Annotated in this window: 58 protein-coding genes, 1 tRNA gene and 2 pseudogenes; 40 read left to right on the forward strand and 21 right to left on the reverse strand. The window is 66.5% G+C overall.

The window, feature by feature from the left end; translation table 11 throughout:
• The first annotated feature begins 160 nt into the window (after window positions 1-160).
• The 18 genes from ACPXB3_RS14730 (at window position 161) to ACPXB3_RS14815 (ending at window position 18660) form a co-directional block, all read left to right on the forward strand.
• A complete protein-coding gene (locus tag ACPXB3_RS14730; protein WP_425728144.1) occupies window positions 161-2185 on the forward strand; it encodes an HAD-IIA family hydrolase in 2025 nt (674 codons plus the stop codon).
• A 13-nt stretch (window positions 2186-2198) separates the two neighbouring features.
• Window positions 2199-2492: a hypothetical protein gene (locus ACPXB3_RS14735; RefSeq protein ID WP_425702332.1), complete on the forward strand. Its 294-nt coding sequence runs from the start codon at window positions 2199-2201 to the stop codon at window positions 2490-2492.
• 69 nt (window positions 2493-2561) lie between these two features.
• Window positions 2562-3494: a TlyA family RNA methyltransferase gene (locus ACPXB3_RS14740; protein ID WP_425702334.1), complete on the forward strand. Its 933-nt coding sequence runs from the start codon at window positions 2562-2564 to the stop codon at window positions 3492-3494.
• 34 nt (window positions 3495-3528) lie between these two features.
• Window positions 3529-4614: an NAD kinase gene (locus tag ACPXB3_RS14745; RefSeq protein WP_425702336.1), complete on the forward strand. Its 1086-nt coding sequence runs from the start codon at window positions 3529-3531 to the stop codon at window positions 4612-4614.
• A 2-nt stretch (window positions 4615-4616) separates the two neighbouring features.
• On the forward strand, window positions 4617-6365 hold the full coding sequence (recN, locus tag ACPXB3_RS14750; protein ID WP_425728146.1) for a DNA repair protein RecN: 1749 nt from the start codon (window positions 4617-4619) through the stop codon (window positions 6363-6365).
• Between the two features lie 95 nt (window positions 6366-6460).
• A complete protein-coding gene (gene steA / locus ACPXB3_RS14755) occupies window positions 6461-7648 on the forward strand; it encodes a putative cytokinetic ring protein SteA (RefSeq protein ID WP_425728148.1) in 1188 nt (395 codons plus the stop codon).
• A 3-nt stretch (window positions 7649-7651) separates the two neighbouring features.
• Entirely contained in the window at window positions 7652-8596 is a 945-nt protein-coding gene (locus ACPXB3_RS14760) for a copper transporter (RefSeq protein ID WP_425728150.1), read from the forward strand.
• A 144-nt stretch (window positions 8597-8740) separates the two neighbouring features.
• On the forward strand, window positions 8741-10543 hold the full coding sequence (locus tag ACPXB3_RS14765; protein ID WP_425702342.1) for a CTP synthase: 1803 nt from the start codon (window positions 8741-8743) through the stop codon (window positions 10541-10543).
• Window positions 10540-11193, forward strand: a complete 654-nt coding sequence (locus ACPXB3_RS14770; protein ID WP_425702344.1) for an NUDIX domain-containing protein — start codon at window positions 10540-10542, stop codon at window positions 11191-11193. The genes ACPXB3_RS14765 and ACPXB3_RS14770 overlap by 4 nt, the downstream gene beginning before the upstream one ends.
• 74 nt (window positions 11194-11267) lie before the next feature.
• Window positions 11268-12227, forward strand: a complete 960-nt coding sequence (gene xerD / locus ACPXB3_RS14775; RefSeq protein WP_425702345.1) for a site-specific tyrosine recombinase XerD — start codon at window positions 11268-11270, stop codon at window positions 12225-12227.
• 121 nt (window positions 12228-12348) lie between these two features.
• Entirely contained in the window at window positions 12349-13323 is a 975-nt protein-coding gene (locus ACPXB3_RS14780; RefSeq protein ID WP_425702347.1) for a ParA family protein, read from the forward strand.
• Complete coding sequence (locus ACPXB3_RS14785; RefSeq protein ID WP_425728152.1) at window positions 13242-14225, forward strand: segregation and condensation protein A; 984 nt, start codon at window positions 13242-13244, stop codon at window positions 14223-14225. The genes ACPXB3_RS14780 and ACPXB3_RS14785 overlap by 82 nt, the downstream gene beginning before the upstream one ends.
• Window positions 14222-14965 (forward strand): SMC-Scp complex subunit ScpB, encoded by a 744-nt coding sequence (gene scpB / locus ACPXB3_RS14790; protein WP_425728154.1) that lies wholly within the window; start codon window positions 14222-14224, stop codon window positions 14963-14965. The genes ACPXB3_RS14785 and scpB overlap by 4 nt, the downstream gene beginning before the upstream one ends.
• Window positions 14966-14968: 3 nt before the next feature.
• Window positions 14969-16048, forward strand: coding sequence for a pseudouridine synthase (locus tag ACPXB3_RS14795; RefSeq protein ID WP_425702351.1), 1080 nt, complete (start codon window positions 14969-14971; stop codon window positions 16046-16048).
• Window positions 16045-16728, forward strand: a complete 684-nt coding sequence (gene cmk / locus ACPXB3_RS14800) for a (d)CMP kinase (protein WP_425728156.1) — start codon at window positions 16045-16047, stop codon at window positions 16726-16728. The genes ACPXB3_RS14795 and cmk overlap by 4 nt, the downstream gene beginning before the upstream one ends.
• A 5-nt stretch (window positions 16729-16733) precedes the next feature.
• On the forward strand, window positions 16734-18179 hold the full coding sequence (gene der / locus ACPXB3_RS14805) for a ribosome biogenesis GTPase Der (protein ID WP_425728256.1): 1446 nt from the start codon (window positions 16734-16736) through the stop codon (window positions 18177-18179).
• Between the two features lie 46 nt (window positions 18180-18225).
• Complete coding sequence (locus ACPXB3_RS14810; protein ID WP_425702354.1) at window positions 18226-18492, forward strand: GlsB/YeaQ/YmgE family stress response membrane protein; 267 nt, start codon at window positions 18226-18228, stop codon at window positions 18490-18492.
• A gap of 94 nt (window positions 18493-18586) precedes the next feature.
• Window positions 18587-18660 (forward strand) — tRNA-Pro (locus ACPXB3_RS14815).
• An 82-nt stretch (window positions 18661-18742) separates the two neighbouring features.
• Here ACPXB3_RS14815 and ACPXB3_RS14820 read toward each other — a convergent pair.
• A complete protein-coding gene (locus ACPXB3_RS14820) occupies window positions 18743-19891 on the reverse strand; it encodes a tyrosine-type recombinase/integrase (protein ID WP_425728158.1) in 1149 nt (382 codons plus the stop codon).
• A gap of 3 nt (window positions 19892-19894) precedes the next feature.
• Window positions 19895-20467: a hypothetical protein gene (locus ACPXB3_RS14825; protein ID WP_425728160.1), complete on the reverse strand. Its 573-nt coding sequence runs from the start codon at window positions 20465-20467 to the stop codon at window positions 19895-19897.
• Here ACPXB3_RS14825 and ACPXB3_RS14830 point away from each other — a divergent pair.
• From ACPXB3_RS14830 to ACPXB3_RS14875, 10 genes are all read left to right on the forward strand, one after another.
• Entirely contained in the window at window positions 20447-20782 is a 336-nt protein-coding gene (locus ACPXB3_RS14830; protein ID WP_425728162.1) for a helix-turn-helix domain-containing protein, read from the forward strand. The two genes, ACPXB3_RS14825 and ACPXB3_RS14830, sit on opposite strands and share 21 nt — an antisense overlap.
• 285 nt (window positions 20783-21067) lie before the next feature.
• Complete coding sequence (locus ACPXB3_RS14835) at window positions 21068-22135, forward strand: AAA family ATPase (RefSeq protein ID WP_425728164.1); 1068 nt, start codon at window positions 21068-21070, stop codon at window positions 22133-22135.
• A 292-nt stretch (window positions 22136-22427) separates the two neighbouring features.
• The gene (locus tag ACPXB3_RS14840; protein WP_425728166.1) at window positions 22428-22703 is read left to right on the forward strand and encodes a hypothetical protein; all 276 of its coding nucleotides are present in this window, start codon (window positions 22428-22430) and stop codon (window positions 22701-22703) included.
• Window positions 22700-23188 carry a hypothetical protein gene (locus ACPXB3_RS14845; protein WP_425728168.1) on the forward strand — a complete coding sequence of 163 codons (489 nt, stop codon included), beginning with the start codon at window positions 22700-22702 and terminating at the stop codon, window positions 23186-23188. Before ACPXB3_RS14840 ends, ACPXB3_RS14845 begins: the two co-directional genes overlap by 4 nt.
• A 248-nt stretch (window positions 23189-23436) precedes the next feature.
• On the forward strand, window positions 23437-23865 hold the full coding sequence (locus ACPXB3_RS14850) for a hypothetical protein (RefSeq protein WP_425728169.1): 429 nt from the start codon (window positions 23437-23439) through the stop codon (window positions 23863-23865).
• Window positions 23862-24224, forward strand: coding sequence for a P27 family phage terminase small subunit (locus ACPXB3_RS14855; RefSeq protein WP_425728171.1), 363 nt, complete (start codon window positions 23862-23864; stop codon window positions 24222-24224). The genes ACPXB3_RS14850 and ACPXB3_RS14855 overlap by 4 nt, the downstream gene beginning before the upstream one ends.
• Window positions 24221-24499 (forward strand): hypothetical protein, encoded by a 279-nt coding sequence (locus ACPXB3_RS14860; RefSeq protein WP_425728173.1) that lies wholly within the window; start codon window positions 24221-24223, stop codon window positions 24497-24499. Before ACPXB3_RS14855 ends, ACPXB3_RS14860 begins: the two co-directional genes overlap by 4 nt.
• 229 nt (window positions 24500-24728) lie before the next feature.
• Window positions 24729-25952, forward strand: coding sequence for a phage major capsid protein (locus tag ACPXB3_RS14865; protein WP_425728175.1), 1224 nt, complete (start codon window positions 24729-24731; stop codon window positions 25950-25952).
• A 25-nt stretch (window positions 25953-25977) separates the two neighbouring features.
• Window positions 25978-26118: a hypothetical protein gene (locus tag ACPXB3_RS14870; protein WP_425728177.1), complete on the forward strand. Its 141-nt coding sequence runs from the start codon at window positions 25978-25980 to the stop codon at window positions 26116-26118.
• Window positions 26115-26864, forward strand: a complete 750-nt coding sequence (locus ACPXB3_RS14875; protein ID WP_425728179.1) for a hypothetical protein — start codon at window positions 26115-26117, stop codon at window positions 26862-26864. The genes ACPXB3_RS14870 and ACPXB3_RS14875 overlap by 4 nt, the downstream gene beginning before the upstream one ends.
• Before the next feature lie 157 nt (window positions 26865-27021).
• Here ACPXB3_RS14875 and ACPXB3_RS14880 read toward each other — a convergent pair whose 3' ends face one another.
• The 4 genes from ACPXB3_RS14880 to ACPXB3_RS14895 form a co-directional block, all read right to left on the reverse strand.
• Window positions 27022-27294, reverse strand: coding sequence for a hypothetical protein (locus tag ACPXB3_RS14880; protein ID WP_425728181.1), 273 nt, complete (start codon window positions 27292-27294; stop codon window positions 27022-27024).
• Window positions 27295-27304: 10 nt separating this feature from the next.
• Window positions 27305-27607 (reverse strand): hypothetical protein, encoded by a 303-nt coding sequence (locus ACPXB3_RS14885; RefSeq protein WP_425728183.1) that lies wholly within the window; start codon window positions 27605-27607, stop codon window positions 27305-27307.
• 956 nt (window positions 27608-28563) lie between these two features.
• Window positions 28564-28791, reverse strand: coding sequence for a hypothetical protein (locus tag ACPXB3_RS14890; RefSeq protein WP_425728185.1), 228 nt, complete (start codon window positions 28789-28791; stop codon window positions 28564-28566).
• 83 nt (window positions 28792-28874) lie between these two features.
• Window positions 28875-29642, reverse strand: coding sequence for a DUF6319 family protein (locus ACPXB3_RS14895; protein ID WP_425702358.1), 768 nt, complete (start codon window positions 29640-29642; stop codon window positions 28875-28877).
• A gap of 285 nt (window positions 29643-29927) precedes the next feature.
• On the opposite strand from ACPXB3_RS14895, the gene ACPXB3_RS14900 reads away from it, so the two are divergent.
• The 7 genes and pseudogenes from ACPXB3_RS14900 (at window position 29928) to ACPXB3_RS14930 (ending at window position 33963) form a co-directional block, all read left to right on the forward strand.
• Window positions 29928-30239 carry an antibiotic biosynthesis monooxygenase family protein gene (locus ACPXB3_RS14900; protein WP_425728187.1) on the forward strand — a complete coding sequence of 104 codons (312 nt, stop codon included), beginning with the start codon at window positions 29928-29930 and terminating at the stop codon, window positions 30237-30239.
• Window positions 30240-30280: 41 nt separating this feature from the next.
• Window positions 30281-30748 carry an LLM class flavin-dependent oxidoreductase gene (locus ACPXB3_RS14905; protein ID WP_425728189.1) on the forward strand — a complete coding sequence of 156 codons (468 nt, stop codon included), beginning with the start codon at window positions 30281-30283 and terminating at the stop codon, window positions 30746-30748.
• Window positions 30748-30915, forward strand: a pseudogene (locus tag ACPXB3_RS14910) (LLM class flavin-dependent oxidoreductase); the annotation flags it as partial. The gene ACPXB3_RS14905 and the pseudogene ACPXB3_RS14910, both read left to right, overlap by 1 nt.
• A gap of 64 nt (window positions 30916-30979) precedes the next feature.
• On the forward strand, window positions 30980-31339 hold the full coding sequence (locus ACPXB3_RS14915) for a hypothetical protein (RefSeq protein ID WP_425728266.1): 360 nt from the start codon (window positions 30980-30982) through the stop codon (window positions 31337-31339).
• Between the two features lie 373 nt (window positions 31340-31712).
• Window positions 31713-32900 carry an MFS transporter gene (locus tag ACPXB3_RS14920; protein ID WP_425728190.1) on the forward strand — a complete coding sequence of 396 codons (1188 nt, stop codon included), beginning with the start codon at window positions 31713-31715 and terminating at the stop codon, window positions 32898-32900.
• The gene (locus ACPXB3_RS14925; protein ID WP_425702363.1) at window positions 32897-33508 is read left to right on the forward strand and encodes a TetR/AcrR family transcriptional regulator; all 612 of its coding nucleotides are present in this window, start codon (window positions 32897-32899) and stop codon (window positions 33506-33508) included. The genes ACPXB3_RS14920 and ACPXB3_RS14925 overlap by 4 nt, the downstream gene beginning before the upstream one ends.
• Before the next feature lie 5 nt (window positions 33509-33513).
• Window positions 33514-33963: a hypothetical protein gene (locus tag ACPXB3_RS14930; RefSeq protein ID WP_425702365.1), complete on the forward strand. Its 450-nt coding sequence runs from the start codon at window positions 33514-33516 to the stop codon at window positions 33961-33963.
• A gap of 217 nt (window positions 33964-34180) precedes the next feature.
• On the opposite strand, the gene ACPXB3_RS14935 is transcribed toward ACPXB3_RS14930, so the two are convergent.
• The 7 genes from ACPXB3_RS14935 to pdhA all read right to left on the reverse strand — a co-directional run bounded on the left by ACPXB3_RS14935 (window position 34181) and on the right by pdhA (window position 42106).
• Window positions 34181-34981: a DUF1684 domain-containing protein gene (locus ACPXB3_RS14935; RefSeq protein ID WP_425728192.1), complete on the reverse strand. Its 801-nt coding sequence runs from the start codon at window positions 34979-34981 to the stop codon at window positions 34181-34183.
• A 124-nt stretch (window positions 34982-35105) separates the two neighbouring features.
• The gene (locus tag ACPXB3_RS14940) at window positions 35106-35903 is read right to left on the reverse strand and encodes an MBL fold metallo-hydrolase (protein ID WP_425728194.1); all 798 of its coding nucleotides are present in this window, start codon (window positions 35901-35903) and stop codon (window positions 35106-35108) included.
• Between the two features lie 174 nt (window positions 35904-36077).
• Window positions 36078-37172, reverse strand: a complete 1095-nt coding sequence (locus ACPXB3_RS14945; protein ID WP_425728196.1) for a Glu/Leu/Phe/Val family dehydrogenase — start codon at window positions 37170-37172, stop codon at window positions 36078-36080.
• Window positions 37173-37200: 28 nt separating this feature from the next.
• On the reverse strand, window positions 37201-38583 hold the full coding sequence (gene lpdA, locus ACPXB3_RS14950) for a dihydrolipoyl dehydrogenase (RefSeq protein WP_425702370.1): 1383 nt from the start codon (window positions 38581-38583) through the stop codon (window positions 37201-37203).
• 90 nt (window positions 38584-38673) lie between these two features.
• Entirely contained in the window at window positions 38674-40044 is a 1371-nt protein-coding gene (locus ACPXB3_RS14955; protein ID WP_425728198.1) for a dihydrolipoamide acetyltransferase family protein, read from the reverse strand.
• Between the two features lie 17 nt (window positions 40045-40061).
• Window positions 40062-41045, reverse strand: coding sequence for an alpha-ketoacid dehydrogenase subunit beta (locus ACPXB3_RS14960; protein WP_425728200.1), 984 nt, complete (start codon window positions 41043-41045; stop codon window positions 40062-40064).
• Window positions 41042-42106 carry a pyruvate dehydrogenase (acetyl-transferring) E1 component subunit alpha gene (gene pdhA, locus ACPXB3_RS14965; protein ID WP_425728258.1) on the reverse strand — a complete coding sequence of 355 codons (1065 nt, stop codon included), beginning with the start codon at window positions 42104-42106 and terminating at the stop codon, window positions 41042-41044. Before pdhA ends, ACPXB3_RS14960 begins: the two co-directional genes overlap by 4 nt.
• Before the next feature lie 170 nt (window positions 42107-42276).
• On the opposite strand from pdhA, the gene ACPXB3_RS14970 reads away from it, so the two are divergent.
• Window positions 42277-42741: an Lrp/AsnC family transcriptional regulator gene (locus ACPXB3_RS14970; RefSeq protein ID WP_425702374.1), complete on the forward strand. Its 465-nt coding sequence runs from the start codon at window positions 42277-42279 to the stop codon at window positions 42739-42741.
• 21 nt (window positions 42742-42762) lie between these two features.
• Here ACPXB3_RS14970 and ACPXB3_RS14975 read toward each other — a convergent pair whose 3' ends face one another.
• The gene (locus tag ACPXB3_RS14975; RefSeq protein ID WP_425702375.1) at window positions 42763-43527 is read right to left on the reverse strand and encodes a DeoR/GlpR family DNA-binding transcription regulator; all 765 of its coding nucleotides are present in this window, start codon (window positions 43525-43527) and stop codon (window positions 42763-42765) included.
• Window positions 43528-43737: 210 nt separating this feature from the next.
• On the opposite strand from ACPXB3_RS14975, the gene gnd reads away from it, so the two are divergent.
• The 4 genes and pseudogenes from gnd to ACPXB3_RS14995 all read left to right on the forward strand — a co-directional run bounded on the left by gnd (window position 43738) and on the right by ACPXB3_RS14995 (window position 50786).
• Window positions 43738-44631, forward strand: coding sequence for a phosphogluconate dehydrogenase (NAD(+)-dependent, decarboxylating) (gene gnd, locus ACPXB3_RS14980; protein WP_425702376.1), 894 nt, complete (start codon window positions 43738-43740; stop codon window positions 44629-44631).
• The gene (gene fgd, locus ACPXB3_RS14985) at window positions 44628-45635 is read left to right on the forward strand and encodes a glucose-6-phosphate dehydrogenase (coenzyme-F420) (protein ID WP_425728202.1); all 1008 of its coding nucleotides are present in this window, start codon (window positions 44628-44630) and stop codon (window positions 45633-45635) included. Before gnd ends, fgd begins: the two co-directional genes overlap by 4 nt.
• Complete coding sequence (pgi, locus tag ACPXB3_RS14990) at window positions 45632-47329, forward strand: glucose-6-phosphate isomerase (RefSeq protein WP_425728204.1); 1698 nt, start codon at window positions 45632-45634, stop codon at window positions 47327-47329. The genes fgd and pgi overlap by 4 nt, the downstream gene beginning before the upstream one ends.
• 59 nt (window positions 47330-47388) lie before the next feature.
• Window positions 47389-50786, forward strand: a pseudogene (locus tag ACPXB3_RS14995) (pyruvate carboxylase).
• A 77-nt stretch (window positions 50787-50863) separates the two neighbouring features.
• On the opposite strand, the gene ACPXB3_RS15000 reads toward ACPXB3_RS14995, so the two are convergent.
• From ACPXB3_RS15000 to ACPXB3_RS15030, 7 genes are all read right to left on the reverse strand, one after another.
• Window positions 50864-51280, reverse strand: a complete 417-nt coding sequence (locus tag ACPXB3_RS15000) for a Rid family detoxifying hydrolase (protein ID WP_425728206.1) — start codon at window positions 51278-51280, stop codon at window positions 50864-50866.
• Between the two features lie 90 nt (window positions 51281-51370).
• Entirely contained in the window at window positions 51371-51727 is a 357-nt protein-coding gene (locus ACPXB3_RS15005) for a nuclear transport factor 2 family protein (RefSeq protein WP_425702382.1), read from the reverse strand.
• Between the two features lie 136 nt (window positions 51728-51863).
• Window positions 51864-52826, reverse strand: coding sequence for an LLM class flavin-dependent oxidoreductase (locus ACPXB3_RS15010; protein WP_425702384.1), 963 nt, complete (start codon window positions 52824-52826; stop codon window positions 51864-51866).
• On the reverse strand, window positions 52826-54073 hold the full coding sequence (locus tag ACPXB3_RS15015) for a threonine synthase (RefSeq protein ID WP_425702386.1): 1248 nt from the start codon (window positions 54071-54073) through the stop codon (window positions 52826-52828). The genes ACPXB3_RS15010 and ACPXB3_RS15015 overlap by 1 nt, the downstream gene beginning before the upstream one ends.
• Window positions 54070-55260, reverse strand: coding sequence for a M24 family metallopeptidase (locus ACPXB3_RS15020; protein WP_425702388.1), 1191 nt, complete (start codon window positions 55258-55260; stop codon window positions 54070-54072). Before ACPXB3_RS15020 ends, ACPXB3_RS15015 begins: the two co-directional genes overlap by 4 nt.
• Entirely contained in the window at window positions 55257-56291 is a 1035-nt protein-coding gene (locus tag ACPXB3_RS15025; protein WP_425702390.1) for an LLM class flavin-dependent oxidoreductase, read from the reverse strand. Before ACPXB3_RS15025 ends, ACPXB3_RS15020 begins: the two co-directional genes overlap by 4 nt.
• Window positions 56292-56322: 31 nt before the next feature.
• Window positions 56323-57660: a purine-cytosine permease family protein gene (locus ACPXB3_RS15030; protein WP_425728208.1), complete on the reverse strand. Its 1338-nt coding sequence runs from the start codon at window positions 57658-57660 to the stop codon at window positions 56323-56325.
• Window positions 57661-57671: the final 11 nt, after the last annotated feature.

Here is a 57671-nt window from a genome sequence, read left to right on the forward strand (position 1 = left end):
TGTGGGAGAGTAGGACACCGCCGAACAACACTTCACAGAAATGCCCCGCAACCAGCAGGTTGCGGGGCATTTCTGCGCTACGAGGATGGTTCCGAGCATGAGGGGTGCTTCCTTGGGGGTGAGTCGGCCGACAAGGCATCGAGGGCATAGATTGGCAACCATGAATGACCGTGACCGTGACCGTAGCCGCGGCCGCGGCCCGCAGCGTCCGGGCCGGCAGGATCGTGCGGGCCGTCCGCAGCAGGCGTCGGGCCGTCCGAATGCCGACGGACCGCCGGATCCGGCGTTGCCCGACGATGTAGCTGCATCAGACCTCGATCCCGATACCCGTCGCGATCTGCTCTCACTTGAGAAGGCCACTGCCGAACGAGTGGCACGGCATCTGGTGATGGTCGCCGAGCTGCTCTATGAGGATGCAGAACTGGCTCTCGCGCATGCTCGCGCGGCGCGTCGCCGGGCCGCACGTGTGGGCGTGGTGCGCGAGACGGCCGGTGTCGCCGCCTACAACGCGGGGGAATGGCAAGAGGCGATTTCTGAGCTCAGGGCAGCGCGCCGGATCACCGGCAGCTCGGCACTGTTGCCACTCATCGCCGATGCCGAACGCGGACTCGGGCGCCCCGAGCGCGCGATCGAGATCGCGCGCAGCGAGGAAGGGCGCGCGTTGCGCGACGATGAGGCCACCGAGATGCGCATCGTCGAAGCCGGCGCGCGACTGGACCTCGGCGAGCCCCAGAAGGCCCTGGTGACACTGCAGTTCGAGGATCTGCGGCCCGGACGTACCGGTACCGCGGCGGCGAGGCTCTTCTACGCCTATGCGTCGGCACTAGAGGCGGCCGGGCAACTCGATGATGCGATGACTTGGTTCATGAACGCGTCTGCGGCCGACACCGAAGATGCCACCGACGCCGAGTTCCGTCTGATGGAGATCTCGGTGGGCGAGTCCGAGCCCGGTGACGTCACGGCGACCGTCGAAGACTCCGGCACCGAAGCGCCCGCGCCCGCGCACCAAGTCCACGATGTGCCGGCCCAGGACTCCACAAGTGTCGAGACTTCCGCACCGTCCGTGGCGGACGCATCGGAGCGCACGGGCGAACAGAAACAGGCGCCGGCTGCCCGGGTTTCGCCACCGGCTGTCGTTGCTGATGATGCGCCCAGTGGAGGTGCGGCGTCGTCGTCCCTCGCGGCTGCCTATGACGCCTTGCTTCTCGATCTCGACGGCACGGTGTTCGCCGGGCACAGCCCGGTCCCCGGCGCGCCGGAAACGCTCGAATCTCTCCAGGTGCCCACGATCTTCGTGACCAACAACGCCAGCCGCCGTCCCGAGGCGGTGGCCGAGCACCTGACGTCGATGGGGTTTTCCGTGTCGCCGGAGCAGGTGGTGACGAGCGCGCAGTCGGCTGCCCGGCTGCTGTCCGAGCATCTGGAGCCGGGTTCGCGCGCGTTGGTCCTCGGTACCGAGGGACTTGCGCAGGAAGTGCGAGAGGTGGGCATTGCGGTGACACGTAGCGCCGACGACCGGCCGCTCGCCGTGATCCAGGGCTTCTCCCCGGATACGTCCTGGGAGAGTTTGTCCGAGGCGGCGCTGGCGATTCGCGCGGGCGCACTCTGGGTGGCCACGAACGTCGACGCAACGCTGCCCTCGGAACGGGGACTGGTCGTCGGGAACGGCTCGCTGGTCGCCGCGGTGGCGCATGCGACCGGACAAGAGCCCTTGGTCGCGGGGAAGCCGGCGGCTCCGCTGATGGCCGATGCGATCAAGCGCAGCGGTGCCGACACGCCACTGGTCGTCGGAGACCGCCTCGACACCGATATCCAAGGCGCACATTCGGTGGGTCTGGACAGTCTGCTGGTCCTCAGTGGGGTGAGCACTGCGTCGGATCTCCTCGGTGCGCCGCCCGAGCAGCGCCCGACCTATGTGTCGGGGGACCTGTCGGGTGTTCTCGAACCGGCCGGGCTGCTCCGTGCGGTCCCCAGTGATGACTGGCACTTCGAGCAGGCGGGCAACGCGTTGACGATATCGCCGGTCGCCGATCCGCCCGCCACGCTCAGCCTGCTCCCGGCGCTTGCCGCGTGCGTGTGGGCGTTGGCCGATGCCGAGGAGATCGATCTCACCGAGATGGTCGTCGATTCCGACGATCCGCAAACGCGCGTGGCGCTCGAGAGCTTCGGTCTGATCGGACAATGAAGGAGAGGCACGGATGACACCACCGATGTCGACGTCACCGCACGGTCCCGATCCCGCGCGCCCCGCGGGGCCGACACCGCAGATGATGCCTGGTGCGCGCTCCGACACCGAGCACCTCGACACCACCGATCCAGGGCTGGCCGAGTCGGTCGGTAGCCGGGTGCGCCAGCTCCTTGGCCAAGTCGATGAGATACGCGAGCAGGCCGGTGAGACAACCGATTTGGTGGCACTCGCGCGACAGTCCGAACTTCTCGAGCAAGCTCACGAGGTGCTGACCTCGGCCTTGTCCGACGTCGACCGCCGGTGAGTGCCGAGCCTGATGAGATATGAGCACGATCCGATGCAACCGTGGTGCGCGATTGTGAGGTGTGACTGAGTGGCCGCCCGTGCACGTCTCGATGCCGAGCTCGTGCGTCGCGGGCTCGCGCGATCACGCGAGCAGGCGCGCGAACTCGTCGAGCGCGGTGCAGTCAAGATCAACGGCACCGTCGCGACCAAGCCGGCGACGAACGTCGGGCGCGACACCCCGCTTGTCGTCATCGACGAAGAGCGTGACGACTGGGCCTCGCGCGGGGCGCACAAGTTGCTGGGGGCCTTGGAGGCCTTTGAGCCGCAGGGTCTGACGGTCGTCGGTAGGCGGTGTCTCGACGCCGGAGCGTCGACGGGTGGATTCACCGATGTCTTACTTCGCCGTGAAGCGCGCGAGGTGGTCGCGGTCGATGTCGGTTACGGACAGCTGATCTGGCGTCTGCAGAACGACGATCGCGTCGATATCCACGACCGGACCAACGTGCGGCACCTGACCGCAGCATCGATCGGTGGACCGGTGGACCTGATCGTCGCGGACCTGTCGTTCATCTCGCTGCCGTTGGTACTGCCCGCGTTCGTGGCCTGTTCCCGACCCGGCGCCGACATGGTGCCGATGGTCAAGCCGCAATTCGAGGTCGGCAAGGACCGGGTGGGTGCCGGCGGTGTGGTTCGTGACCCAGAGCTGCGCGTGGAGGCGGTCGCCAAGGTGGCAGCCCAGGCCGCCCGCCTGGGTTTGTCCACCCGTGCCGTCACGGCGAGCCCACTGCCGGGTCCGTCGGGAAATGTGGAGTATTTCCTCTGGCTTCAGCGGCCATTCGGCGCTATGCCGTTGCCGGACGATAGGGTCGGTAACCGAGACGGCCCGCATGCAGAGGGCGCGGTGCGTGTCGTCGATGAGGATCCCGCGCACGATGCCCCCGAGGGGGATGCTCCGGGTCGCGATGTCGACCCGGACACCATTCGGATGATCAGGCAGGCCGTCGACGACGGCCCGCGCTGAGTGTCCTCGCGTGTGGAGAACGAAAGGAGACCAGGTGGGCAATGCATCGGTCACGGGCTCGGGCAATACCGGCGATGGGCCGGAACCGGCCGGTGGGTCCGGCCCGGCTGGGCCCGGCTCGCACCGCGAGTTCCTGGTGGTGGCCCATACCGGCCGCGAGACCGTCACCAACACCATCACCGCCATCGCCCGCCATTGCGCCGAGGGTGGCGTTGCGTTGCGGGTGGTCGACCACGACACGCGCGTCGACCCCGACCGGGCCAGCGAGGCGCGCGCCTATCCGCAATCGGTGGTCGAGACCGGGCCGATTCCCCGGCCGCCCGATCGTAATCCGCTCGACCCCGACCATCTGCGGGAGCTCGGGGCGCGGGTGCAGGTCACCGCGGGAGAACCGGATTCCGCGGAGGGCTGCGAGATCGTCATCGTTCTCGGCGGTGACGGAACCTTCCTGCGTGCGGCCGAACTCGCCTATCCCGCCGGTGTCCCGGTACTCGGGATCAACCTGGGTCACATCGGGTTCCTCGCCGAGGGAGAGGCCAATCGCGTCGACCAGGTGATGCGTCAACTCATCAGGCGCGACTATCGCGTCGAGCATCGGATGACGCTCGACGTGTCGGTCCTCGATCCGGCCGATCCCGATGGGGCGCAGACCAGTTGGGCGCTCAACGAGGTCGCCATCCTCAATCGGACCAGCACCGGGGTCCTCGAGCTCATCACCGAGGTCGATGGACGGCCGGTGTCGGCATTCGGGGCCGATGGTGTTCTGGTGTCCACCCCGACCGGCTCGACCGCGTACGCGTTCTCCGCCGGCGGCCCGGTGATGTGGCCGGACCTGGAAGCGATTCTGGTGGTGCCCAGCAACGCCCATGCCCTGTTCGCGCGTCCCATGGTCACCAGTCCGCGGTCGCGGGTCGCCGTCGAGGTCGACAAACTGGGGCGATCCGGATTCGCGCTATGTGACGGGCGCCGACGTCTGGAGGTCCCCGCCGGGGCCCGGGTGGAGGTGGTGCGCAGCGACCGGTCGGTGCAGTGGGTCCGGATCGATTCGGACCCGTTCGCCGACCGGCTGGTGCGTAAATTCGATCTGCCGGTCACAGGCTGGCGGGGGAGGCAGACCTAGCCGTGCTCGAAGAACTGTCCATTTCCGGCCTCGGCGTCATAGACGGTGCGTCGGCGGGGTTCCCGCCCGGATTCACCGCACTCACCGGTGAGACCGGTGCAGGCAAGACGATGATCGTCACCAGCCTGCGGCTATTGGCCGGCGGGCGTGCCGATGCCGGGCGAGTGCGTTCGGGGAGCAGCAAGGCGACCGTCGAGGGGCGCTTTCGGGTCGCTGACCCCGAGGGCGCAGCGGTCGGTGACGTCGCCGACATCCTGGAGTCCACCGGGGCCGAACTCGACGACGACGGCACCGTCATCGCGATCCGTACCGTCAATGCCGATGGACGTTCCCGTGCGCACCTGGGCGGGCGGTCGGTTCCCGTCGGCGCGCTGGGCAAGTTGGTGAGCTCGGTGCTCACGGTGCACGGTCAGAACGATCAATTGCGCCTGTTGCGGCCCGACCATCAGCGTGGAGCGCTCGACACCTTCGCCGGCGCGCGGGCGCAGAAAGCGCTGACCGCCTACCGTGCCGCCCGGAGCGAATGGGTCGCATCGCTCGACGAACTCGATGAACTCCGTGCGAACTCCCGAGGCCTCGCGCAGGAAGCCGATCGTCTGCGGTTCGGTATCGACGAGATCGTGGCGGTCGACCCACAGGCCGGCGAAGACGATCAACTCGCCGAGACGATTCGGCGGCTCACCGACCTCGAGTCCATCCGGTCGGCGGCCGCCGGGTCGCACGAGATCGTGGCGGGTGAGTCGGAGTCGGTGGTCGAGCGGCTCGGCCAGGTGCGAACGCTGCTCGAGACCGCAGCCGACGATGAGCTGAAGCGTCTGGCCGGGCGCGTCGGGGAGGCACTCACCGTCGTCACCGACATCGGCGACGAACTGACCTCCTACCTCTCGACGCTGCCGCCCGATGCCAACTCACTCGACCAACTGCTGACCCGCCAGGCCGAGTTGAAGACCTTGGTGCGCAAGTACGCACCAGACATCGACGGCGTGATCGAGTGGCGGGTCCGCGCCGAGGCGCGGCTGAGCCAGATCCACGACCCGCAGGGCAGCATCGACGAGCTGCAACGGCGGGCCACCGAAGCCGCCGGCGCCGTATCGGCAGCAGCGACGACACTCCACGGCATCCGGGTCAAGGCCGCCACGACGATGGGCACGAAGGTGTCCAGGGAACTCGCCGGACTGGCCATGGGGGACTCGACGCTCACCGTCGAGGTCGGTCTCGAAGCCGCCGATGGTGATGACCGCCTCGCCATCGAGATCGGCGGTCACCGCACCCACGCCGGCACCGACGGGGCCGACCGGGTCGAATTCGCCCTCGTACCGCACAAGGGGTCGCGCCCGCTGCCCATTGCCACGTCGGCGTCTGGTGGCGAACTGTCGCGCGTCATGCTCGCCCTGGAAGTGGTTCTGGCGGAACCGACCTCGGGCTCGGTCATGGTCTTCGACGAGGTCGACGCCGGTGTCGGTGGCCGCGCCGCGGTCGAGATCGGGCGTCGTCTGGCCCGGTTGGCGCGCGCCCATCAGGTCATCGTCGTCACGCACCTTCCGCAGGTCGCCGCATTCGCCGACAATCACCTCGTCATCGGAAAGAGCTCCGGAAAGGGCGCCGCGCAGACCAGCACGGTGCGCGCACTCGACCGGGCCGAGCGTGTCGCCGAACTCGCCCGCATGCTGGCGGGCCTCGGTGAATCCGACACCGGCAAGGCACACGCCGAAGAACTGCTGACTACTGCAGAGGCAGAAGGAGACTCCTGATACCGTCGATGCCCTTGATGCTTGTGTGACAAAAGTTGCCACTGTTGCGGCGCGCCTCCCGAAGTTCGGGCACGGTGCGGTCAATCATGGCGGTCATGAAGATGCCTGCACTGCTCGCGCGTACGACCGAAGAACTGCCTGGCGTCATTGGGATCGCCAGAATCGACAAGAACACCAAGCGGCTCCTCGAACGCGTGGGGCCCGGCGACATCGCAATCCTCGATGAGGTCGACCTGGATCGGGTGACGGCCGACGCGCTCGTGGAGGCGAACGTCGTCGCCGTGGTCAACGCCTCGCGCTCGATCAGTGGCCGCTACCCCAATCTGGGGCCCGAGGTGCTCGTCGCCTCGGGGATCGTCCTGCTCGACGAAGTGGGTTCCGAGGTCTTCAAGCGGGTCAAGGACGGCGCCAAACTTCGGGTGCACGACGACCGCCTGATGGTCGGTGAGCGGCGTCTGGCGCGAGGCACCACGCTCGAGGAGCACGACATCGCCGGCATGATGATCGATGCGAAGACCGGACTCGTCGATCACCTGGAAGCATTCTCGGGCAACACGATCGAGTTCATTCGCAGTGAGTCGCCGTTGCTCATCGACGGTGTCGGTGTGCCAGATGTGGATGTGTCGCTGGCCGGCAAACATGTCGTGGTGGTCGCCGACGGTCCCGACCGCGGAACCGAACTGCGTGCGCTCAAGCCGTTCATCAAGGAATATTCACCCGTACTGGTCGGCGTGGGGGCCGGCGCCGACACGCTGGTCAAGGCCGGCTACAAGCCCGCGATCGTCGTCGGTGATCCCGACGAGATGAAGGCGGCCACACTCCGGTGTGGCGCGCAGATCGTGTTGCCCGCCGATACCGACGGCCACGCGTCCGGGCTCGAACGCATCCAGGATCTCGGTATCGGTGCGACCACTTTTCCCGCTGCTGGTACCGCGGCCGATCTGGCGTTGCTGCTCACCGACTTTCACGGTGCCGATCTCATCGTCACGGCAGGCTACGGCGGGTCGCTCGACGACTTCTTCGACCGGTCGCGTCGTGAATCCACCCCGTCGACATTTCTCACCCGCTTGAAGGTCGGGCCCAAGCTTGTCGACGCCAAGGCGGTGGCGACGCTCTACCGCAGCCGGGTGTCGGGCGCGGCCATCGCCTGCGTCGTCCTGGCTGCACTGGTCGCGGCCATTGCCGCGGTGATGTTGTCGAACGCCGGTCCCGAGGTCGCCGATTGGATTGTCGCCCAATGGAATCAGCTATTCCAATGGGTGCAGGGAGTTTGGAACAGGTAGAGCATGATTTCACTTCGCCAGCACGCCATCTCGCTGGTGGCGGTGTTCCTGGCCCTCGCGCTGGGCTTGTTCCTCGGCTCGGGTTTCGTCGGCGACCGCGTCAATTCCCTGACCGGAACAAGCCGTGATCGGGTGGGGGATCTGGAGCAGCAGCGAGATGAACTCAACGCCCAGGTCAATGCCGCCTCCGGTTTCGATGCGGCCATCGCGCCCCGGATCATGGCCGATCGGCTCAAGGGGCACTCCGTCCTGGTGGTGACGCTGCCCAACGCCGCCGACTCCGACGTCGACTCGGCGAAGGAGGCGCTCTCGACTGCCGGCGCGACCTTCGGCGGCCAGCTCGGCCTCACCGACAAGCTGGTGCGTGACGACAACGCCGAACAGGTGCGCACGATCGTGGACCAGACGATCCCACCGGGCGCCACCCTGCGCGCGGAGCTGACCGACTCCGGGTCGCGCGTCGGTGATCTGCTGGGAACCCTGCTGCTGCACCGGAGCAACCAGCCGGCCGCGGCGGCATCGGACAGCCAGACCGGCCTGCAGACGTTGCGAGACGGGGGCTTCCTCACGTACGCCGACAACGCCATCCGTCCGGCCGATCTGGTGTTGTTCGTCTCCGGCGACGCGCTCAGTGAGAATGCGGGCGCCCAAGGCCAACTGACCGCGCGACTGACGGCGGCGATGGCGGCCCGTGCACAGGGCGGGGCGCTCGTGGGTCGCAGCGGGTCGGCGACCGGGGGCTCACCGATCGCCGTGGTGCGTTCGGATCCCGCGCTGCGCAATGCGGTCTCGACGGTCGACAACATCGACCAGCAGACCGGTCTCATCACCACGATCCTGGCGCTCGGCGAGGAGACACAGGGGCGCTCCGGCTCGTACGGTACCGGCGCCGGAGCCACGGCGATCACTGTCGGGGCGCAGCCCGCGCCCGCCCGGACGCCGTCCTGATCGCCGGAAAAGTGGCCGACGCGACACTGCCGCGACACCGGTCTGCGGTGTCGCGGCAGGCAGATCGCAGCTGTGGTGTTACCCTGGAGTCCCGTAGGTGAGCAGGCTTTTGAGGGCCTGATCCGGCCGACGGGAGAGACGCTTTTGCGACCATTGCGCGTTCATACGGGCACCAAACATATTTTCGTGACCGGCGGAGTCGCCTCGTCACTCGGAAAGGGCCTGACCGCCTCGAGCCTCGGTCAGCTGCTTACCGCCCGCGGTCTGCGGGTGACCATGCAGAAGCTCGATCCATATCTCAACGTGGACCCCGGGACGATGAACCCGTTCCAACACGGCGAGGTGTTCGTCACCGAAGACGGTGCCGAGACAGATCTCGACGTCGGGCACTACGAGCGTTTCCTCGATCGGAATCTGTCGCAATCGGCGAATGTGACGACCGGACAGGTGTATTCGAGCGTCATCGCCAAGGAGCGCCGCGGCGAGTACCTCGGGGAGACAGTGCAGGTGATCCCGCACATCACCGACGAACTCAAGTCCCGGGTGCTCGCGATGCGCGAGCCCGGTGACGACGGCGAGGCACCCGATGTGGTGATCACCGAGATCGGTGGCACCGTCGGCGACATCGAATCGTTGCCGTTCATCGAGGCCGCCAGGCAGATCCGGCATGACGTCGGCCGCGACAACGTGTTTTTCCTGCACGTGTCGTTGGTGCCGTATCTGGCGCCGTCCGGTGAGCTCAAGACCAAGCCGACCCAGCATTCGGTGTCTGCGCTGCGCAGCGTCGGTATTCAGCCCGACGCGCTCATCCTTCGTTGCGACCGAGATGTCCCGGAGGGGCTCAAGAAGAAGATCGCACTGATGTGCGACGTCGACATCGAGGGCGTGATCTCGACGCCGGACGCCCCGTCGATCTACGACATCCCCAAGGTGCTGCACAGCGAGCAACTCGACGCGTACGTCGTGCGCAAGCTCGGCCTGCCGTTCCGGGACGTCGATTGGACCGAGTGGGGTGAGCTGCTCAACCGGGTCCACGAGCCGCGCGAGACCGTGCGAATCGCGTTGGTGGGTAAGTATGTGGATCTGCCCGATGCATACCTGTCGGTGACCGAGGCGATCCGGGCGGGCGGTTTCGCCTGGCGGGCTCGTACCGAGATCAAGTGGGTGCCATCGGATGAGTGTGCGACCCCCGCGGGTGCTCAGACAGTGCTCGGCGACGTCGACGGCGTGCTCATCCCCGGCGGATTCGGCATTCGCGGGATCGAGGGGAAGGTCGGCGCGATCGCGTATGCGCGGCGCCGCGGTATCCCATTGCTCGGTCTGTGTCTCGGCTTGCAGTGCATCGTCATCGAGGCCGCGCGTTCGGTCGGGCTGGCGGAGGCGAGCTCCGATGAATTCGATCCCGGCACACCGCATCCGGTGATCTCCACGATGGCCGACCAGTACGAGGCGGTCGCCGGGGAGGCCGATCTCGGCGGCACGATGCGTCTCGGTGCATATCCGGCGACACTCAGGGACGGGTCGGTGGTGGCGAAGGCCTACGGCACCACGCAGGTGTCCGAACGCCACCGTCACCGCTACGAGGTGAACAACTCCTACCGCGACAAGATCGCCGAGTCCGGGTTGGTCTTCTCCGGGACATCTCCCGACGGCCACCTGGTCGAGTTCGTGGAGTATCCGGCAGAGGTTCATCCGTTCCTGGTGGCCACTCAGGCACACCCCGAGCTGAAGAGCCGGCCGACCCGGCCACACCCGCTCTTCCGGGCCTTCATCGATGCGGCGCTGAAGTACAAGGCGGCCGAACGTCTTCCGGTCGATCTGGGCGAGTACGACGCCGCCACCGCCGACGAGGGCGGCGGCGATGGGGCCAGTGCCGAGAAGACCACGGCCGACGAAGCCACGATCGCCACGGCCGGGATCGCCGACGCAGCAGGTGGACGAGAGTGACCGGCACCTCTTCGCACGGCTCCGGAACCCACGATTTCGAGGTGCGTGGGTCGCACACCGTGTACGAGGGTGCGATCCTCGCATTGCGGGTGGACGAGGTCGCGATGCCCGGTGGACGCGTCGCCGAGCGCGAGGTCGTCGAACATTTCGGCGCGGTCGCCATGGTGGCGCGCGACGACGAGGGCCGGATCGCGATGGTGCGTCAGTACCGGCACCCGCTCGGTCGTCGGCTGCTCGAACTGCCCGCGGGATTGCTCGATCAGGGCGGAGAGTCGCCGGTCGATGCGGCGCGACGCGAGCTGGCCGAGGAGGCGGATCTGTCCGCCGACCGCTGGCGGCTACTGGTGGACCTCGCGTCGTCTCCGGGATTCACCGACGAGGCCTTACGCGTCTACCTCGCCGAGGGGCTGCACGCGGTGCATGCCGGCGAGCGCAGCGACGAAGAGGCCGACATGACGATCGAGTGGGTGCCGACGGCCGACGCACTGCGAAAAGTGTTCGCCGGCGACATCGTGAACGCGACCAGTGTCGCCGGGATCCTGGCGATCGTGGCGGCCGATCTGGGGGAGGTCGAGCTGCGGGCGGTCGACGTCGCGTGGCGCGACGAGCCTACGGCGCTGCGTCAACGTAAAGGCGCGCCGTCGACGTAAAGGCGCGGTGCGAACGTAACGACGCGGTGCGAACGTAACGACGCTTCGTGAATGCTGCAGGCGCTTCATGGACCATGCGGGATACGCGGGTGAGGAGGTCGGGAGTGGGCGAGCGATTGGGCATCGATGCTGCGATCACCCGATACCTCGATCACCTGACCGTCGAGCGCGGGGTGGCCGCCAACACACTCGCGTCCTACGGGCGTGACCTCCACCGTTACCAGCGGTACCTGCACGATCGCCGGATCGAGGAACTCGCGGAGGTATCCGAGGCCGACGTCCGCGAATTCCTGGTGACGTTGCGGCGTGGTGATGAACAGACGGGCGTGCGAGGGTTGGCCGATAGCTCGGTGGCCCGAACCTTGGTGGCCACCAGAGGGTTTCACAAGTTCGCCGCTGCCGAGGGCTTGGTCGCCGAAGACGTCGCACATACGGTGCGGCCACCGAGCCCGGCCCGACGCCTGCCGAAGGCGCTACCGGTGGCGGACGTGGTGCGCATCCTGGACGCGTCGGGCGCGCCGGATCATCCGCGTGCGCTCCGGGACCGGGCGCTGCTGGAGTTGCTCTACAGCTGTGGGGCTCGAATCTCGGAGGCGACGGGGCTCGACGTCGACGATGTCGACACCGAGATCCGCGCGGTTCGGTTGCGTGGCAAAGGCGGCAAGGAACGTATCGTCCCCGTTGGTGGGCCTGCGATAGACGCGCTCGAGGCATATCTGGTGCGCGGACGGCCGACCCTTGTGAGTCGCGCCACCGCAGCGCTGTTTCTCAATGCGCGCGGTGGGCGGCTGACCCGTCAGGGAGCGTGGCAGGTGCTGGCGTCGGCGGCGCAGCGTGCCGGTCTGGACACCGCGGTGTCGCCGCATACGCTGCGGCACAGCTTCGCCACGCATCTGCTCGAAGGCGGGGCCGACGTCCGCGTGGTGCAGGAGTTGCTGGGGCACGCGTCGGTGACGACGACGCAGGTGTACACCTTGGTGACGGTGAACACGATGCGCGAGGTGTATGCGACCGCGCACCCGCGGGCACACTGACGGCCGGATCCACGATCTGCGGCGGTGCTCCATGGGATCGTCGTGGTGACCTACTAGTCTTTGAGGGACGTCCGGGCAGAGTTCGGCCGGGCGGAGACGACAGAAAGGGGGCGGCGCAGCGGTGAGCATCTCGAGCACCCGGCGACCCGGCGCCCATTTCGACGACCAGCAGTACCGTCTCGAGGTCGCCGGCGCACCGGAAATCGACGAGACCGAATACCGTGCCGGGCCGGCGCCCACCCCGGCCGATGACGAGATCGGTCCCACCGGCCGTCCCTATCGGCCGGTGCCGGAGCCCACCGAGCTGGATCGACACGGACCGGCGACAGTCATTGCCGTCTGCAACCAGAAGGGCGGCGTCGGCAAGACCACATCGACGATCAATCTGGGTGCGGCGCTGGCGGAATATGGACGTCGGGTGTTGTTGGTCGACCTCGATCCGCAGGGTGCGTTGTCGGCCGGGCTGGGCGTCCCGCATCACGAACTCGAAGACACCGTGTACAACCTGCTCGTGCCGCCGCACGCACCGACCGATGAGGTGCTGATGCGTACGCGGGTCGACGGACTGGACCTGTTGCCCAGCAACATCGACCTCTCGGCCGCGGAGATCCAGTTGGTGACCGAGGTGGGTCGCGAACACGCGCTCGGGCGGGCATTGCACCCCATCCTCGATCGCTACGACATCGTGCTCATCGACTGTCAACCGTCTTTGGGATTGCTGACCGTCAACGCCTTGGCGTGCGCCGACACGGTGCTGATCCCGATGGAATGTGAATACTTCAGTCTCCGTGGCCTCGCCCTGCTGAACGATACGATCGAGAAAGTGCACGATCGACTGAACGTCCGCCTGGATGTCGGCGGCATCCTGGTCACCATGTTCGACGCGCGGACCCTGCATTCGCGGGAGGTGATGGAGCGCGTCGTGGAAGTGTTCGGCGACAAAGTGTATGACACGGTGATCGCCCGCACCGTCCGGTTCCCCGAGACAACCGTCGCCGGGGAGCCGATCACCTCATGGGCGCCGAAGTCTGCTGGGGCGCAGGCTTATCGGGCACTAGCCCGCGAAGTAATCGCGCGCAACGTCAAGCAGGCATGAGCGAATCGACCGAGCTCGACGAGGCCGAAGCCACGCAGGCTGACGGCACAGCGCAGGTTGATGACATAGCGCGGGTTGACGACACAGCGCAGGTTGATGACACAGCGCGTGAGGCCGGTTTCCGGGTCCGCCTGACCAATTTCGAGGGCCCCTTCGATCTGTTGCTCAATCTGATCAATCAGCACCGCCTGGACGTGACCGAGGTGGCGCTGCACGAGGTCACCGACGACTTCATCGCCTACACCCGCGAGATGGGTCCGGAGCTGGGACTGGAACAGACCACCGAGTTCCTGGTGGTCGCCGCAACTCTGCTGGACCTGAAGGCCGCGCGACTGTTGCCGGCCGGCGAGGTGGACGACCCGGAGGATCTCGCACTCCTGGAAGCCCGCGATCTGCTGTTCGCGCGACTGTTGCAATACCGAGCCTACAAACAGGTGGCGGCTCTGTTCGGCGAATTGGAAGCTGCTGCGCTGCAGCGTTATCCGCGCGCAGTGGCGCTGGAGGACCGATACGCCGGTCTGCTCCCCGAAGTGACGTTGGGCGTCGACCCGGCCCGTTTCGCCGAGATCGCGGCAGCGGCTCTGCGCCCGCGCCCGGTGCCGACGATCGGGCTCGACCATCTGCACGACGTGCATGAGGTGTCGGTTCCCGCGCAGGCGCAGCGGATGGCCGGGTTGCTGGCTCTCAGCGTGCCCGACGAGGGCCTGACCTTCGGTCAGTTGGTTGCCGACTGCGCCAATCCGCTGGAGGTGGTCGGCAGCTTCCTCGCGCTGCTCGATCTGTTCCGGGAGCGCGCCATCGCCTTCTCGCAGCCCGAGGCACTGGGAGATCTGCGGGTGCTGTGGTCGGGCGAACGCGACGTGAACGAGCTGAGCTTCGACAAGGCGGAGGACTACAGATGACGGACACGACCATTCCCGAAGATCCCGACGAGGGCGCATCGGAGCCGGATCGTGCGGAGGGTATCGAGGTTGCCGAGTACACCCTCGACGACGTCGAGCTCCGCTCTGCGCTCGAGGCTCTGCTGCTGGTCGTCGATGCGCCGGTGACCTCGGACGAGCTGGCCAACGCTGTCGGCACGGATGTGCCGCGGGTGCGGGTGGCACTTGAGGAGATGGCAGCAGAACTGACTGCGCGACGCAGCGGTATCGACCTGCGATTTGTCGGTGACGGCTGGCGCTACTACACGCGCGCGGACTACGCGCCGTACGTCGAACGTCTTTTGCTCGATGGCACGCGCTCGAAGCTCACCCGCGCGGCGTTGGAAACGCTGGCCGTGATCGCCTACCGGCAGCCGGTCTCGCGGGCCCGGATCAGTGCGATCCGCGGTGTCAACGTCGACGGGGTGATCCGCACGCTCGTCGCCCGCGGACTCCTCAACGAGGTGGGTACGGACCCGCAGACCACGGCCACCACATACGGCACCACCGAGTTGTTTCTCGAACGGCTCGGGCTCGCCTCGCTGGCGGAACTGCCCGACCTCGCGCCCCTGCTGCCCGATGTCGACCTCATCGATGGCCTCGACGAGGAGTTGAACTCTGATCCCCGATTCGCCAAACTCGCGGGTAAACCGGCAAACTCAGAGGAGGCGTCCGACGGTCAATCGCCGTTCGGAGGCGACGACCTCGAGGATCAGGACTGAAATATGGCAACCGCTGGCCGGGATGGCACACCGGGACGACGCAAGACGGCCAAGAACCACACGGCCCGAAATCACACGGATAAGAGCGCTGCAGGCCGGAATTCCGCCGCGAAGAACGCCGCTGGGGGCGGCAAGCCGGTCGGCGGCAAAGGCGCTGGTAAGCCCACCGGGAAGAAGACCGGCACCGGCTCGGTGCCGCCGCACGCGCAACCGCACGCCAAGAAGAAGCATCGTAAGGGCAGTTCAAAGCCCGACGTGGACGCGGGGCGTATCCGTCTCAACAACGCGCGTCCGGCGCGGCATCAGGCACCGTCGTCGGATGACGGTGACCACGGCGCGACCTACGTTGCCGACGGTGTCCGACTGCAAAAGGTCCTCGCGCAAGCGGGTGTCGCATCGCGGCGCGGCGCCGAGGAACTCATCGCGGCCGCACGTGTGGAGGTCGACGGCGAGATCGTCACCGAACAGGGCATGCGTATCAATCCCGACTCGGCGGTCATCCGGGTCGACGGGGCCCGGGTCATCATCGACGAGACCCGGCAGTATCTGGCATTGAACAAGCCGAAGGGCTGGCAGTCGACGATGTCCGACGACCAGGGTCGTCCGTGCATCGGTGACATCGTCGCCGAACGGGTCATGTCGGGGCAGCGCCTGTTCCATGTCGGACGGCTCGACGCCGACACCGAAGGCTTGCTGCTGCTCACAAACGACGGAGAACTCGCACATCGCCTCATGCACCCGTCTTATGAGGTGCCAAAGACCTACTTGGCGTGGTTGCGGGGAGAAGTGCCCCGCTCATTGGTGCGGACACTGCGATCCGGCGTGGAGCTCGACGACGGGCCGGTCGCCGTCGACGGCTTCACCATCAATGGCGTCCACGAGGGGGAATCGCAGGTCCGGATCACCTTGCACGAAGGACGAAATCGGATTGTGCGACGGATGATGGAAGCCGTCGGCTTCCCGGTGCAGGCGCTGGTGCGCACCCACATCGGTACCGTGGCGCTCGGCGATCAGCGACCCGGCAGTCTCCGTGTTCTCGGCCGCGACGAGGTCGGGTCGCTCTACAAGGCGGTGGGACTGTGAGCAGCGGAGTGATCGCCATCGATGGTCCTGCGGGCACCGGAAAGTCGAGTGTCTCGAAGCTCTTGGCGCACAAGATCAGTGCGCACTACCTCGACACCGGGGCGATGTACCGGGCCGCGGCGCTCGCGGTGCTGCGCGCCGGTGTGGACCCGGCCGAGGCCGACGCGGTTGCCGCGGTGGTCGCGTCCGCGGATATCAGGTTGGTGCCCGGCGCGAACGGATCGTCGAGGGTCTACCTGGACGGCGAGGACGTGAGCGGCATGATTCGGACCGATGAGGTCACCGATGCGGTGTCTCCCGTGTCGGCGGTACCAGCGGTACGCGCAAAGCTTGTTGCACTCCAACGGCGCCAGGCGGAAGCCGAGTTGCTCGTCGTCGAGGGACGCGATATCGGGACCGTGGTGTTCCCGGATGCGTTGATCAAGATCTTCCTCACCGCGTCGCCCGAAGCCCGGGCCGAGCGGCGGCATCGACAAAACCTGGCGGCCGGGCGGCCCAGCGACAACGCCGAGGTGCTTGCCGCGGTGAATCGGCGCGACCATCTCGACTCGACCCGTGCGGTATCGCCGTTGCGGCCGGCCGACGACGCGATCACGGTGGACACCAGTGACATGACCTTGGATCAGGTTCTCGACCATCTGGCCGACCTGGTCCGTACCCGGATCGGAGTTGCCTCGTGAGTGATATGTCCGACGCCACCGACGGCACCGCCGACATCACCGCGTTGCCCGGCGACGGTTTGTGGAGTGATGAAGCGGAATGGAACCTCGATGAGTTCGGTGACGCATTGGAGCCCGGTGAGGTCGAGCGGGTGCCCGAGGTGGCCATCGTCGGCCGACCGAACGTCGGCAAGTCGACATTGGTGAACCGTGTCCTGGGCCGGCGTGAAGCCGTCGTCGAAGACATCCCCGGGGTGACCCGGGACCGTGTCTCGTACGCCGCTTCCTGGTCGGGCCGACGATTCAACGTCGTCGACACCGGCGGCTGGGAGCCCGACGCCAAGGGGCTGCAGCAGGCGGTCGCGGCTCAGGCCGAACAGGCGATGCGGACCGCCGACGTCATCGTTCTGGTCGTCGATGCCACCGTGGGCGCCACGACCACCGACGAAGCGGTGGCACGGACACTGCGGCGATCGAAGACACCGGTCATCCTGGTGGCCAACAAGATAGACAGCGAAAAGCAAGAGGCCGAGGCCGCGTCGCTGTGGTCGTTGGGACTCGGCGAGCCACAACCGGTGTCGGCGGCGCATGGACGCGGCGCCGGTGACCTGCTCGACGTCATCCTCGACCGGTTGCCGCAAACCCCGCGCGAAGACGCCCCGCGGATCGGCGGTCCACGCCGTGTCGCGCTCGTCGGCAAACCCAACGTCGGCAAGAGCTCCCTGCTCAACAAGCTGGCCGGTTCCCAACGTTCGGTGGTCGACAACGTCGCCGGCACCACCGTCGACCCGGTCGACGAACTCATCGAACTCGATGGCCGCACATGGCAATTCGTCGACACTGCCGGATTGCGTCGCAAAGTCCGCACGGCCAGTGGCCACGAGTACTACGCGTCGTTGCGCACCCGCTCGGCGCTCGACGCCGCCGAGGTGGCGATCCTGCTCATCGACGCTTCCGAGCCGGTCACCGAACAGGACCTGCGGGTGCTGTCGATGGTGATCGAATCGGGGCGGTCGCTGGTGATCGCGTTCAACAAGTGGGATCTGGTCGACGAGGATCGCCGCTACCAGCTCGACAAGGAGATCGACCGCGATCTCGCGCGCGTGCCGTGGGCGGGCCGCGTGAACGTCTCGGCGATGACAGGCCGGGCCGTCCAGAAGCTGGTGCCCGCGCTGGAGAGCGCCCTACAGTCCTGGGACAAGCGGATCTCCACCGGGCCACTGAACAATTGGCTCAAAGACGTCATCGCGGCCAACCCGCCGCCGCTGCGCGGGGGTCGGCAACCGCGCGTGATGTTCGCCACCCAGGCGGCTGTCCGGCCACCGACATTCGTGCTGTTCACCACCGGGTTCCTGGAAGCCGGGTACAGGCGCTTCCTGGAGCGCCGGCTGCGTGAGGAGTTCAATTTCAACGGCTCGCCCGTCCGGATCAACGTGCGGGTGCGTGATAAGCGGGAGCGTCGCAAACGCTGACGAGGCGCCGGGACCCGCGCGGTGGCCTCTGTGAGATACTCCTGTCGTGCTCATCTTGGCAATCATCGTTTTCGGCATGGTCATCGGCGCTCTCGCCCAGCTCATCATCGGCGGCAAGAACATGTGGAACATCGACTGGGGACTCGCGATCGTCGCCGGCCTGGTGGGGTCCTTCGTCGGCGGCCTGCTGATCAGCTTGCTCTCCGGCGACGGAATCTCGTTCCGCCCCAGCGGGATCATCGGGTCGCTGGTCGGCGCGCTGGTCGTCACCGGCGGCTGGGTCTGGTACAAGAAGCGCTCGACCGTGTCCTGATCGCAGGGCGCTGACCAGGCGATTGGCATGCGGAGCCAGTGGTCGGCTAATCTCATCTACGCCTTGATGACGCGAAGGTCGTCGATCAGGGCAACGGGCTGTGGCGCAGTTTGGTAGCGCACTTGACTGGGGGTCAAGTGGTCGCAGGTTCAAATCCTGTCAGCCCGACGCAGGTCAGAGGTCCTTTCGGTTTCGCCGGGAGGGCCTCTCGCATACGAGGTGACGCCAGTTCTGACGCCAGTTCCTCGGGTCACAGCCCTAGCGCTTTCGATAGTCCGGAGATCGCCGAGCGGGCCGTTTGGTCGGTCGTGTGCCCGTAGATGTCGCCGGTGATCGCGATGGACGAATGGCCGAGCAAGTCGGCCACCGCCTTGATGTGTACGCCGGACTCAAGCCATGCCACCGCTGCGGAATGTCGAAGCGTGTGGACTCCCACGTCGTCCGGTAGGCCCGCAGACTTCGCTGCGGACTCGACAACGCGCAGCAGGTTCCGCGGGTCCACCACGGTTCCGAGCTCGGTAGTGAACACACGCCCGGTATTAACCCAGTGCTCGCCTGCGCGGAGGCGCTCGGCGTTCTGCGTGGTGCGGTGTGCTCTGAGCATCGCCACCAACTCGATGCTCAGCGGCACCGTCCGTCGGGAACGGTCGGTCTTGGGGGCAGCGACCACCAACCTGCCGCCAACGCGTGACACCGTGCCACGGACGCGCAGAAGGCCCTCGGTGAGGTCGAGGTCGTCCCAGCCCAGCGCGCATGCCTCCCCGCGCCGGAGGCCGGTCCCGGCCACCAGAACGATCGCCCGGTGATAACGCGACGCCTCGGTTGCCCGTAGCAGTGCGGTTAGGTCGGTTGCGCTGATGTGGACCGCCTCTTGTCGCTCGACCCGTGGACGCTGCACACGCGTCGCCGGATTCGTCGCCAGTAGACCGTCGCGCACGGCGGTGTCGAGCGCCTGACGCAGGACCGCGTAGACGGAGCGCCGCGACGATGCTGCCAGCTTCTGATCGTCTCGCAGGTATACGAGGAGCGTCTCGATGTCGTTTGGGCGTAGCCGGTCGAGTGTGATTGTGGACATCGGGCCTTGTTCGAGATGTTTCCTCGACAGGCTGGTGTAGAGGGCCTTCGTCGTAGCCGCACGGTCGGACACTTCGAGTGCGCTCGTACGCCACGTGTTGAGCCACTCGGCGACGGTTACTTTCGCATCGTGCGCGGGCTGTCCCACCTCGATACGTTTGCGCGCCGCGGCCAGCTTTGTGCGCGCTTCTTTCGCTGTCTTGCCGTAGACCGAGATGCGTTTGCGCTCACCGGTGACCGGATCCTCGTAAGCGACTCGACCATGCCAGCGCCCGTCCGCGCGATGGGTGATAGTCCCTTCACCGTTTGCTCGTCGAGTTCCCATGTTTCACGCCTTCTTTCGCCCAGGCTCGGTGTCGGGTAGCAGATTTCCGCCATGTTTAGGGCGACACAGCTGGACGTACCTCGCCGCTGTGCGTTCAGAGACGCCGAATCGGCGGCGGATCTGCTGGATCGGTCGGTCGTTGATGTTTGCCCGATAGATCTGGGCGACCTCGGCGAGGAGTTCCGGCGTCACGGAGCGTCGTCGGCCTCGACGGGCCCGTTCGATGTCCCGTCGGGCCGTGCGGCCGCTGTTGATTGCTTCGTCAACGTCATCGGACGTGGTGTGGAAACTCATCGCGACGGCCTCCGTGATCAGATCGTCGAGTGGGATTCGCAAGTGTGCCAACAGGATCTCCCCATCGTCGTCGGGGGAGTGGAGCTCCAAATCGGTGCAGACCGGAATACCACGGCGCACTCTGATCCGGAACGAGGTATGCGGGCGCGATTCCGATTCCGGATGGAACACGAAGATCTCCGACGGAACCGCCCGATCGCCGACGAAAGGGAGGAATGCGCCCGCGGCGTCGAAGGATGCCATCCATCCATCGGTGAGAGCATGAACTTCCTCGCGCAGCACGTGACCTCCTTGCACCATGCCAGTAAAAATCCACCTAATGACAGGGACTGGCAGGGGCCAATTTACGCCAACCCTGTCATTATTGTCTACGTACGAACAGATACGGACACGCAGGAGGCCGCCGTGACACGCTCCCTTTACTCGATAGATGAGACCGCCGAGCAACTCGGCGGCATCTCGCGGACCACGGTCTACGAGTTGGTCAGCGCTGGCGAGCTGACAAAAGTCAAGCTAGGGCGCAGAGGCCTCGTGACTGCGGAATCCATTGCGGCCTATGTGGATCGCTTGAAGTTCGCCGCTGGGGACGCGCGATGACCGCCGCTCTGCTGCTCGCCGACGCGGTGCTGCTGGGTCTGTCCGCTCATGCCGTGTTCTGTGCATTGCGTGACCGTCGGCGGGCCGACGCATGACGAGGCGCGACTATTTGGTGGACGTGCCCGACCAGTTGTGGGGCCGATGACGGCGCCAACGGCCGCCGACGATGCGACGCAGCAGCGAGTCGAGGCGGTTCGTCAGGCGCTTCTCACGCTGCGCAACGAGGGCTTTGTGGTCGACGAGACCGTTCTCAATCCGAACGGCCGTCCGGTGCATTCGCGTGACATGACCGAGGCGTTGCGTAACGAGCGGGTCCGGCGCGCTGTGCGTCGAATTGTCGACGAGGAGGCGAACGCGCCCGCGCTCGACCAGATCCCCGGCGCGATGCTGCTATCGACGCTGCTGGCGCAGCCGGATGCGCCGGTGAGCTATCGGCTGGATCGCTTGTGGCCGGCCGGGGGGCGGGTGCTTCTGTACGCCCAGCGGAAGGCCGGCAAGACGACGCTACGCAACGAGCTCGTCCGCGCGCTGGCCGACGACGAGCCTTTTCTCGGCCAGTTCGGGGTCCAGACGTTCGAGGGCACGATCGGCGTCATCGATACCGAGATGGCCCCGGCGCAGACGAGAAAATGGATGCGTGACACCGGCATCCGCCATCCCGAGGCTGTCGCCGTCTGGAATATGCGCGGGAACCTCGGCGCACTCAACATCTTCGATGATGCGGCGCGTTCGCGCTGGGCGCACGTCCTGCAAGAAGCCGGGGTGCGGGTATTGATCCTGGACTGCGTTCGGCCGGTGCTCGACGCGTTCGGCCTCGACGAGAACCGCGACCTCGGCCGGTTCTGTGTCGCGTTCGACGCCTTGCTCGCCGAGGCTGGCATCACAGAAGGTTGCGCCATTCATCACGCCGGGCACGACGGCACGCGACCACGCGGCGACACGCGCCTCATCGACTGGGCCGATGCGGTGTGGCGCTTGAGCGCTGAGAAGGTCGACGACCCGTTCGCGGTGAGGATGTTCTCGGCGTTCGGGCGCGACGTTGCCGAGCCCGAACGTCGAGTCGAGTTCGATGCTGCGAGCCGGCGACCGACGCTCGGCGCGACGAGGCGTGAACGCGCGCTCACGCTCGCGTGCGACCTCGTGCTCGAAACGGTCCGCGAATCAGCCGACGATCTCAGCGGCCGACAACTTGAATCGTCGGCCGCGAAGCTCGCAGACGAGCGCGGTGTCGAGGTGACACGGACCGCGCTGCGGGAGGCGATCGCGCACCTCGAGGTGACAGGAATGCTGCACAAGGAACACGGTTCGCGGCGCGCTTTTAGTTACCGGATCGCCGCCGAGGACGGCTCGTGATGAGCGCCCGAAATGTCGGTTTGAGTGCGCCGCGCACTGGGCAATTTTCGGGGTGGGCACGGCGCACTCGATTCGATTCGAGTGCGCCACGATGGTCCGCGCACTCGAGCCCGGCATCTGTGCAGGTACCGAGCAGTTTCGACAGGAAAAAAGTTGAGTGCGCCGCAGTGCGCGGCCAGTGCGCGGGCGCACTGGTGAGTCCAGTGCGCCAGTGTGCCGCGCCTATATATATAGGCGCGCACTGCGCACACACGGCACGCTCGCACAGCAGCAACATGGGAAGGAGACGGCCGTGACGTGGACGACGACCGGAGTTGCGGCACGGTTGGGAGACGAACCGCTGTGGGCGCAGTGCCGCACAGGATCCGGAGGAGCGAAGCTGTTCCCGGCCGAAGGTTGGCTAGTCCAGACCAACGGCGCCGGACGGACGCGGGTCGTCCTTGGCTACCGTGACGGCGAGGCGCTCGTGTCGTCGGATTCACTGCGCGGCTACGTTTCGACGATCGCCGAAGATGTTCTGGTGGTCACCGCGCGTGCATGGGCTCTCGGCAACGAGGTATCCGAGTGAACGCGCCGGCCTGGCCTGCCATGAGCCGTTCGCCGGTCTTCTTGCACCAGGACGCGCGAGAGAGCCGCGACGACGGCGCGGCCGACCCTGAACTCCATCACCGGCGCGCGGCCGATTGGTACGGCCTCGAGCGCGTGTGGGCGCCGCCTTGTCTACGTCGCGTCGTGGTCGGCACGCGGCACAGGGTGACGCGCACGTGTGACGGATGCTGTTATGACGGCGAGGTCGAGCTGTTCGCCGGGCCGACTTGGGATCACCCGCGCTTGTGGAATCATGCGGCGCTCGGTCGTGTGCTGACGCTTGAGCCCTATCAAGTCGACGGGGAGCAGTTGCACGCGCTCGAGCGCCGCGCTACCGCGCTCGGCGCCTCGGTCATCGTGTCCGCGCGCCCGTCGATGTATTGGCCCGGCGCAACGACGCTGATCTGCGTCGTAGACGAACACGCGCCCGCCGAGGCGTGTCTATGGCCGCCGGGACGGCGATAGCCCGTGTGCGTGGCAGCCAGGCCACCGCAATACGCAATACCCGCGTGGTCCTACACCACGACGCGCACGTATCGCCGCGAAAACAGCGACCCCCATACACCGGCCCCGACATCGATACCCCCCGCACCGAGCCCGTGATGGCAGGGGGGTGGGTGGCATCTCTCGCGCCGGTCACGCGGAGACCGCTCTGCCGGGGCAACGTGCGCCGCATGTCCAGAAAAGCCGTTTTGACACCCAAGGAGGACCGAATGATTGACGAGACACCGCTGAGTAGGCGTGAACAGTGGAGATTCGCGAGGATTCGCGAGCTCGATGACAATTTCGACCCCGACCGGGCCGCTCGCCGGGCGCGGGTCGCGCTGTTGTTCGAGCTGGAGTACCGGCAGCATCTCGACGGCGCGGTTCCGTTCCCCCGCGCGCTCGCCGCGGCGCTGCTGAACGTTCGCGAGCGCTCGCTGGTGATCTGTCAGCGTCCGGCCACCGGCGGCCGGGCCTACGCCGACGGTCTCCAGGATCCGCGCGGCTACCTGCTCGACGACCCGCAGCGACTGCTCGACCGCGCCGGCTTCGATCCGGCCGCACCGTGGACACCGGCGCACCGCCCGTACCTTTTCGGGGTCGACGAACGCGCCGACGAGGCACTCGACGCGAGCGCCATCTACGGGGGTGACGAGTGAAGCCGCCGCGCGGTGCGTCGACCGCGCTGCGCAAGGCCTGGCGGGCCAAGATGATTGAGCTCGAGGCGCTCGGTCTCGAGCGCCTCGCCGACCCGCTGGTCGTCGAGCAGTGGTGCCGGTGGCGGGTGATCGCCGACGAGGCGTTCGCCGACATCGCGGCGCGCGGGCACATCGTCGATGGCAGTCGACCGAACACGCGGGTGAAGAATCCATCGGTGTCGACGCTGTCTCAGGCGACCGCCGAGATGTCGCGCCTCGACAAGCAACTCGGCACATTCCGGCCGCAGGACCGCAAGGCCAAGCAACGGCGCCTCCGCGTCGTCGACCCGGCCGGCTATCTCAACGGGGGTGCGTCGTGAGCGCCGACACTGTCCGCATCCGCCTCCGCGCCCTCGAACGCGCCCTCGACGCCGGCGACGTCGCGCGCATCGCGGTGCTAGCGGCCCGGCTCAACGACGTCGTGATCGACCTCGACGACGATTCCGGCCTCGGCTTGGCTGTCGCCGAGCTGGGCCTGCGCGCGGAGTTGTGGGCCGCTGGTCTCGCTACCGACCTCGACATCGGCAACGCACGCCGCGCCCTCGACCTCTGCCGCCGCGCGCGGATGAGCGATGGCGCACAGACGCCCTATTGAGACAATCTCCGGTACAATCGAGATGTTCGGCAGCGCCGCACCGTGCGATAGGGCACCGTCCCGCGCAGCGCCGACACTCTGGTTCCGTCGAGGTCGCGACGACCACGCGACCTCGACGAGGCCGCACCGCCCGAGGTCGCGGGCGATTCTGCCGCGCAGGTCACGCGGCCATTCTCCCATTTCTCAAAGACGTTGCAGTGCAACGATCTTCACTCGATTGGAGTGTCTCATGTCCAAGTATTCCGAAGAAATCGCGGGTCTCGCCGCCCAAGCGCCCACCGCACGCGTCGCCACCAGGGCGAAGGCCGTTGCCCGTGAAATCGCCGCCGACCTGCGGGCACTCGATGCGTCGACGCTGTCGCCGTCGCTGAAGTCGAAGTCGGTCGGCGAGTTCGACGCTGACGTTGCCGCGCTGGCCGCCATCCAGGACGCGCACTCCCAGATGCCCAAATCGCCGCTACGAGGCGGCCTCGGCGCGTCCGCGTACTACGGCGGCGACGCGCTGACCCCGCAGACCAAGTCGGTGCCGACGGTCTCGTTCGCCGAGAGCGACCTGCGTGCGATGCACGCCGCGGTGACCAACCGCGCGGCCTACGCCATCCGTCAGAAGGGGTACAGCTCGGTGGCCGGCGACATTCCCCCGGCATTCGCGCCCAGCGTCCTCGGCGTCAACGTCCACGCCCCGCGGCTGATCGACAAGCTGCCCAGTGAGTCGATCCAGGCGCCGGTCTATGAGTACCTGCGCCACACCGGTACCACCGGCGGCCCCGGTGTGGTCGCCGAGGGCGCCGCGAAGCCGGAGTCGACGGCAGTCGTCGACACGGTCACCGCCGAGGTCGTCAAACTCGCGACGCACGCCGGGATCTCGTGGGAGACGCTGCGCGACTTCAGCGCGTTCGAGTCCTATTGGCAGAACGAGCTGATCGAGCAGGTCTACGACCTCGAGGCGGCGCAGATCCTCACCGGTAGCGGCACCTCGGGCAACCTGACGGGTCTGCTGTCGACCTCGGGCATCCTCACCCACGCCGTCGACACCGCGCACAGCGAAAGCAACCTCGACGCCGTCGAGTTGTCGATCGCGACCATGCGCGCGGCCACTGCGAAGGCCGATGCCAACCTGCTGGTCCTGCATCCGCTGGACTGGTCGATCCTGCGGCGGTCGAAGGCCACCGGGACCGGCAACTACTTCGTCGCGCCCGACCCGACCAGCGACGAGGCGAACTCCCTGTGGGGCGTCGAGGTGTTCACCACCACCAGCCTCACCCAGGGCACCGGTGTCCTCCTCGACACCACGAAGTTCGGCCGTGTGCTCGTCCGCGACGGCATCACCGTGCAGACCGGCACGAGTAACGACGACTTCGTGAAGAACATCGTTCGGTTCGTCATCGAGACGCGGATCGGGCTCGCCGTCGAGCGGCCGACCGCGATCCTCAAGATCACCGGCATCGCCTGAGAGGGGTAGAACGATGAAAGTTGTTGTGAACACACCATATTCGGTGACCTATGACGGCGTATCCTACGACCCCGGCGAACAAGTCGACGCGCCATCTGGCGTCGCCGACGCGTGGCTGCGCGCCGGCTGGGTGACCGCGGCCACCACCAAGGAGGGCACACCATGAGCATCGCAACGCGCACGAAAGGTGCGACCGGGCACGTCACCGCAACCGATGGCGGCGAGTTCGACATCGTGCTGTCGGCACAGTCGAAGGACCGCGATGGTGACGTGCTGACCAAGGATGGCTGGAAACAGCCACTACCCCAACACATTCCGATCGGCGTGGATCACTCGATGAGCGTCGACGGGATCGTCGGGTCGGGTCGGCCGTTCATCGACGACGCGGGCAATCTGCGCGTCCGTGGCACGTTCGCGCCGACCGAGCTCGGTCAGCGCGTGCGGCAACTCGTCACCACCGGGCATCTGCAAACCGTGTCCGTCGAGTTCCTCGAGGACGGCACGAAATCCGGGACGACCCCGCAGCGTGAACTCATCGGCGGCGCCTTCGTCTACCTGCCGAGCAACCGCGACGCGCGAGTGCTGTCGTCCAAGGGGGCACCGCCCGATCCGGCGGCCGTACCGCCCGATCCGACGACGGCGGCCGACCCGACAGGACAGCCGGCGAACACCCTCGACCCCGAGGCCGTCGCCGACCTGATCGCCGGCGCGCAGGCGCTCACAACGCTGCCCGACGACCAGGTGCCCGACCAGCTCGCGGCGCTCGGTCAAGTCCTCGACCTGCTCGGGCAGAGCTACCCGCCCGATCCTGGCACCGCGCCCGACGGCAGCCCCGACGGCAGCCCCGACGACGCGGCGAAGTCGGCGGCGGTGTCCGCGCGGGTGAAAGCACTCCTGCTCGCGCTCGAGTAGGGGAAACATCGGCGTCAACGAGACGAAGGCCTCGATGGCTGGCCCATGACCCGATCCTAACCGTGTGACGCGGCCCGGTGAGGTCAGACCAGCGCCGAAAAACACACCGCCCCAAGCAATTACGCTTGGGGTGGTGTGTTGCCGTTTGGGGGTCGGCCTATCCGCCGAATCCGTTCTCGGCGAGTTCACGAATCCGAGCCTCACTGAAAAACCGGTCGCCGGTCTGCGGGTCGAGATACGGCACGCGGTCGGATACGCGCACCAGTTGGAAGCGTGCTTCGGGCGTGACCCAGGAAACCGTGCCATCGTTCCCGACGATCGACTGTGAGGTATGCCCGTCCAATACGACTACCGTCGGTGCGGTGAGAATAGACAGGCTCGCGCACTGCGCGGCGGTCGGCAGAGGATGATCGCTGGCCTCACCGTTCATCATCCGCACGTTACTCGCCGTTCTCAACGGTCGACGGCGAAATGGAGCCGATGGCGTCGGCGAATTGCGCCGCCGCGCGCAGCTCTTCGGCGAACAGTCGTGCGGTCGTCGGTGTGAGCCCGTCGTCGGCGTTATTGGTGGTGAGGATCGATCCATCCTCATCGACGGTGACGAACGAGCCTGCGAAGGCGGCGGGAATGGTGGTTATCAGTTTGGTCCTTCTTGGGTAGGAGTTTTTGACGCCAGTTTTGACGCCAGTTGTCGAAGATTCGTGGACGTTTGCAGGTGTTCGCGTATGTCGGAAAAATCCCATGACCTGCGAAAAGTGTACTGCGGCGGTCGCCCACGGATCGCAAAGCGATAGCTGGGGGTCAAGTGGTCGCAGGTTCAAATCCTGTCAGCCCGACTCCGAGAACCACCTGGTAACGGGTGGTTTTCTCATTTCTGGGGTTTCGAATTCAGGCACTGTCGGACGGGTGACGACCATTCTGACAACCATCGCACCGGCCCCGAGTGGTGTCCGAGGCGGCACAGATCCTCGGCGTGACGTCGCGGCAGGCGCAGCGCCTCGCAGCCGACGGTGAGCCGGGCACACCCGCCGGTCGGGCGCGATGTACCGCGCCCGCAACAACCGCACCACGAGCAAGGGCCGGCCGGCGCTTCCTGGCGCGGCTCGGACCGCGCTCGATCTCCTTTCCGGCGGGAAACGCACGAGCCGCTCGAGAGGCGGCTCGTCGACCGGCTGTCCATCACGTCTCCGATGTCGCCGATCACCACCGACTGGGGATTCGCCTGCGGCCGGTCCGGGCCGCCGCCCGACCACCTCGCTCACGGGAATCCTGGTGGCAATCGAAGGCCTCGACGGCGCGGGTGCGAACACGGTGCCGAAGCAGTTCGAACACGCCGGGCCACGAATCGAGTCGATGGCGTTCCCGCGCATCGGCCTACAGCACGCGGACCTGGCTGCGATGGCACTGCACTGCGGGCTCGGCGATCTGGTCTCAGCTGCCATATGTCTCACTAGTGCAAAGAAACCCACGGAACGGCGAATAGCCCTGGGGCTCTTTGCAAGAGCGGGCTCCTCGGACCGGCGCGCCGGTCAGTCAAGATGACAGGCAAGAGGTGAGTCGATGGCATTCGACCGGCTGGATTCAAGGGAAACTTCTGATCGTCGAAACCCTCCGCACGGTGGGGGAGTTTCGTGCCCGGTGCGAGTTACGCGAGTTCGGAGTCATCGAAGGCACGCTCGCTTCCCTCGCTCGTGCGCACCTATCGCCCAGCCGCCGTCATCGTCGGGGTCGGCGAAGAATCGGGGTCCACCCCGTCGAAGATCACGGTCGACCACGAGGTCGACCCGTCGTCGATCAGGGCCAAGTGCAGCGCCAGTGACTTGCTGTACCGCTGATGCTCGGTCTTGTCACGGAACGGTGGGAGCGGAATGTCCGCCGCCGTCGGACGGCCCCACGGGATGTCTTCCCTGTCCATGGCGAACGCCATCGGCGTCTCCCACACCGGAACTGTTGCAGGCTCGGGCCGAACGGCGCCGTCGCACCGTCCAGGGCCGGACCGGGCTTGTTCGGTCAGTGACTGTCGAGGGCGGCCAGTGCCTCGCGCGCTTGCTCGAGTTCGCGGCTGAGGTCGTCGACGCGGCGTTTGGCCTCCTCGCGAGCGGCGGTCATCACCGACGTCACCGCGTCTTGGACAATGCTGTCACCGAGTTCTCGCATGGCCGCGTCGACCGATTCCACTGTCACCGCCCGTGCCCGTTGCGGCTTGTGTGCGCCCCGGGTCATCGAGACGAACCATTGGTTGTCCGCGGAACCGTAGATGGTCACGCTGACGGTCTTCGCGGCCTTTTTCACCGGGGCGCGTTTGGATTTGGGTTCGGTGTCGGACGACCTCGCCGGTGCGTCGGTGCGTGACGAACCAGATTGTGCGGTAGAGGTTTCCGGCGTGCGCGTGCGTCGCTGTCGGGCAGCAGAATTCGGTGTAGTCGCCGTGGCGGTATGCGGATTGCCGGTCGAGGATTTCGCTGCCGACGACCTTGGCGCCGAGGACCTCGCCGGTGCCTCGTTCTTGGTCCTCCGCAGTTCGTTCGCCTCGTAGGGAAGTTCGTCGTCGACGCCTCTCGGCGAGACGGTCACGGTGCTGCCGGATACCGACAACACACGCGCCGATGTGCCGGGTTCGAGGTCGAGGCCCGGGATTCCTTCGCGTAGATACACCGTCGGACGGCGACCCTGTGCGACCTCGGCGGCCAGACTGGTCAGATCCTCGGGCGTGAGTGACGCGGATTGCGAACTGCGGCGTGGTGGCATGGTGGCGGCTCCTCTCGAACTGATCGTCACGAACATTTCCATACGCCCCCGACATCGCGCACGGGTGCCCATCGATTCACCTGGCCGGCGAACCCGGAATGGATCGGATCGGCTGGATGTGGCCCGACTGTGACTTGGGCAACACCGCCGAACACGCTGCGCGACAGGCATTTTCCGCCTCCATCCGTATAGCGGTGCGATAGCCGTTGACCCGGGTCTTTCGGCCCTCGAGAGCAGCCACGACTGCGGCATAGCATCGGCTTGTCCGGGTCGTGCGGACCGAGCACGTCCGGCATCGCCGAGGAGGTAGTCACGATGACATTCGTCAATATCACCGCTCTGACGTTTCCCGAGGGCACGCAAGCGGAGATCGAGCAGCGGTTCGCGACGCGGAAGAAGGCCGTCGACTCCGCGGCAGGATTCCGCGACTTCGAGTTGCTGTGCCCCGCCTTTGGCGAGGAGCGTTACTTCGTCCTCACCCGCTGGGACTCGCGCGAGGACTACGACCGGTGGTCGGCCGCGCGACCGGCCGGCGGTCACGACGCCGACAAGCGGCGGGGGATGAGCGCCGAGGTCCTCGGGTTCGACGTCGTCGTGACGGATGGGACAAGCCAACTAACTGCGTAGGGTCGGTGCCATCCACCGTCGAGGCCGGGGAGAGTTCGTCCGTGAAGTTGTCGATCGTCGACCTGGGGACCGTCGCACCGGGAACCACCGAGACCGACGCGCTGGCCGATGCGTTGGCGACCGCGAGTCACGCGGAGAACCTGGGGTTTCATCGGGTCTGGTTCGCCGAGCACCACCTGTCCCGGTCTGGCGCCTCGCATTACCCGGAGCTGTTGATCGCGGCCGCGGCGACGATCACCTCCTCGATCCGGCTCGGTTCGGGCGCGGTGTTGATGAACCACTACAGCCCGTTCAAGGCCGCCGAGATGTTCCAGCAACTCGAAGCGCTGGCCCCCGGGCGGGTCGACCTGGGAATGGGCCGGGCCACTGCCGGCCCGGTACTCGACGCCGCGCTACAGCAGAACCGCCAACACCCGCCCAGGTCGACCATCAGCAGCAGGTCCTGGAGACCCTGGCCTGGCTGTATGAGTCGTTCCCCGACGATCACCCGTTCCATGCCCATCCGTTGATGCCGAGTGTGCCCAGCCGGCCGCAGACCTGGCTCCTGGGATCGAGCCCGAACGGTTCGACTCTGGCCGCCGGACTCGGCATCGGCTACACCTTCGCCGGGTTCATCGACCCGACTGGCGCAGCCGCAGCCTTGCGCCACTATCGCGAGGTCTTCCAGTCGCAGGGGTTCGGACTCTACTCGCCGCGCGCGATCCTGGCCGTCAACGTCGCGGTCGGCGATACCCCACGCCGTGGGCCTGCACCTGGCGGACTCGCCCAAGGGCTACTACGCGAGACTCGGCCGCGCCGGCCGGGCGGCCGGATCTGTCATGGTCCCCACGCCCGACGAAGCCGCGCGCGAGATGACCGAGGCTCAGAAAGCCGAGCCGACTTCGATCACCGGCGGCCGGTGGCCCCGCTTCGTGGCCGGCGGGCCCGACGAGGTGCGCGCGACCCTGGAACAGATGGCCGCCGAGTCCTGCGCCGACGAGATCATGGTCCAAGACCTGATCGCCGACCCGGACGTCCGCAGGCACTCGCATGAACTACTCGCCCAGGCGTTCGGCCTGGAACCAGGACCGGCCGTTCGGTCGCAGAGCTCACGCATCTAGACGCAGAGCTCACGCAGTGAGCCGACACTGAGGCAAGACGCGCGAACACCGACGGACACAGAAGTTGCAGGACGAAAACTGCCGGCCCGAGCGATCCGCGCGCCTCTCGACGCCGCCCTCGACAATGCCCTCGCCCCACTGCGCGGAACATCCGGCATTCACATCGACTGATCGGGAGGTGGCCGGTCTGATCTTCGTATGTGGATGAATCCGCCTGGGTGGCAAACCATCGCACGTGATGAGGCCGATCGGTCTCCCATATGAGACAGATCGGTATCATCGAGGCTAGTGTGGGGGTGTGAACACGAGCGAATCACGTGAACTGACGTTGCCGTCTCCCGGGTCGTCGACGACTCATCGCGTGGAGACGACTGTGAAGAGGCCGGTTTGGCGTCTCGCGTTCCTGGCCTCGGTACCGGCGGCGTTCTTGGCGGCGTCCGCTGCCCCGACGCCGCTGTACCCGATCTATCAAACGGAGTGGTCGTTGTCGGTGGAGGCGACATCGCTGGTATTCGGGGTGTATGCGCTGTCGTTGTTGTGCGGGCTGGTCGTGTTTGCGCGTCTGTCCGATCACCTGGGGCGCCGACCGGTGATGTGGGCGGCACTGGCCATTCAGATCGTGGCGCTGGCGCTTTTCGTGGCGGCCGCTGATGTCGACTGGCTGCTCTGCGCCCGGGTGTTGCAGGGACTCTCGACCGGCGTGGGCCTCTCGGCTGTGGGCGCCGCGTTGCTCGACACCGATGTTCGTCGGGGGACGGTCGCCAATGCCGCCGCGCCCCCGTTCGGTTCGGCCGCGGGCGCGATGGGGGCGGCATTGCTTGCGCAGTTCGGGCCGGCCCCGACTCGGCTCGTCTATCTCGTGCTCATCGGAGTGCTGGTGGCGCAGGCGATCGGCCTGCTGTTCGTTCCGGATGGTTCTGCGCGCCGGCCTGGCGTGTGGGCGAGCCTGCGTCCGCGGGTCGGGGCGCCCAGAAATGTTCGGTTGTTGCTGGTGGCTGCGTGCCCGGTGCTGTTCTCGGTCTGGGCGGTATCCGGACTCTTCGGTGGCCTGGGGCCGAAACTCACGGCGGAGCTGTCGGGCTCGTCATCGCCGATTCTCGGCGCGCTGCCGATTGCCATCGTCGGGGCCGTTTCGCCGATCGTCGCGTTCGCGACTTCGAGGCTTCCTGGTCGCGTTTCGCTGGCCTGCGGCATTGCCGGTCTGGTGGTGGGCGGCCTCGTTGTGGTCGCCGCGGTGGTGAGCGGGATCGTCGGATTGCTGCTGGGAGCTGCGGCCATCGCGGGGGTGGCATTCGGGCTCGGATTCCGTGGAGGCATGCAACTGGTGCTTCCCGCGGTGGGGCAGAGCGAGCGCGCCGGGACCCTTTCGCTGCTCTACGTCGCCTCCTATCTGGGGTTCGGATTACCTGTCATCGTGGCCGGCGTCGTCACAGCCCGCACCGGCGACCTGCTCGGGACAACCCTCGGCTATGTTGCCGTTCTCCTGCTGCTCGCCGTCGCATCGGCTCTCGCGCTCGGCCTCTCCCGGCGGGCGGCGCTCGAGCCCGAGGAGTCAGAATGAGCCGTATGGGCGCAGACAACGACGAGCAGCGCGGCGCTGACACCTCGCGCCGGTCGGCGCGTGGGAAGCTGCTCGCCGCCGCGGACGAGCTCTTCTACCAGGAGGGTGTGAACACGGTCGGGATCGATCGTGTCATCGAGCAGGCCGGCGTCGCGAAAGCATCGCTGTACCGGCTGTTCGGAAGCAAGGAACACCTTGCCGCTGCGTACCTGCGCGCCCGACACGAGATCATCGCGGCCCAACTGGTCGAGGCGGTGCTGCAGGCTCCAGATGCGCGATCACGAATCCTCGCCGTCTTCGCGACCCAGGCACGCCGGCTGCGTAGTCCCGACTACCGCGGATGCGCGTTCGCCCGCGCGAGTGCGGAACCCGCGGCCGGGCCGGAAGTCATGAAGGCCGCCGAGGATTATCGCGACTTCACGCTGAAACTGCTCACCGATCTCGCTGTGCAGGGTGGTGCGCCGGACCCGAAGACAACCGGCATGCAACTCCAAGCGCTCTATCACGCCTCTGCACTGTTGGGGACCCGCCACCGTCGCCAACTCATCGCGTCGACGAGGGCTGCTGTCGAAACGCTGCTGGACAGCGCTTTCGGTTCACCGCACTAGAAGCCGTGCAACGCCGCAGGGGGCGAAGCGCGCCTCGGCTCACGGTCGCGATCGGCTCCGCCTCGGGGCAGTGGGCGCAGCCGCCCGGCGCGCTGGGGCTGCCATTCGCCTACGCGCATCACTTCGCGCACGACGGGACGGAGCAGATCCTTGGCCAATACCGAAGTGCCTTCACACCATCACGCTTCCTCGACGAACCCCACGTGATGATCACGGCGATGCTCGTGGCCGCCGACACGCCCGAACGGGTACGTGCCCAGACCATGACCACAGATATGACGCACCTCGCCCTCTTGCGGGGTGCTCGACCACAGCCGGTGGAAATAGAGCGGGCACTGGTGCGCGAGTTCACGATTCAGGAGCGGGCGGCTCCTGACCAACACCACGCGCGCCAGGTGATCGGCACGCCGGACGGTGTGGCAGAGCGGCTGCGCGAACTGGCGGCGTCGACGTAGTCCGACGAGATCATGTTTCAGCTTGTCGCGTCGACCGCAGCCTGCCGCGTCCGGTCGCTGGAGATCGTCAACGAGGTCATGTGCCGGGGAGTCACTGATGACGGGCGTGAAGAAGGCTCGGCCGGATAGAGCGCCGCCTGGCGAACCGCCGGCGCACATCCGGGGAACGAACACAAAAGGGAGGACGAACATTCGTCCCCACTCTTGGCGATCTCGGCTACTGCGAGCGTTCGTAGGGAATCTTCTCGCCGGCCGTGACCTCGAAGGGAAGATGGTTGCCCGCCGGTGGCAGCGGGCACGTCGCGAAGTCGATGAAGGCGCATGGCAAGTTGGTGGCGCGATTGAAGTCCGCGGCGACGGGCCCACCCTCGTCGAGGACGGCCTGCGACGCGTTCACGGCGAGACTGCGATTCGCGGCGTAGGTGGTGACCCCGGAGGTGGCGTCGGTGAACAGGATGCTCAGACCGCCGGTCTTGCCGTTGAATGCGATGAGCCGGTGCTCGCCTCCGTCATGGCCGAGTACGACCTCACCCGGCGAAACGTAGACGTGCGCAAGGCCTTCGGCGACGGCACCGACAGTGACCGGGCGAGGCTCAGAATACGGCTCGAAGCGGCCGTGTAGAACCCATGTGGGGTCTGCGGAGTACGCGGGAACCCCGTGGAAATCGCGAACCGCGGGTGCGGAGCCGTCGTGGGTCCGGATGAGGTAGCCCTCGCCGCGTCGCACGATCTCGATGTGCACGCCGTCGATCTCGACCAACTCACCAGGCCCCGTCGGCGTGAGTTCGAAGTCGCGGTCGGCAAACGACTCCCCATCGGCGCTACGCACGTGGGCGGCCGATTCGTCGAACCACCAGGTACCGGGAATGCCGTCGTAGCGCGTCGGTTCGGTGTCGAGCCATTCCAGCCGGGTGATCGAGAGCCAGCCGAGCGGCGCGGCGAGGTCGTGTTCACGGGCGGTGTGCCAGCTCTGCCAGGTGTCGACGAATTCGGTATCGGTGGACAATGTGTCGGTCATGTGCGGCCTCTTCGTGGGCGTGATGGTGGTCGTCAGACGTCAACGCAGACCGGACACGATCCATTGCCTTGGCCGCATCGTGCGCCGAACCCTGTTGCGATCGGTGGTGGTGGCGTAGGACCGCTCATGCGATGGCACTGAATTGGCGCCGGCCTTCTGCGATAAGCACTCGGCCGAACCGCATTTCCGGAAAATGTGCGGCCACGACGAGATCGCCACGTGCGGCGGCCTCATCTGCCAAGGCATTTCGCATCTGGGAAGCGGCGACGGGGTCGACGTCCCACACGACGGTCCAATCGGGCTCGGAGAGCTGAACCGCGGAGTGGACGACATCGCCGAGAAGAATTGCGCGCCGCTCTCCCGAGGACGCAACGAACACTGTGGAACCGGGCGTATGGCCCGGGGCCGCACGGGCGTCGAGACCAGGGGCGATCTGGTGATCACCGGTAAAGGGAATGAACCGCTCGCGGATCGGGAGAAGCTTGTCCCGCACAGGCGCGGCTGCGGTCGGTCCGTCGACGAAATATGTCCAATCGGCCTCGTGGCAGCGATAGGTGGCATTCGGAAAGACCGGGCTCCCGTCAACTGAGGTCCACCCGATGTGATCGAAATGCAGATGGGTGAAGACCACGTCGGTCACCTCGGGCGGCGTCACACCGTGCTCAGCGAGCGAGTCCAGCAGGGCGCCGCCGACATAGCCGTCCTCGTCCATCGGGCCCACCCCGGCGTCGACGAGGACCACCCGATCACCCGTCCGCACAAGGAAACCCCCGACCGGGAAGCTCCACCGGCCGTCATCGCCGAAGTGGTCGGGATGACATCTCCAGGCCTCCGGGTCAGAGAATCGCGAGATGATCTCGCCCGCCTGCTCTGTCCCGGACCCGTCGCGGAGGGGCTCGATGCTGATGCTGCCGATGCGCACCTGTCGAGGATAGGCCGGTCGCCCCGACCGGCGTTTCGTGGCCCGACGGTGGCCGCCCGGCGACGCTGACGGGCGGCCACCGATCCGCATGCCGTAGCGGCATGAGGGTCATAGTCGTGCGGACCGGTGGGCAGACCCCCACCAGAGGGGTCAGGACGCGGAAACGCCAGGGGATCAAGCGGTCCGGCCGGTGCGCAGGCGTTCCTGCACCAACTGGTCTGCCGCGCGGCCGGTTGCGACGGACTCGGACGCAGAACGCTCGAAGATGGAGGTGACCGTGTCGTAGATGGCCTCGACGCGGTGGCGCGTCACATCGGCATCGGCTCCGGCCCGCTCGCCGTCGACCTGGATGAGGCCGCCGCCGTTGGCGGCATAGTCGGGGACCCAGGCGATACCGAGCCGGTGGAGCAGATCGTCGATCCCCGGCTCGATCAGCTGGTTGTTTGCCGCGCCGCACACCACGGACGCGGTCAGCCGTTCGATGGAGCTCTCGGTGAGGGTGGCGCCGAGTGCGCAGGGGGCGTAGACGTCGAGCTTCTCACCGATGACGTCATCGGTGGTCGTGACATCCGGGAACCGCTCGACGATTCGCGCCAGGCCCGCGCGGTCGACATCGGTGGCCACGATCCGGGCACCTTCGGCCGCCAGGAGCGCGATGAGTTCGGAGCCGACCTTGCCGACACCCTCGACACCGATGACGCGATCGGTCAACGAGGGATCGCCCCAGGCTACAGCGGCGGCAGCGCGCATGGCCTGGTACACACCCAACGCGGTCAGCGGTCCGCTGTTGCCCGAGCCGCCGGACGTGGCCGTCCGTCCGAGCACATGAGGGGTCGACTCCCCGACGATGTCGAGATCCTCAGCGCCGGTACCGATGTCGCCCGCGGTGAGGTAGCGGCCACCGAGGGTGTCGACGAACCGTCCGTAGGCGCGAAGCAGCTCCGGCGTCTTCTGCGTGGTCGGGTCACCGATGATGACCGCCTTGCCGCCACCGAGTGCCACACCGGCGATCGCAGCCTTGAAGGTCATTCCCCGGGAGAGCCGGAGTACGTCGGTGAGGGCCGATCCCTGGTCGGGATAAGGGTAGAAACGCGTACCGCCCATGGCAGGTCCGAGCGTCGTGGAGTGGATGCCGATGATGGCCTTGAGCCCGCTCGCGGCGTCTTCGCAAAAGACGACCTGTTCGTGGGGCAGTCCGGGGATGGCGTCCGCGCGGTCGAAGACGGCGGAATCATCGATGATCGGGTGGGCGGGTGAGGTGACGGACACGTTCTTTGCCTTTCGAGGGATGAGGACGTCAGCTATGGGCGTGCAGGGGTTGTCCAGCGAGTGCGAGGTGGGCTTCGCCGAGAGCTTCCGACTGGGTGGGGTGCGCATGGACGAGGGCGGCGACGTCGTCGGGGTGAGCGTCCCAGTTGACGATCAACTGGGCCTCGCCGACCAGCTCGCTGATCCGGTCGCCGACCATGTGGATACCGACCACCGGGCCACCGGTCGCGGCGTCGCCGGCGCGGACCAGCTTGACTCCGCCTGTGGTGCGCAGGATCTGACTCTTGCCGTTGCCGCCGAGGTCGTACTCGACGGTGGTCACCGTGCGGTACTGCGCGCGTGCCTGGGCTTCGGTCAAGCCCACCGAGGCGATCTCGGGACTGGTGTAGGTGACTCGCGGAATGCCCATCTCGTCGATGGGGGCTGGGCTTCGGCCCGCGATCTGATCGGCGACGAACAACCCCTGCTGGAATCCGCGGTGCGCCAGTTGGAGTCCGGCGACGATGTCGCCGACGGCCCAGACGTCCGGGTGATTGGTCCGGAGGTGGGAATCGACGACGACGTGGCCGCGCTCCAGGGCGATGCCGGCCTCGGCGAATCCGCTGCCGGCGGTCCGCGGTTCCCGACCGATCGCGACGAGCAGCATGTCGGTCTCGATCGTGTCGCCGGAATCCAGTGTCACGGTGACCGTCTCGCCGGACTGGTCGGCGCCGATCAGTTTGGTGGATGTCCGGGCGGTGATGCCGCGTTTGCGGAATGCGCGCGCGAGTTGTTTCGACGTCCACTCGTCTTCAGCGGCCACCAGGCGATCCAAGGCCTCGATCACCGTGACGTCGGTGCCGAAGGATGCCAGCACGCCGGCGAACTCGACGCCGATCACGCCGCCGCCGAGAATGACAGCGCGCCTGGGTATCTCATCGAGCGTCAATGCCTCGTCGCTGGTGATGATGCGGCCGCCGACCGGAAGGTTCGGAATCTGTCGAGGTTGCGAACCGGTCGCCAGGACAACGGCGCGCCGGGCGGTGATGCGTTGCCCGTCCACTTCGACAGTCCGGTCGCCGAGATAGCGGCCGACGCCGGATACCACCTCGATGCCATGGTGAGCGACAAGGCCCTGTAATCCCTTGTACAGCTTGCCGACAACGCCGTCCTGGTACGAACGGATTCGATCGATGTCGAGACCGTCGAGCGCCGCGATCACTCCGAACGCGGCGCTGTCGCGGACGGTGTCGGCGACCTCGGCCGCGTGGACGAGGGCCTTGGTGGGAATGCATCCGCGATGCAGGCAGGTGCCGCCGAGTTTGTCGGCCTCGACGATCGTGACGCTCAAGCCGAGTTGGGCGGCGCGGATCGCGCAGGCGTAGCCACCGGATCCGCCGCCGAGGACCACGACATCAGGGGTATGGGACATCGCAGATCTCACTCCTGTCAAGAAGGTTCAGGCGCACGCAGCGCTCGAGTTCGGGTATTGGAGGCGAACCACGCCTCGGCGGGACGGAGGTCAGCCGAGAGCGATCAGCTCGAAGGGATCGGACAGAATTCGTCCGATGTCGGCGAGGAACCGTGACCCTTGTTCGCCGTCGACGAGCCGGTGGTCGAACGAGAGGCTGAGAGTGGTGACCGACCGGAGGGCGATCTCGCCCTCGTGCTCCCATGGCTGACGGCGGATCGCGCCGACGCAGAGGATGCCGGCTTCCCCGGGATTGAGAATCGGTGTGCCGGAATCGACACCGAACACACCGACATTGGTGATGGTGATCGTGCCGGCCGCCAGATCGCCCGGTGATGTCTTGCCCGCCTTCGCGGTTGTCGTCAGGTCGACCAGCGCGTTCGCCAACTCGTGCAGGGACATGCGATCGGCGTCCTTGATGTTGGGCACCATCAGTCCACGCGGCGTGGCGGCCGCGATACCGAGATTCACGTAGTGCTTGGTCACGATCTCCCCGGAGTCCTCGTCCCACGACGAGTTGAGAGACGGATTTGCCCGCACGGCGATCAGTAGCGCCTTGCTGATCAACGCCAGCGGCGTCAGCCGGGTGTCGCTGAATCGGCGGTGCGCTCGCAGCCGTTCGAGTAGGTCGAGCGTCTCGGTGATGTCCACGGTGACGAATTCGGTGACGTGGGGAGCGGTGAACGCGCTGGCCACCATCGCGGCCGCGGTGTGTTTGCGCACACCTTTGATCGGGGTCCTGGTCTCCGCGCCGTGGCTGCCGACAACAGGTACGGGCGGGGCATCGGCGTGGGAGCCTGTCTCTGTGTCCGCGTCGTCCGAAAGGCTCTGTGCGGCAGTATATGCGGTGACGTCGGCGCGAGTGACCTCGCCGTGCGCGCCGGTGGCGGGGACATTGCCGAGTTCGATGCCGTTCTGCTTCGCGAGGAACCGGACCGGCGGTTTGGCGAGTGGCCGCGTCTCGGCGAAGCGGCCACCACCCTCGGCCTCGGCAGTGCCGGTGGAAGCGGTGGGGGTCTCGGTGGTTCGGGTGGCGCCGCGGGCACGACGCCGGCTCGACGCCTCGTCCGCCACGCCATATCCGACGAGGACGGGAACGCGCTCGGCTGTGCCCTCCGGTGTCGTCGCCGTGTCGGTTGCGTCTGTGGTCGAGGTGGTCGGCAGCGAGTCCGTTGCGGCACCCGTGGAGATGTCGATGAACGGCGTGCCGACGTCGACGGTGTCTCCTTCTCCGGCGTGCAGTGCGACCACCGTCCCGGAGTACGGCGAGGGCAGTTCGACGGAGGCCTTCGCGGTCTCGACCTCGGCGATGACCTGGTTGAGTTCGACGGCGTCGCCCACCCCGACAAACCAGCTGACCAACTCGGCCTCGGTCAGTCCCTCACCGAGATCGGGCAGCAGAAACGTCTGCGTTTCAGTCATGTTCGTTCCTTCTCGACTCACGCTGCCATCGACGTGTCGACGGCATGCAGGATCCGGTCGATGTCGGGCAGGAAGTGCTCTTCCAGTTTTGCCGGCGGATACGGGATGGCGAATCCGCCGACCCGCAGTACCGGCGCCTCGAGGTGGTAGAAGCATCGCTCGGAGACGCGTGCCGCAATCTCGGCTCCGATGCCGAGGAACACCGGGGCCTCGTGGGTGACGACCAGGCGTCCGGTCTTGCGCACCGAGGCCTCGATCGCATCCATGTCCAACGGGGAGAGCGTGCGAAGATCGATGACCTCGATGGACATTCCCTCTTCCGCAGCGGCCTTGGCCGCCGCAATCGCCGTGGTGACCAGCGGGCCATAGGCGAGCAATGTGACGTCGGTCCCCTCGACGACGGTGCGCGCCCGATGCAACGGGTACGAGTCGATAGCGGAATCGAGGTCGACCTCGCTCTTCTCCCAATAGCGGCGCTTCGGTTCGAAGAACAGAACCGGGTCGTCGGAGGCGATCGCCTGCCGGATCATCAGATGGGCGTCGGCGGCGTTGCTGCATGTCACCACCCGTAGCCCGGCGGTTTGGGCGAAGTAGCCCTCGGGGGATTCGGAATGATGCTCGATGGCGCCGATCCCGCCCCCATAGGGAACCCGGATCGTGATCGGCATGGTGACGTTGCCGCTCGTGCGGTAATGCAGCTTGGCGACCTGGGAGACGATCTGGTCGAATGCGGGATAGATGAACCCATCGAACTGGATCTCGCAGACCGGACGGAATCCGCGCATGGCGAGTCCTATTGCGGTGCCCAGGATTCCCGATTCCGCCAGTGGGGTGTCGATCACCCGGTGCTGGCCGAAGTCCTTCTGCAGCCCGTCGGTGATCCGGAAGACGCCGCCGAGTGCGCCGATGTCCTCACCCATCAGCAGGACCTTCGGATCGTCTTCCAGGGCGCGTCGCAGGCCGGCGTTGAGTGCCTTGCCAAGGGGAAGTGTGGTGGTCATCGTGTCGATCCTTCGAAACTGGCGAGATAGGTCGAGTACTGCTCGCGTTCTTCGTCCACCAACGGGTGCGGTTGTGAGTAGACGTGGTCGAACAGGGACATTGCTTCGGGCTCTACGGTTTCCAGACATCCCTTGCGCAGGGCGGCTGCGGTGACGTCGGCCTGATTCTGAACTCGGGCCAGGTACTCGTCGTCGATGAGGCCCGCGCGTTCGAGAAGCTTGCGCACACGGTCGAGGGGATCTTTGAGCTTCCACTCGTCATCAAGCGCTGACGGCCGGTACCGGCCCGGGTCGTCCGAGGTGGTGTGCGGGCCCATGCGGTACGTGACGGCCTCGATGAGGCTCGGGCCGTTGCCTTCTCGTGCATTGGCGAGCGCGGCGCGCGTCGCGGCGAGAACGGCCAGGACGTCATTGCCATCCACCCGGACGGACGGGATGCCGAATCCGCGGCCGCGCTCGGCGATGGTGACCTTTGCCTGTAGCGACACCGGCTCGGAGATCGCCCACTGGTTGTTCTGACAGAAGAACACGACCGGTGCCGCAAAGCTCGCCGCGAAACCGAACGCTTCGGAGATGTCGCCCTGGCTGGTCGCACCATCACCGAAGTAGGTGATCGTCGCCGCCGATGTGCCGTCGAGTGCATTGCCGAGTGCGTATCCGGTGGCGTGCAGAGCTTGACAGCCGACGATGATCGCCGGCGTGGTCATCCGATACTCCAACGGATTCCATCCGGAGTGGGTGGAACCACGCCAGAACCGCAGCATGTGGGTGGGGTCCACGTTGCGGCAGTACGCGACTCCGTGTTCACGGTAGCTCGCGAAGACGAAGTCGTCCTCCGCCAGCGCCCGGGCCGATCCGACTTGCGAGGCTTCTTGCCCGAGCAGTGGTGCCCACAGTCCGAGTTCGCCTTGCCGCTGCAAAGCCGTTGCCTCCGAATCGATCCGCCGAATGACGAACAGGTCCTCATAGAGGTCGGCGAGACGTCGGTCGTCGATGTCGGTGACCAACGGGGACAGATCGGGGTGGTCGACGCGTAGCCCGTCTTCGGTCACCAGTTGTATGGGGGTCGTTCCCGAATCGAAGACCACGATTCCTCCTGACGTCTATTCCCCGGCGCGTTGCCATTTGGATGATTCATACAAACAACGAATGCCATCGTGCGCAACCGTCGATGTTGAGATTGAGCAGTGTGCCCAATTCTATGCGCTCTCGATGTGGCATGCTGAGCTGTATGACTGATTTCGATCGCACCGACGCCCGCCTGCTGAGCGCGCTCTGTGAACGCCCGCGCGCCACCGGAGTCGAACTCGCCGGGCTCATCGAGGTATCGCGCAATACCGTGCAGTCGCGATTGGAACGGTGGCACCGCGATGGAACACTCGACGGCTTCGACCGGCGAATCCCGCCGCGTCACCTCGGGCTGCCCTTACTCGCCTTCGTGCTGACCACTGTTGATCAGCGTCGACTCGCCGAGGTCACCGACAGGCTCGAGACGATTCCCGAGGTGGTCGAGGTGATCGGACTGTCCGGACCCGTGGACCTTCTCATCCGTGTCGTCGCCGCCGACACCGACGACCTGTACCGGGTCGCCGGGCTGCTACTCGGCATCGACGGAGTGGAACGGACGAACGTGAGCCTGGCGATGCAAGAACTGGTGCCCTACCGGATTCGCCAGTTGCTCGATCACGCGGAATGACAGTGCATTCCGGTTCTCGGTTCAGGCGCTGACCGGTGCTCGCACCAGGTGTTCTCCGTAGCGCCGCGCCTGGTCGGACGGGAGTCCGTCATCGGAGAGGATGGTGCCGACCTCGTCGACGGAAGCCACCTTGCTGAGCGCGCGGTTGCCGAACTTGGAACTGTCGGCCACCACCACGGTGTGCCTCGCCGACGAGATCATCGCCCGTTTGAGCGGCACCTCAAGGGTGTTGGTATTGGTGATCCCGGTGTCCGGGTCGACGGCGTCGGCTCCGAGGAAGGCCCAATCGGCGGAGTAGTTCGCCAGAAAACCGACGGCGGCGTCGCCGACGAGGGTGAAGACCGAACCGAGCAGCTCACCGCCGGTCACCAGGAGTCGGGTACCCGGAAGGGTGGCGACATACTTCGCGATGCGCAGGTCGTTGGTGATGAACGTCAGGTCCGAGCGATGGCGAAGTGCGAGGGCGACTTGATAAGTCGTCGACCCGCTGTCGAGGATGACGGTTTGTCCATCCGAGACATACTCCGCGGCGGCCGCGGCGATCGCCGCTTTTTCCGGTTGTCGCGCAATCTTCTTCACGGCGTAAGGGATTTCGGACGAGCCATCGGCGGCGGGCCGCGCACCCCCATGCGTCCGTTCGGCTCTGCCCGACCGGGCGAGGGCGTCGAGATCGCGTCGAATCGTGGATGCGTCGACGCTCATCTCGCGTGCAAGGACCTTTGCCTCGACGTAACCGTCGATCTGGAGGCGCTGCAGGATCTGTCCCCGTCGTTCGGTTGCGGACAATGACCCCTCCTTGATCGACGGTTGATCGCCGGCGCGATGAACATCCGAATCCGGTTCACGGGAGTCTAACTGCGCTGCACGCATATTGACAGCAGAACCACTCAGCGGCATGATTGCGTGCACTCGGTGCGCGATTACGCGCACATTCCTGCGGTCATCGGACCGGCGTCTTCCCGGTCCGGCAAGCAAACAATCTCGAGGAGTGCTCCCATGCAGATGGGTCTGATAGGGCTGGGGCGGATGGGCGGAAACATGCGGGAGCGTGTTCGCGCCGACGGCCACGATGTCGTCGGATACGACGCCGACCCGTCGGTCCGTGACGTCGAGAGTCTGGCCGAACTGGTCGACGAGTTGGCGCAGCCCCGAGTGGTCTGGGTGATGGTTCCCGCCGGGGAGCCGACCCGAGCCGTCGTCGGCGAGCTCAGTGAACTCCTCGCGGCCGGAGATCTCGTCATCGACGGCGGGAACTCCCGCTTCACCGACGACGAGGAGCATGCGAAGACCTTGGGTGCGCGCGACATCGGCTACCTCGATTGTGGTGTGTCCGGCGGGGTCTGGGGCCGGACCGCCGGATACGGATTGATGGTGGGAGGCGACGAGGCCGACGTGGCGCGCGCCATGCCGATCTTCGATGCGCTCCGTCCGCACGGACCCCGGGCAGACGGCTTCGTCCACGCAGGCCCGGTCGGCGCCGGTCACTACGCGAAGATGGTGCACAACGGAATCGAGTACGGGTTGATGCAAGCCTACGGCGAAGGATACGAACTCCTTTGTGCCGAACCGAGAATCACCGCCCCTGACGCGGTGATGGCGGCGTGGCAACGCGGCACGGTCGTGCGGTCGTGGCTGTTGGAGCTTCTCGTGGGCGCGCTTGCGGATGACCCTGAGCTCGAGACGATCTCCGGGTACACCGAGGACTCCGGCGAAGGCCGGTGGACGGTCGAGGAGGCGATCGCGCACGCGGTTCCGCTACCGGTCATCTCCGCCGCGCTGTTCGCGCGGTTCGCATCTCGGCAGCCGGACTCGCCGACGATGAAGGCCGTGTCGGCGCTACGGCGTCAATTCGGTGGACACCAGGTGCGGACCGCGGAGGTGCCGCGATGAGCCTGAAGCTCGGATACAAGGCGTCGGCCGAACAGTTCGGTCCGCGTGAGCTGGTGGAACTCGGTGTCTCGGCCGAAGAGCACGGGATGGATTCCGCGACGGTATCGGATCACTTCCAGCCGTGGCGGCACCAGGGCGGGCACGCGCCGTTCTCGCTGTCATGGATGACCGCGGTGGGCGAGCGTACCTCCCGGATTCGGTTGGGGACGTCGGTACTGACACCCACCTTTCGATACAACCCCGCGGTGGTGGCACAGGCGTTCGCGACGATGGGGTGTCTGTATCCGGGTCGGATCATGCTCGGCGTGGGCACCGGGGAAGCACTCAACGAGATCGCGACCGGTCACGTGGGGGAGTGGCCGGCATTCACCGAACGCTTTGCGCGACTACGGGAGTCGGTGCGGTTGATGCGCGAGCTCTGGCTCGGCGACCGGGTCGACTTCGAGGGTGAGTACTACACCACACAGGGAGCCTCGATCTATGACGTGCCCGAGGACGGAATCCCGGTCTACATCGCCGCGGGCGGGCCGGTGGTGGCCCGCTATGCGGGCCGGTCGGGCGAAGGATTCATCTGCACCTCCGGCAAGGGGATGGAGCTCTACGAGCAGAAATTGTTGCCGGCCGTCGACGAGGGCGCCGCGAAGGCCGGACGGGACGCCGCCGACATCGACAAGATGATCGAGATCAAGATCTCCTACGACACCGACCCGCAGGCGGCGCTGGAGAACACGCGCTTCTGGGCTCCGCTTTCGCTGACGCCCGAGCAGAAGCACAGCATCGACAGCCCCGTCGAGATGGAACGGGCCGCAGACGCACTGCCGATCGAACAGGTCGCCAAGCGGTGGATCGTGGCGTCCGACCCGGATGAGGCGGTGGCGCAGATCCGTCCGTATGTCGACGCCGGTTTGAACCAGCTCGTGTTTCATGCACCGGGACATGATCAGCAGCGGTTTCTCGAGCTGTTCAGCAGGGACCTCGAGCCACGTCTGCGGGCGCTGGCATGACCGACGTGAATGGTGCGAACTCCACCGGGCCGGCCGTGGACGCGGCGTGGGAGGTGCTGGTCGAGCACCAGAAAACGATTGCACCGCTGCATCTTCGGGACCTGTTCGCGGCCGATCCGGCGCGGGGCGAGGAACTGACGGTGACGGCGGCGGATCTGTACATCGACTACAGCAAGCATCGCGTCACCCGGGAAACCCTCGGGCTGCTGCTCGAACTGGCCCGCGCCTCGGGAGTGGAGGCGCGGCGAGATGCGATGTTCGCCGGCGCGCACATCAACACCTCCGAAGATCGTGCGGTGCTGCACACCGCGCTGCGCATGCCCCCTGACACCGAGCTGATGGTGGACGGGCGCAACGTCGTTGCCGACGTGCGCAGGGTGCTCGACCGGATGGGCGAGTTCACCGACGATCTGCGGTCGGGGCGTCGCTGCGGCGCGACCGGCCGGCAGTTCGAGACGGTGGTGAACATCGGTATCGGTGGCTCGGACCTCGGCCCGGCCATGGTGTCGCGGGCGCTGCGGCACTACGCAAACGGACCGGTGGCCAGATTCGTCTCCAACATCGACCCCACCGACCTGCTGTCGACGCTGTCGGGTCTCGATCCGGCAACCACCCTGTTCGTGGTGGTCTCCAAGACCTTCACCACGCTGGAGACGATGGCGAACGCGACCGCGGCGCGCCACTGGATCATCGACGCGCTCGGGAACGACGCCGTCACCGGCCATTTCGTGGCCGTCTCGACGAACCACGAACGCACCGCAGCATTCGGTATCGACCCGGACGCCGTGTTCGGGTTCTGGGATTGGGTCGGCGGACGCTACTCCGTCGGATCGGCCGTCGGGCTGTCGGTGATGGCGGCCATCGGCCGCGATCGCTTCGCCGAGTTCCTCGCCGGGATGTACGCCATGGACCAGCACTTCGCCACGGCGCCGCTCGACGCCAACGCGCCGGTCCTGTTGGGCCTCCTCGGCGTCTGGTACGCAAGCTTTTTCGGCGCCGACTCCCGGGCGGTGCTGCCCTACGCCCACGACCTGGCGAGATTCCCCGCTTACCTCCAGCAGCTGACCATGGAGTCGAACGGAAAGTCCGTCCGGGCCGACGGCACCCCGGTTGCGGCGGCGACCGGGGAGGTGTTCTGGGGCGAGCCGGGAACCAACGGCCAGCACGCCTTCCATCAGTTGCTCCACCAGGGCACCCGGCTGATCCCGGCCGATTTCGTGGGATTTGCACGGCCGCTGGCCGACCTGCCGGTCGAGGGCGACGCCGCCACGTCGATGCACACGCTGTTGGTGGCGAACATGTTGGCCCAGTCCAAGGTGCTCGCCTTCGGACGTACCGCCGGGGAGATCGTCGCCGAGGGGGTGGCGCCGGAGCTGGTACCGCACAAGGTGATGCCCGGGAACCGGCCGTCGACAACGATTCTCGGCACCCAACTGACCCCGTCGACCCTCGGCCAGCTGATCGCTCTCTACGAACATCAGGTGTTCGTCCAGGGAGTCGTGTGGGGCCTCAACTCCTTCGACCAGTGGGGCGTGGAACTCGGCAAGACCGCCGCGCTCGAGGTGGCGCCCGCCCTCGCCGCCGACCTCGGCGCGACGAGTGTCGACGATCGTTCCACCGCCGGATTGGTGCGCGCATTCCGGCGTGCCCAGGAAGCCGGCATGCCTGCCGGACAGGACGACGGCCGGGCCTGACGATTGCGTCGTCGACGAGATCGCTGTGACAGCCGACAGATCACGAGGGGACTGAAATGGTGTTTGACAAGATCTTGGTGGCCAATCGTGGCGAGATCGCGATCCGTGCCTTCCGCGCGGCATACGAGCTCGGCGCCCGAACCGTGGCGATCTTCCCCTACGAGGACCGGAATTCGGCTCACCGGTCCACCGCCGACGAGTCGTATCAGATAGGGGAGCCCGGACATCCGGTGCGCGCATACCTCTCGGTCGACGAGGTGGTGGACGTCGCGGCGCGCTGCGGTGCGGACGCCGTCTACCCAGGCTATGGCTTCCTGTCGGAGAACCAGGATCTGGCACGGGCCTGCGTCGATGCCGGGATCACCTTTGTCGGTCCGTCGGCCGACGTTCTGGAGTTGACCGGCAACAAGGCGTCGGCAGTGGCGGCGGCTCGAGCTGCCGGACTACCGGTGCTCGACTCGTCGGAGCCGTCGGCCGACACCGACGAGTTGATGTCGGCGGCAGCGGATTTGCGGTTTCCGGTGTTCGTCAAGGCGGTGGCCGGCGGTGGTGGCCGTGGGATGCGCCGGGTGGAGGTCATCGACGAACTCCCGGCCGCGATCGCTGCCGCCTCGCGTGAGGCGGATGTCGCATTCGGTGATCCGACGGTGTTCCTGGAGCAGGCGGTCGTCGATCCGCGCCATATCGAGGTGCAGATCCTCGCCGATACCCACGGCAACGTCATCCATCTGTTCGAGCGCGACTGCAGTGTGCAGCGCCGGCATCAGAAGGTCGTCGAACTCGCGCCGGCACCGAACCTGGATCCGGCTCTGCGCGAGCGGATCTGCGCCGACGCGGTGGCCTTTGCGCGGCACATCGGCTACTCGTGCGCCGGCACCGTCGAGTTCTTGCTCGACGAGGCGGGCCGACACGTCTTCATCGAGATGAATCCACGAATCCAGGTGGAACACACGGTGACCGAGGAGATCACCGATGTGGACCTGGTGGCAGCGCAACTGCGGATCGCGGCCGGCGCATCGCTGGAGGATCTCGGCCTCGCGCAGGAGTGCCTGCGGATTCGTGGGGCGGCCATCCAGTGCCGGATCACCACCGAGGATCCCGCCGACGACTTTCGCCCCGACGTGGGCCGGATCACCGCCTACCGAAGTCCCGGAGGTGCGGGTGTCCGCCTCGACGGTGGGGCGGTGCTCGGTGCCGAGATGACCGGTCACTTCGATTCGATGCTGGTCAAACTGACCTGTCGCGGAGCCGACTTCGCGACCGCGGTGAATCGGGCGCGGCGTGCGGTGGCCGAATTCCGCATCCGCGGGGTGGCGACGAACATCGGGTTCCTGCAGGCAGTGCTCGACGATCCGGACTTTCGGGCCGGGCGGGTGACGACGTCGTTCATCGGCGATCGGCCGTGGCTGCTGACCTCCCATGGTTCGGCGGATCGTGGGACGCGGATTCTGTCGTATCTGGCCGAGGTGACGGTGAACAAGCCGCACGGCGAACGTCCGACGACCGTGTACCCACGCGACAAACTGCCCGCGGTGGACCGGCGGGTGTTGTCGTCACCGCCGGACGGTTCGCGGCAACGGCTCCGAGACCTCGGGCCGGTCGCATTTGCGGCCGAGCTGCGCGACTCGCCTCGTCCCGCGTTGACCGACACCACCTTTCGGGACGCACATCAATCGTTGCTGGCCACGCGGGTCCGGACCGACGGGTTGCTGGCGATCGCCCCGTATGTGGCGGCGATGACGCCTCAGTTGCTATCGGTCGAATGCTGGGGTGGCGCCACCTACGACGTCGCGTTGCGGTTCTTGAAAGAAGACCCGTGGGACCGGTTGGCGCAGTTGCGCACGGCGATCCCGAATATATGTCTGCAGATGCTGCTGCGGGGTGCGAACACCGTCGGGTACACGCCCTACCCGACCAAGGTGACCACTGCATTCGTTGCCGAGGCTGCCGACACCGGCATCGATATCTTCCGGATCTTCGACGCCCTCAACAACATCGAGCAGATGCGACCGGCCATCGATGCCGTCCGCGAGACAGGCACCGCAGTCGCCGAGGTCGCCATGTCCTACACCGGTGACCTGGCCGACCCCGCCGAAGATCTCTATACGCTGGACTACTACCTGCGGCTGGCCGAGCAGATCGTCGAGGCAGGTGCACACGTGCTGGCGATCAAGGACATGGCCGGCCTACTGCGTGCACCGGCCGCTCGAAAGCTGGTGTCGGCGTTGCGGAGCCGTTTCGACCTGCCGGTGCATGTGCACACCCACGACACCCCCGGAGGTCAGCTGGCCACCTACCTCGCGGCCTGGGAGGCCGGCGCTTCGGCCGTCGACGGGGCGAGCGCGCCGCTGGCAGGCACCACGAGCCAGCCCGCGCTGTCGGCGATCGTGGCCGCCGCGGCGCATACCGACCGTGATACGGGACTGGATCTGGGAGCGGTGTGCGAACTGGAGCCGTACTGGGAGGCGCTACGGAAGGTGTACTCGCCGTTCGAAACCGGGCTTCCGGCACCGACAGGGCGGGTCTATACGCACGAGATCCCCGGTGGGCAGCTCTCGAATCTGCGACAGCAGGCCATCGCCCTGGGGCTGGGCAATCGCTTCGAGGCGGTCGAGCAGGCGTACGCCGCCGCCGACCGTGTCCTGGGGCGGCTGATCAAGGTGACCCCGTCGTCGAAGGTGGTCGGTGATCTCGCCCTCGCACTCGTCGGACACGGCATCACCGCCGAACAGTTCGCTGACGACCCAGCATCCCACGACATCCCGGATTCGGTGATCGGGTTCCTGCGTGGCGAACTCGGCGAGCCGGCCGGCGGTTGCCCGAGCCGCTGCGTACCGCCGCGCTCGGCGGCCGCGTCGACGCGCCGGCGCCGGTCGAGCTCTCCGAGCCGGATTCCGCGGCACTGGACACGCCCGGAACAGAGCGGCGCCGCACCCTCGATCGGCTGCTGTTCCCGGGTCCGGCAAAGGAATTCGCGGAGCACCAGGACACCTACGGCGACACCTCGCGCCTGTCGGCCAACCAGTTCTTCTACGGCCTGCGTCACGGTGAGGAGCATCGAGTCGAACTCGAGCCCGGGGTGGAACTGCTCATCGGGCTCGAGGCGGTCAGCGACGTCGACGAGAAGGGCATGCGCACGGTGATGTGCATCCTCAACGGGCAGTTGCGCCCGGTGCAGGTGCGTGACCGTTCGGTCGACCCCGAGGTGGCCGATGCGGAGAAGGCCGACCGCGGCGACCCGAATCAGGTCGGCGCACCGTTCGCCGGGGTCGTCTCGCTCCATGTGGCCGTCGGCGACCGGATCGCCGCCGGGGCCGCCATCGGCACCATCGAGGCGATGAAGATGGAGGCCACCATCACCGCACCCGTCGGCGGCCGAGTCGAGCGCGTCGCCGTCGGGCAGGTCACCCAGGTTGCTCCCGGGGATCTGCTCGTGGTGGTGGACGCCGGTCGCTGAGTTGCTGCGCTACTGAGGCCGGGGTGCGGCACCGTTCGGCGTCACCGAACGGTGCCGGGCGGTGCCGGGCGGTGCCGTCAGTTCTGCGAGAGCACTGCGATGGCTTCGATCTCGACCGCCGCGTCCTTCGGCAGCCGCGCAACCTGATAGGTCGCCCGCGCGGGTAACACCGGGCCGTCGAAGAAGGTGCCGTACACCATGTTCACCACGTCGAACTGAGCAAGGTCGGCCATGAGGACCGTCGTCTTGACGACGTCGTGAAGTGTTCCGCCCGCCGCGGTGAGCACGGCGGCGATGTTGCGGATCGACTGCGCCGCCTGCGCCTCGATGTCTCCGGGAATCTGTCCCGTCGCCGGATCGATCGGCAGCTGACCGGACACGAACACCAGACGTCCGGCCGAGACACCCTGTGAATACGGACCTATCGCGGCGGGCGCATCGGCGGTCGCCACCGAGGAAACCTCGTTGGCCGGGGCGGTGATGTCAGTGCTCATTGGTGTTCTCCTATGGATTCGAGTGCGTGATGGGGGCGTGATCGGATGTCGTACTCGTCAAGCGATTCGGCGGTGTGCGCGAGCAAGCGCTCAGACCTGTTGGTCGTCGAAGTATGTTCGGCGATGGCGAATCGTCAACGGATCCTCTCCGTCGAGATCGAAGAAGTCGCTGAACGGGAGCGTGACGTTCGTGCCATCCCGAAGTAGGCCGGAGAAGGTCCCCTCGACTCCTACTCGCATGCCGTCGACATAGAGCGCGCGGATGGTGTGCGCGCCGCTTTCGATCACGCGATCGGCCGAATAGAACCTGCGAAGTTCGTCTCGACCATGGAATTCGCGGTAGCCGGGTCGCTTGTAGGTGGCGTCGACGGAGAACAAGTCCAGCAGTTCGAGATCGCCCTTGTCCACCAACTCGTAGTAACGCCTGACGATGGCGTCTGCACTCACGCTGTAGCTCCAATCAAATTGTGGGACAAATCGTGTCGCGTGCCACGGACACGACGAACTCACCTCACCGGCGAGTGGCGCGTGTGAGGTGATGGGTGGACCGGGAAAGGCCCGTTCGGCTCCAGCGGAAAGGGCATCAGCCCAGGGGAATACCGGCCTTGTCGGCGATGGCGGCCACGTCACTGACGATGGTCGTCGGTTCCTGGGTGCCCGCGTCGACGATCACCAGCGAGTCGACTCCGGCATCGGAGAACCGGCGGAGGATGTCGGCGCACTGCTCGTCATTGCCGGCGATTGCGAACGTGCGAGACATCTCGTCGGTCACGAGATCTGATGCGTCCGTTCCCGCGAGCATGTTCTCCCGGAAGGCCGTCGCGGTCTCGGCGGACAATCCCGGCAGGGCCGTGATCGGGCTCGGGCCGTGCATACCCAGGTACTGCGCGATCCGGCCCGCGACCCGGGCCCGGGCGGCACCCGGATCGCTGTCCCGGGAGAAGAGCACGTACGCGGTCACCGAGCGGGGTGAGAAGTTCTCCCGCACCCACGACACGTACTCGGGCGAGGACAGTACGGAGAGGATGAGCCCGTCGGATGACGCCGAACGGCTCAGTGCGCGTTCGCCTTTGACGCCGAGGAGGATCGGGATGCGGGTGCCGGGAGTGAAGGCCAGTGCCGCATCCACCTCCAGACCGTTGACCGGCCGGGAGTGCCGGTCTCCATCGAGGAGGGTGCGCAGCGCATCGACGTACTCGACGAGTACCGAGACCGGTCGCCGGAACGGGATGCCGAGCTGCTCCTCGATCCAGATCCGATTGCTCGCACCGACCCCGAGACGCAGACGTCCACCCGAGAGTTCCTCCAGCGCCGCACATTCCATGGCCGACAACGCGACGTGGCGAGTCCACGGGTTGATGACGCCCAGCCCGATCGTGACGCGTTCGGTCGACGCCGCGACAGCGCCGGCCACGGCGAACGCGCCACGTTCCAGATAGTCCTCGGACACCCAGATCTCGGCGAATCCGGCATCCTCGGCCTGTTTGGCGAGCTCGACCGTCGTCTGCGCGTTCCGCCGTCCGGACGGGGCGAATCCCAACCTCACTAGACACGCACCTCGCGGTCGTCGAGTGCTCGGTCGAACGCGTCGAGCGTGGGCTCGATGGTCGGCACCGCGGGCAGCCGGGCGGCGGTGGTGGGAACGTCTTTGAGACCCGTCGAGGTCCCGAGCAGCACGACGCGTTCGCCGGGGTCCACCAGCTCGGCCGCGCGTGCCTTCTCCAGCACGGCCAGCGTGATGGCCGACGACGCCTCGGCGAAGATTCCGCTGCGGGTGCCCAGCACGGCCTGCGCCTGCATCGTCTCCTCGTCGGTGGCGGACAATCCGGAACCCGACGTCACCTTGATCGCGTTCAGCGCCTGCCACGTGGGGGTGACCGCGGCGATGTTGAACGCCACAGTGGGTTCCGGCGGACGTTCGGTCCCGGTCCCACCCCGCAGCGCAACGCCCAACGGCCCGTACGGTTCCGCGGCGATCAGCCGCGGAATCCGGTCGGCCAGACCGAGTTCGATGAGATCGGCGAAGCCACGAACGATGCCCGCGATGCCGTCCCCGTATGCGACCGGGGCGACGATGACGTCCGGCAGGTCGCCGGCGGTCTGTTCCCAGAGTTCGTAGGCGATCGTCTTGTAGCCGTCGATGCCGAAGGGATTCGACCCGGACGGTGGCGAGGGATAGCCGGACATCGGTACCCAACCGCGCTGCTCGACGCCCTGCCACATCAGGAGCCCGCGATCTTGTGGCTGCTTCATGGCGAAGACCTGAGCGCCGAAGCTCTGCATCAGGGTCTTCATGGCCTGCGGGACGGACTCGAGGGTCAAGACGATGCAGCGGATTCCGGCACGTGCGGCGAATGCGGCGATGGCGGCACCGTGGTTGCCGGTACTCGACACGACGACCGTCTCGGCGCCGACCTGGACGGCTTTGGTGATGGCCACGGCGGCCAGCCGGTCCTTGTACGACCACGTGGGATTGCGCGACTCATCCTTGTAGTACAGCGACTCGATGCCGGCCTGGGTGCCGACCTCGGGAATCGGCAGGAGCGGGGTGTTGCCTTCACCCAGGCTGACGAAAGCGCCGTCGTCGACGGGCAGGAGCTCGGAGAACCGGAAGATCCCGGGGTGCGCGGGATCGATCGGCAGCGACGTCCGACCGGACAGGTCGTACACCGGCTTCGGAAAGATACTGACGTCGTCGTCGCGGCACGTGGGACAGATCGTGAACGCCGACTCCTCGGAGTAGTCGCGTTGACAGCGCGGACACCTAAGGGCGCCAACATAAGTCGTGGTCATGCGGGGATCTCCATCATCTCGCGCGCACGGCCGGTGAGCATGCGACATCCGTCGTCGGTGATCACCAGTGCATCCTCCACCATCATTCCGCCCCAGCCCAGCTCGTAGTAGGGCGTCTCGAAGCAGAACACCATGCCCGGCTGCAACGGATCGTCGTCGGCGGGCCGGATGATGGGCGGTTCGTAGGTGGTGAGACCGATTCCGTGACCGCAGTGGTGGCGCCGGTACGGTGACGGGCCACCGTTTGCCTCGACGACCTCGATGGCTCGGCGGAAGATGTCGTTGGCGGCGACCCCGGGGCGGGCCAGGTCGAGTTCATCCTGTTCGCCCTGCAGGATGGCGTCGTAGAAGCGGCGCTGCCGGTCCGACGGGGGCCCGACCACCGCGGTGCGGCCGATGTCCGACCAGTATCCGTGCAGGGTGCCGCCGACGTCGAAACGCACGAGGTCGCCGCGCTGGATCTCGCGATCGGTGGGGAACGCGTCGCCGAGCGCGGAGCGCTCGCCGGCGGTGACGACGACGAAGCGTGGTTCCAGCCCGCCCTGGGCCATGGTGGTGGCGACGATGGCTGCCAGCTCTTGTTCGGTCGTACCCACGTGTGCCGACTCGACGGCCTTGATGATCCCGTCCTCGGCCACGCGGGCGGACTCTTCCAACAGGGCCACCTCGCCGGGCAGTTTGATCCCGCGCAGGGTCGACATCCAGGCCGACGCGTCGCTGACCCGCACGTTCGGCAGGTGATCGGCGAGGGCTGCCCGCACCGGGGCGCTGTCGGTGTCGATACCCACCGACGCCCGCTCGAGCCCGAGGCGTCCCAGGGTCGTCAGTACGGCGGTCGCGAGGTCGGCGTGCTCGTCGACCAGACGTGTCGCGGTGGCATGTCCCCCTTCGGATTCGAAGTAGAACCGGCCGTACGCGGCGAACTTGTCTTCGGCGGAGCCGGCGTCGAATGCCGGTGCGGCGTCGGCGATCGGCCCGGCGAGGTGCAGATCGTCGGGGGTGACGACGACCGCGATGCTCGCGATCCCGTGCACCGCGGCGCCGAGACTGCGGTAGCCGCTGGCGTAGTGGACGTTGGCGGGCTGGATCAGGATCAGTGCGTCGAACTGTGCGTTGCCCAGTGCGCCCTGCAGCCTCTGCAGCCGCTGTGTCTCGAGTGTGCGAGTGCTCTGATCGACCTGGGTCATGCGGGTACCTCCACTTGCTGCTTTTCCTTTCGATATGGCGCTATGACATTCTCTGCGAAATCGTGCATCGCATCGAGTGTCTCTTCTACGGTGTTGCAAGCAAACAACAAACCTGAAAATGTCGACACGCCGGCGTCCGCATAGGAACGCACCATGTCGAGGACTTCCTCCGGTGTCCCGATGAGACTCCGCGCGGCCCACTCACTCTGCTGGTTCTTGAGTGTCGATTTACTCAGCGAACCGACGTGGGTGAACAGCTGTGATCGTTGAAATTTTTCCAACGCCTCGGCATGGGTCGGCGCAATGGATACCGTCAGCTGCGGTGCCACGTCGAAGTCGTCGGGAAGTGTGCGCCCGGCGCCATCGGCGATCTGCCGGATTTCGGCGAGTCCATCGATGATCTCCTGCGGGGTCAGCATGCCGGGAATCCATCCGGTGGCATACTTTCCGGCACGTTCTCGTGCGCCCGGAGAGTTCCCGCCGGAGAGGATGGGAAAAGGTTTCCGGACCGGGTGTGGGAAGCTCTCGACATCGTCGAACGAGATGTACTTTCCCTCGAACGACGCCCGTCGCTCCGTGGTGAGCAGCTGGATCGACTGCATGAATTCGTCGGCGTGGTCGCCGCGGTGGATGACGCGCCCGGGCCACATCGATTCCGTTTCCTGGCGATAGGCGCCGAGCCCGAGGCCCAACCGGAATCGGCCTCCGCTGTACTGGTCGAGTGTTGCCGCCTGCTTGGCCACGACCACCGGGTGGCGGAACGACATCACGCTGACAGCGGTGGCGACCTCGAGCGTGGTGGTCTGCGCCGCGACGAAGGACAGATACACATACGGATCGTAGAAGCGCGGCGGATCCGGGAACTCCGAGCGCACGTAATGCGGGGTGTTCACATGATCGTTCGCCCAGACCGAGTCGAATCCGAGCCGTTCGGCCGACACGGCGAGCCGTACCGCCTGGTCGGGATCTGCGTACGGAACCGGGTACATCAGTCCCTCGGTTCCGGTGGGAACTCCGAGCCCGAACTTCATGATGCGTCCTTTCGTTTGATGTCGAGATCGATCAGACCGCCGACGGTGTCGGGGTGCGCCACGCGGCCCACACCTGGGGCGCGGAGAACACGAGGTACACGATTGCACCGAGCACCGGCAGGACCCGCCAGAACTCGTCGTCGAGGACCAATCCCGCAAAAACGTTCAGACCGACGGTGACGATCAAGGCGGCGATTGCCCGCCAATTGACCATCGGCAGCGATTCGATGGGTGCCGAGTAGCGCATCTTGTGAAGAATGAAATAGTCGGCGAGGATGATCGCCGGAATGGCCGGCAGTGCGTAGCCGATATATCCGATGAAGGTGAGGAAGCTGTTGATGACTCCCTGGGTGAGGCCCCAATATGCGATGACGATGCCGAGGATACCCACCACCAGATTGGTGATCTTTCGGGGAAGTCCGACGACATTGGCGCTGGAAAGGGAGGCTGCGTAGAGCATGTTGGTCGACACCGTTGTTCCCTGGAAGAGGAAGGCGACGGTGGCCAGCCAGGTCAGTCCGATGAGTCCGAACGCGGCACCGAGATCCGACGACTTCAGCCCGAGGCCGAGAATCAGCCCGAGGAGGTTGAAGGCAAAATTCCCGAGAACGAATTCGGCGCCGGTCGAGATCCAGACGGATTTCATTCCCTTGCCGAATCGGGTGATGTCCGGTGAGACCAGTGCGCCGCCCGTCCATTTGGAGATACCGAGACCCATGATGGCCAGAACAGCCATTTGACCAGATTTCGCCGGATGAGCCGACAAGATCTCGGAGAAGCCGCCGGCGTCGACGATGGTGACGACGTCGGCGACGATCACCAGGAGGATCATCAGCGGAACGCCGATCCTGCCCATCCATTTCAGTCCGCGATCGAAACCGAGTCCGGAGATCAGGACGAAGAGTCCGCCGAGCAGAACACAGTAGACGACTCTGGCCACCGTGGAGGAGGCCGCCGGAAAGACGCTGATCGTGATGGCGAGGATGTAGCCGTAGAACAACCCGATGACGATTGCCGTCACGAGTGAGGGCAATCGGCTGCCCTGTCGGCCGAAGGCGAAACGGGTGGCCAGGGCCAGCGTAAGACGTTCACGCACCCCGATCGCGCCCATGCCCACCGAGATCGCGAGCACGATCAGCGAGATCACCAGGGAGATGGTGACTGCTTGCCAGAAGCCGAAGTAGAGGCCGAGGGTATAGCCGAAGACGAGGTCGGAGGCCGAGACCGTCAAGCCCATCCGAACAAGGGAGATGTCGAGTGTGGACTGTCGCTCGGCAGGTGGTACGCGAACGGCCGCGTAGTCTTCGGCGCTCTGTGCGATCGGGCCGCCGATGGCCGCGGACGTTCGTTCGCTGTCCTTGGTGGTCATGGATTCTCCTT

Source organism: Gordonia sp. DT219 (assembly GCF_049847065.1).
Taxonomy (GTDB): domain Bacteria; phylum Actinomycetota; class Actinomycetes; order Mycobacteriales; family Mycobacteriaceae; genus Gordonia.

Coding starts and splice junctions, on each gene's coding strand:
- ACPXB3_RS14925 (WP_425702363.1), top strand. CDS start 32,897: ATGAGCCGTATGGGCGCAGACAACGACGAGCAGCGCGGCGCTGACACC.
- ACPXB3_RS14875 (WP_425728179.1), top strand. CDS start 26,115: ATGAGCATCGCAACGCGCACGAAAGGTGCGACCGGGCACGTCACCGCA.
- ACPXB3_RS14880 (WP_425728181.1), bottom strand. CDS start 27,294: ATGAACGGTGAGGCCAGCGATCATCCTCTGCCGACCGCCGCGCAGTGC.
- gnd (WP_425702376.1), top strand. CDS start 43,738: ATGCAGATGGGTCTGATAGGGCTGGGGCGGATGGGCGGAAACATGCGG.
- ACPXB3_RS14785 (WP_425728152.1), top strand. CDS start 13,242: ATGGGCGCCGAAGTCTGCTGGGGCGCAGGCTTATCGGGCACTAGCCCG.
- ACPXB3_RS14850 (WP_425728169.1), top strand. CDS start 23,437: ATGATTGACGAGACACCGCTGAGTAGGCGTGAACAGTGGAGATTCGCG.
- ACPXB3_RS15025 (WP_425702390.1), bottom strand. CDS start 56,291: ATGAAGTTCGGGCTCGGAGTTCCCACCGGAACCGAGGGACTGATGTAC.
- ACPXB3_RS14890 (WP_425728185.1), bottom strand. CDS start 28,791: ATGGCGTTCGCCATGGACAGGGAAGACATCCCGTGGGGCCGTCCGACG.
- ACPXB3_RS14830 (WP_425728162.1), top strand. CDS start 20,447: ATGAACTTCCTCGCGCAGCACGTGACCTCCTTGCACCATGCCAGTAAA.
- ACPXB3_RS14955 (WP_425728198.1), bottom strand. CDS start 40,044: ATGACTGAAACGCAGACGTTTCTGCTGCCCGATCTCGGTGAGGGACTG.
- ACPXB3_RS15020 (WP_425702388.1), bottom strand. CDS start 55,260: ATGACCCAGGTCGATCAGAGCACTCGCACACTCGAGACACAGCGGCTG.
- lpdA (WP_425702370.1), bottom strand. CDS start 38,583: ATGTCCCATACCCCTGATGTCGTGGTCCTCGGCGGCGGATCCGGTGGC.
- ACPXB3_RS14795 (WP_425702351.1), top strand. CDS start 14,969: ATGGCAACCGCTGGCCGGGATGGCACACCGGGACGACGCAAGACGGCC.
- ACPXB3_RS14935 (WP_425728192.1), bottom strand. CDS start 34,981: ATGACCGACACATTGTCCACCGATACCGAATTCGTCGACACCTGGCAG.
- ACPXB3_RS14960 (WP_425728200.1), bottom strand. CDS start 41,045: ATGACCACCACACTTCCCCTTGGCAAGGCACTCAACGCCGGCCTGCGA.
- ACPXB3_RS14760 (WP_425728150.1), top strand. CDS start 7,652: ATGATTTCACTTCGCCAGCACGCCATCTCGCTGGTGGCGGTGTTCCTG.
- ACPXB3_RS15000 (WP_425728206.1), bottom strand. CDS start 51,280: ATGAGCACTGACATCACCGCCCCGGCCAACGAGGTTTCCTCGGTGGCG.
- ACPXB3_RS14865 (WP_425728175.1), top strand. CDS start 24,729: ATGTCCAAGTATTCCGAAGAAATCGCGGGTCTCGCCGCCCAAGCGCCC.
- ACPXB3_RS14820 (WP_425728158.1), bottom strand. CDS start 19,891: ATGGGAACTCGACGAGCAAACGGTGAAGGGACTATCACCCATCGCGCG.
- pgi (WP_425728204.1), top strand. CDS start 45,632: ATGACCGACGTGAATGGTGCGAACTCCACCGGGCCGGCCGTGGACGCG.
- ACPXB3_RS14885 (WP_425728183.1), bottom strand. CDS start 27,607: ATGGGATTTTTCCGACATACGCGAACACCTGCAAACGTCCACGAATCT.
- ACPXB3_RS14735 (WP_425702332.1), top strand. CDS start 2,199: ATGACACCACCGATGTCGACGTCACCGCACGGTCCCGATCCCGCGCGC.
- steA (WP_425728148.1), top strand. CDS start 6,461: ATGAAGATGCCTGCACTGCTCGCGCGTACGACCGAAGAACTGCCTGGC.
- der (WP_425728256.1), top strand. CDS start 16,734: ATGTCCGACGCCACCGACGGCACCGCCGACATCACCGCGTTGCCCGGC.
- ACPXB3_RS14900 (WP_425728187.1), top strand. CDS start 29,928: ATGACATTCGTCAATATCACCGCTCTGACGTTTCCCGAGGGCACGCAA.
- ACPXB3_RS15030 (WP_425728208.1), bottom strand. CDS start 57,660: ATGACCACCAAGGACAGCGAACGAACGTCCGCGGCCATCGGCGGCCCG.
- ACPXB3_RS14730 (WP_425728144.1), top strand. CDS start 161: ATGAATGACCGTGACCGTGACCGTAGCCGCGGCCGCGGCCCGCAGCGT.
- ACPXB3_RS14970 (WP_425702374.1), top strand. CDS start 42,277: ATGACTGATTTCGATCGCACCGACGCCCGCCTGCTGAGCGCGCTCTGT.
- scpB (WP_425728154.1), top strand. CDS start 14,222: ATGACGGACACGACCATTCCCGAAGATCCCGACGAGGGCGCATCGGAG.
- fgd (WP_425728202.1), top strand. CDS start 44,628: ATGAGCCTGAAGCTCGGATACAAGGCGTCGGCCGAACAGTTCGGTCCG.
- xerD (WP_425702345.1), top strand. CDS start 11,268: ATGCGGGATACGCGGGTGAGGAGGTCGGGAGTGGGCGAGCGATTGGGC.
- ACPXB3_RS14835 (WP_425728164.1), top strand. CDS start 21,068: ATGACCGAGGCGTTGCGTAACGAGCGGGTCCGGCGCGCTGTGCGTCGA.
- ACPXB3_RS15015 (WP_425702386.1), bottom strand. CDS start 54,073: ATGACCACGACTTATGTTGGCGCCCTTAGGTGTCCGCGCTGTCAACGC.